The 57,279-nt window shown below is 48.1% G+C and carries 55 protein-coding genes (1 of these 55 only partly in view); 22 read left to right on the top strand and 33 right to left on the bottom strand.

What is annotated here, in order from left to right; all coding sequences use genetic code 11:
- Window positions 1-448: the final stretch of a hypothetical protein gene (locus QZ176_RS05015; RefSeq protein WP_295151625.1), read on the top strand. It extends 569 nt beyond the left edge of the window; only the last 448 of its 1,017 coding nucleotides appear in the window; its start codon lies off the left edge, out of view; the stop codon is at window positions 446-448.
- A gap of 742 nt (window positions 449-1,190) precedes the next feature.
- Here the strand turns inward: QZ176_RS05015 and QZ176_RS05020 are convergent.
- The 3 genes from QZ176_RS05020 to QZ176_RS05030 all read right to left on the bottom strand — a co-directional run bounded on the left by QZ176_RS05020 (window position 1,191) and on the right by QZ176_RS05030 (window position 4,499).
- Window positions 1,191-1,877, bottom strand: a complete 687-nt coding sequence (locus QZ176_RS05020) for an MOSC domain-containing protein (RefSeq protein ID WP_295151627.1) — start codon at window positions 1,875-1,877, stop codon at window positions 1,191-1,193.
- Between the two features lie 146 nt (window positions 1,878-2,023).
- Window positions 2,024-3,436, bottom strand: a complete 1,413-nt coding sequence (locus tag QZ176_RS05025; RefSeq protein WP_295151629.1) for an alanine/glycine:cation symporter family protein — start codon at window positions 3,434-3,436, stop codon at window positions 2,024-2,026.
- A 232-nt stretch (window positions 3,437-3,668) separates the two neighbouring features.
- Window positions 3,669-4,499 (bottom strand): class I SAM-dependent methyltransferase, encoded by an 831-nt coding sequence (locus tag QZ176_RS05030; protein WP_295151631.1) that lies wholly within the window; start codon window positions 4,497-4,499, stop codon window positions 3,669-3,671.
- 352 nt (window positions 4,500-4,851) lie between these two features.
- Here QZ176_RS05030 and QZ176_RS05035 point away from each other — a divergent pair, with 352 nt between their 5' ends.
- Complete coding sequence (locus QZ176_RS05035; RefSeq protein ID WP_005871915.1) at window positions 4,852-5,490, top strand: Crp/Fnr family transcriptional regulator; 639 nt, start codon at window positions 4,852-4,854, stop codon at window positions 5,488-5,490.
- 479 nt (window positions 5,491-5,969) lie between these two features.
- On the opposite strand, the gene QZ176_RS05040 is transcribed toward QZ176_RS05035, so the two are convergent.
- Genes QZ176_RS05040 through QZ176_RS05090 form a run of 11 tightly spaced genes read right to left on the bottom strand, consistent with a single transcriptional unit; the run spans window position 5,970 to window position 16,362 of the window.
- Entirely contained in the window at window positions 5,970-6,833 is an 864-nt protein-coding gene (locus QZ176_RS05040) for a formate/nitrite transporter family protein (protein ID WP_005871911.1), read from the bottom strand.
- Entirely contained in the window at window positions 6,834-7,286 is a 453-nt protein-coding gene (locus QZ176_RS05045) for a hydrogenase 3 maturation endopeptidase HyCI (RefSeq protein ID WP_291936428.1), read from the bottom strand.
- Complete coding sequence (locus tag QZ176_RS05050; protein WP_005871907.1) at window positions 7,286-7,630, bottom strand: formate hydrogenlyase maturation HycH family protein; 345 nt, start codon at window positions 7,628-7,630, stop codon at window positions 7,286-7,288. The genes QZ176_RS05045 and QZ176_RS05050 overlap by 1 nt, the downstream gene beginning before the upstream one ends.
- Window positions 7,627-8,451, bottom strand: a complete 825-nt coding sequence (locus tag QZ176_RS05055) for an NADH-quinone oxidoreductase subunit B family protein (RefSeq protein ID WP_295151633.1) — start codon at window positions 8,449-8,451, stop codon at window positions 7,627-7,629. The genes QZ176_RS05050 and QZ176_RS05055 overlap by 4 nt, the downstream gene beginning before the upstream one ends.
- Window positions 8,448-8,987 (bottom strand): formate hydrogenlyase complex iron-sulfur subunit, encoded by a 540-nt coding sequence (locus QZ176_RS05060; protein WP_295151635.1) that lies wholly within the window; start codon window positions 8,985-8,987, stop codon window positions 8,448-8,450. Before QZ176_RS05060 ends, QZ176_RS05055 begins: the two co-directional genes overlap by 4 nt.
- Window positions 8,984-10,720: a hydrogenase large subunit gene (locus tag QZ176_RS05065; protein WP_005871901.1), complete on the bottom strand. Its 1,737-nt coding sequence runs from the start codon at window positions 10,718-10,720 to the stop codon at window positions 8,984-8,986. Before QZ176_RS05065 ends, QZ176_RS05060 begins: the two co-directional genes overlap by 4 nt.
- Window positions 10,721-10,722: 2 nt before the next feature.
- On the bottom strand, window positions 10,723-12,204 hold the full coding sequence (locus QZ176_RS05070) for a hydrogenase 4 subunit F (protein ID WP_295151638.1): 1,482 nt from the start codon (window positions 12,202-12,204) through the stop codon (window positions 10,723-10,725).
- Window positions 12,205-12,206: 2 nt separating this feature from the next.
- Window positions 12,207-12,851, bottom strand: coding sequence for a hydrogenase 4 membrane subunit (gene hyfE / locus QZ176_RS05075; RefSeq protein WP_005871898.1), 645 nt, complete (start codon window positions 12,849-12,851; stop codon window positions 12,207-12,209).
- Window position 12,852: 1 nt separating this feature from the next.
- Window positions 12,853-13,782 carry an NADH-quinone oxidoreductase subunit H gene (locus QZ176_RS05080; protein WP_005871895.1) on the bottom strand — a complete coding sequence of 310 codons (930 nt, stop codon included), beginning with the start codon at window positions 13,780-13,782 and terminating at the stop codon, window positions 12,853-12,855.
- Window positions 13,783-13,792: 10 nt separating this feature from the next.
- Entirely contained in the window at window positions 13,793-15,766 is a 1,974-nt protein-coding gene (locus QZ176_RS05085) for a proton-conducting transporter membrane subunit (protein ID WP_295151641.1), read from the bottom strand.
- Complete coding sequence (locus tag QZ176_RS05090) at window positions 15,763-16,362, bottom strand: 4Fe-4S dicluster domain-containing protein (protein ID WP_005871891.1); 600 nt, start codon at window positions 16,360-16,362, stop codon at window positions 15,763-15,765. The genes QZ176_RS05085 and QZ176_RS05090 overlap by 4 nt, the downstream gene beginning before the upstream one ends.
- A gap of 394 nt (window positions 16,363-16,756) precedes the next feature.
- Between QZ176_RS05090 and QZ176_RS10425 the strand changes: the two genes are divergently transcribed.
- Window positions 16,757-19,024 (top strand): molybdopterin-dependent oxidoreductase, encoded by a 2,268-nt coding sequence (locus QZ176_RS10425; RefSeq protein WP_306528534.1) that lies wholly within the window; start codon window positions 16,757-16,759, stop codon window positions 19,022-19,024.
- A gap of 953 nt (window positions 19,025-19,977) precedes the next feature.
- Here QZ176_RS10425 and dctP read toward each other — a convergent pair.
- From dctP to QZ176_RS05120, 4 genes are all read right to left on the bottom strand, one after another.
- Window positions 19,978-21,171, bottom strand: a complete 1,194-nt coding sequence (gene dctP / locus QZ176_RS05105) for a TRAP transporter substrate-binding protein DctP (RefSeq protein WP_295151643.1) — start codon at window positions 21,169-21,171, stop codon at window positions 19,978-19,980.
- A 1,063-nt stretch (window positions 21,172-22,234) separates the two neighbouring features.
- The gene (locus tag QZ176_RS05110) at window positions 22,235-22,477 is read right to left on the bottom strand and encodes a hypothetical protein (protein WP_295151645.1); all 243 of its coding nucleotides are present in this window, start codon (window positions 22,475-22,477) and stop codon (window positions 22,235-22,237) included.
- On the bottom strand, window positions 22,467-23,519 hold the full coding sequence (locus tag QZ176_RS05115) for a DHH family phosphoesterase (RefSeq protein WP_295151647.1): 1,053 nt from the start codon (window positions 23,517-23,519) through the stop codon (window positions 22,467-22,469). Before QZ176_RS05115 ends, QZ176_RS05110 begins: the two co-directional genes overlap by 11 nt.
- A complete protein-coding gene (locus tag QZ176_RS05120) occupies window positions 23,516-23,929 on the bottom strand; it encodes an Rrf2 family transcriptional regulator (RefSeq protein ID WP_295151649.1) in 414 nt (137 codons plus the stop codon). Before QZ176_RS05120 ends, QZ176_RS05115 begins: the two co-directional genes overlap by 4 nt.
- Window positions 23,930-24,033: 104 nt before the next feature.
- Between QZ176_RS05120 and rpsO the strand changes: the two genes are divergently transcribed.
- A complete protein-coding gene (gene rpsO / locus QZ176_RS05125) occupies window positions 24,034-24,306 on the top strand; it encodes a 30S ribosomal protein S15 (protein WP_005871877.1) in 273 nt (90 codons plus the stop codon).
- 191 nt (window positions 24,307-24,497) lie between these two features.
- Window positions 24,498-25,103 (top strand): hypothetical protein, encoded by a 606-nt coding sequence (locus QZ176_RS05130; protein ID WP_295151651.1) that lies wholly within the window; start codon window positions 24,498-24,500, stop codon window positions 25,101-25,103.
- A 194-nt stretch (window positions 25,104-25,297) separates the two neighbouring features.
- On the opposite strand, the gene cmoA is transcribed toward QZ176_RS05130, so the two are convergent.
- From cmoA to nadE, 13 genes are all read right to left on the bottom strand, one after another.
- A complete protein-coding gene (gene cmoA, locus QZ176_RS05135; RefSeq protein ID WP_295151653.1) occupies window positions 25,298-26,002 on the bottom strand; it encodes a carboxy-S-adenosyl-L-methionine synthase CmoA in 705 nt (234 codons plus the stop codon).
- Window positions 26,003-26,940: 938 nt separating this feature from the next.
- Window positions 26,941-28,341 (bottom strand): riboflavin kinase, encoded by a 1,401-nt coding sequence (locus tag QZ176_RS05140; protein ID WP_295151654.1) that lies wholly within the window; start codon window positions 28,339-28,341, stop codon window positions 26,941-26,943.
- Window positions 28,341-28,853, bottom strand: a complete 513-nt coding sequence (locus tag QZ176_RS05145; protein ID WP_295151656.1) for a lipocalin family protein — start codon at window positions 28,851-28,853, stop codon at window positions 28,341-28,343. Before QZ176_RS05145 ends, QZ176_RS05140 begins: the two co-directional genes overlap by 1 nt.
- Complete coding sequence (locus tag QZ176_RS05150; RefSeq protein ID WP_295151658.1) at window positions 28,843-30,063, bottom strand: SAM-dependent methyltransferase; 1,221 nt, start codon at window positions 30,061-30,063, stop codon at window positions 28,843-28,845. Before QZ176_RS05150 ends, QZ176_RS05145 begins: the two co-directional genes overlap by 11 nt.
- Window positions 30,060-30,629 carry a hypothetical protein gene (locus QZ176_RS05155; protein ID WP_295151660.1) on the bottom strand — a complete coding sequence of 190 codons (570 nt, stop codon included), beginning with the start codon at window positions 30,627-30,629 and terminating at the stop codon, window positions 30,060-30,062. The genes QZ176_RS05150 and QZ176_RS05155 overlap by 4 nt, the downstream gene beginning before the upstream one ends.
- A complete protein-coding gene (gene ligA / locus QZ176_RS05160) occupies window positions 30,626-32,632 on the bottom strand; it encodes an NAD-dependent DNA ligase LigA (RefSeq protein WP_295151662.1) in 2,007 nt (668 codons plus the stop codon). The genes QZ176_RS05155 and ligA overlap by 4 nt, the downstream gene beginning before the upstream one ends.
- Window positions 32,629-32,817, bottom strand: coding sequence for a hypothetical protein (locus QZ176_RS05165; RefSeq protein ID WP_295151664.1), 189 nt, complete (start codon window positions 32,815-32,817; stop codon window positions 32,629-32,631). Before QZ176_RS05165 ends, ligA begins: the two co-directional genes overlap by 4 nt.
- A complete protein-coding gene (gene kdsB / locus QZ176_RS05170) occupies window positions 32,807-33,529 on the bottom strand; it encodes a 3-deoxy-manno-octulosonate cytidylyltransferase (protein ID WP_295151665.1) in 723 nt (240 codons plus the stop codon). The genes QZ176_RS05165 and kdsB overlap by 11 nt, the downstream gene beginning before the upstream one ends.
- Window positions 33,526-35,079 (bottom strand): threonine synthase, encoded by a 1,554-nt coding sequence (gene thrC, locus QZ176_RS05175; RefSeq protein WP_295151667.1) that lies wholly within the window; start codon window positions 35,077-35,079, stop codon window positions 33,526-33,528. Before thrC ends, kdsB begins: the two co-directional genes overlap by 4 nt.
- A gap of 120 nt (window positions 35,080-35,199) precedes the next feature.
- Entirely contained in the window at window positions 35,200-36,057 is an 858-nt protein-coding gene (gene argB, locus QZ176_RS05180; protein ID WP_295151669.1) for an acetylglutamate kinase, read from the bottom strand.
- An 18-nt stretch (window positions 36,058-36,075) separates the two neighbouring features.
- A complete protein-coding gene (locus QZ176_RS05185) occupies window positions 36,076-37,215 on the bottom strand; it encodes a tetraacyldisaccharide 4'-kinase (RefSeq protein ID WP_295151671.1) in 1,140 nt (379 codons plus the stop codon).
- The gene (locus QZ176_RS05190; RefSeq protein ID WP_295151673.1) at window positions 37,208-38,344 is read right to left on the bottom strand and encodes a DegT/DnrJ/EryC1/StrS aminotransferase family protein; all 1,137 of its coding nucleotides are present in this window, start codon (window positions 38,342-38,344) and stop codon (window positions 37,208-37,210) included. The genes QZ176_RS05185 and QZ176_RS05190 overlap by 8 nt, the downstream gene beginning before the upstream one ends.
- A 10-nt stretch (window positions 38,345-38,354) precedes the next feature.
- A complete protein-coding gene (gene nadE, locus QZ176_RS05195; RefSeq protein ID WP_295151675.1) occupies window positions 38,355-39,158 on the bottom strand; it encodes an NAD(+) synthase in 804 nt (267 codons plus the stop codon).
- A 95-nt stretch (window positions 39,159-39,253) separates the two neighbouring features.
- Here nadE and QZ176_RS05200 point away from each other — a divergent pair, with 95 nt between their 5' ends.
- Window positions 39,254-39,853 (top strand): MBL fold metallo-hydrolase, encoded by a 600-nt coding sequence (locus QZ176_RS05200; RefSeq protein WP_295151677.1) that lies wholly within the window; start codon window positions 39,254-39,256, stop codon window positions 39,851-39,853.
- A 519-nt stretch (window positions 39,854-40,372) separates the two neighbouring features.
- Here QZ176_RS05200 and cmoB read toward each other — a convergent pair.
- Entirely contained in the window at window positions 40,373-41,266 is an 894-nt protein-coding gene (cmoB, locus tag QZ176_RS05205; RefSeq protein ID WP_295151679.1) for a tRNA 5-methoxyuridine(34)/uridine 5-oxyacetic acid(34) synthase CmoB, read from the bottom strand.
- Window positions 41,267-41,373: 107 nt separating this feature from the next.
- Between cmoB and QZ176_RS05210 the strand changes: the two genes are divergently transcribed.
- From QZ176_RS05210 to QZ176_RS05285, 16 genes are all read left to right on the top strand, one after another.
- Window positions 41,374-42,429, top strand: coding sequence for a transglutaminase domain-containing protein (locus QZ176_RS05210; protein WP_295151681.1), 1,056 nt, complete (start codon window positions 41,374-41,376; stop codon window positions 42,427-42,429).
- 367 nt (window positions 42,430-42,796) lie between these two features.
- On the top strand, window positions 42,797-43,867 hold the full coding sequence (locus tag QZ176_RS05215; protein ID WP_295151683.1) for a transglutaminase domain-containing protein: 1,071 nt from the start codon (window positions 42,797-42,799) through the stop codon (window positions 43,865-43,867).
- Between the two features lie 22 nt (window positions 43,868-43,889).
- Window positions 43,890-44,948 carry a hypothetical protein gene (locus QZ176_RS05220; protein ID WP_295151685.1) on the top strand — a complete coding sequence of 353 codons (1,059 nt, stop codon included), beginning with the start codon at window positions 43,890-43,892 and terminating at the stop codon, window positions 44,946-44,948.
- A gap of 74 nt (window positions 44,949-45,022) precedes the next feature.
- The gene (locus QZ176_RS05225) at window positions 45,023-45,724 is read left to right on the top strand and encodes a cytochrome-c oxidase (protein ID WP_295151686.1); all 702 of its coding nucleotides are present in this window, start codon (window positions 45,023-45,025) and stop codon (window positions 45,722-45,724) included.
- Window positions 45,725-45,849: 125 nt separating this feature from the next.
- On the top strand, window positions 45,850-46,806 hold the full coding sequence (locus QZ176_RS05230; RefSeq protein WP_295151689.1) for an NADAR family protein: 957 nt from the start codon (window positions 45,850-45,852) through the stop codon (window positions 46,804-46,806).
- A gap of 428 nt (window positions 46,807-47,234) precedes the next feature.
- Window positions 47,235-48,470 carry a hypothetical protein gene (locus tag QZ176_RS05235; RefSeq protein ID WP_295151691.1) on the top strand — a complete coding sequence of 412 codons (1,236 nt, stop codon included), beginning with the start codon at window positions 47,235-47,237 and terminating at the stop codon, window positions 48,468-48,470.
- Between the two features lie 269 nt (window positions 48,471-48,739).
- A complete protein-coding gene (locus QZ176_RS05240; protein ID WP_295151693.1) occupies window positions 48,740-49,180 on the top strand; it encodes a hypothetical protein in 441 nt (146 codons plus the stop codon).
- A gap of 568 nt (window positions 49,181-49,748) precedes the next feature.
- Window positions 49,749-49,916, top strand: coding sequence for a hypothetical protein (locus QZ176_RS05245; RefSeq protein ID WP_291936580.1), 168 nt, complete (start codon window positions 49,749-49,751; stop codon window positions 49,914-49,916).
- A gap of 9 nt (window positions 49,917-49,925) precedes the next feature.
- Entirely contained in the window at window positions 49,926-51,482 is a 1,557-nt protein-coding gene (locus QZ176_RS05250; protein WP_295151695.1) for a disulfide bond formation protein B, read from the top strand.
- A 21-nt stretch (window positions 51,483-51,503) separates the two neighbouring features.
- Window positions 51,504-52,898, top strand: coding sequence for a hypothetical protein (locus QZ176_RS05255; protein ID WP_295151697.1), 1,395 nt, complete (start codon window positions 51,504-51,506; stop codon window positions 52,896-52,898).
- A gap of 3 nt (window positions 52,899-52,901) precedes the next feature.
- Window positions 52,902-53,465, top strand: coding sequence for a hypothetical protein (locus QZ176_RS05260; protein WP_295151699.1), 564 nt, complete (start codon window positions 52,902-52,904; stop codon window positions 53,463-53,465).
- Between the two features lie 159 nt (window positions 53,466-53,624).
- Window positions 53,625-53,972 (top strand): hypothetical protein, encoded by a 348-nt coding sequence (locus tag QZ176_RS05265; RefSeq protein WP_295151701.1) that lies wholly within the window; start codon window positions 53,625-53,627, stop codon window positions 53,970-53,972.
- Between the two features lie 250 nt (window positions 53,973-54,222).
- Window positions 54,223-54,936, top strand: a complete 714-nt coding sequence (locus tag QZ176_RS05270; protein WP_295151703.1) for a hypothetical protein — start codon at window positions 54,223-54,225, stop codon at window positions 54,934-54,936.
- An 84-nt stretch (window positions 54,937-55,020) separates the two neighbouring features.
- The gene (locus QZ176_RS05275) at window positions 55,021-55,446 is read left to right on the top strand and encodes an ecotin family protein (RefSeq protein ID WP_291936564.1); all 426 of its coding nucleotides are present in this window, start codon (window positions 55,021-55,023) and stop codon (window positions 55,444-55,446) included.
- Between the two features lie 187 nt (window positions 55,447-55,633).
- Window positions 55,634-56,335 (top strand): YbaK/EbsC family protein, encoded by a 702-nt coding sequence (locus tag QZ176_RS05280; protein ID WP_295151705.1) that lies wholly within the window; start codon window positions 55,634-55,636, stop codon window positions 56,333-56,335.
- Window positions 56,336-56,574: 239 nt separating this feature from the next.
- The gene (locus QZ176_RS05285) at window positions 56,575-56,904 is read left to right on the top strand and encodes a hypothetical protein (RefSeq protein ID WP_295151706.1); all 330 of its coding nucleotides are present in this window, start codon (window positions 56,575-56,577) and stop codon (window positions 56,902-56,904) included.
- An 84-nt stretch (window positions 56,905-56,988) separates the two neighbouring features.
- On the opposite strand, the gene QZ176_RS05290 is transcribed toward QZ176_RS05285, so the two are convergent.
- Window positions 56,989-57,279: DUF5339 domain-containing protein (locus tag QZ176_RS05290; RefSeq protein ID WP_291936556.1), on the bottom strand; the 291-nt coding region annotated here is incomplete at its 5' end.

Consider the following 57,279-nt stretch of genomic DNA (forward strand, 5'->3'; position numbering starts at 1 on the left):
CGATAAATTTAAGCTTCCGCGCGCGGCTGGCGAGACGCTTCTGTTTAAAAATTTCAATTTCAAAATCGCCGTGATGAACGAGCTGATGTATGAAAAATCCCTGCTACAGCCCAAATTTGACGTGTTTGAGTACTGCGAAGAGCGAGGCATCGATCCGTACGCGGACTTCGGCGCGCTGCCGCAAGCCAAAAAGTGGTTCAAGGACTATCCGGTTCCCGCAGATTTGGCGGAGCAGGTGAGCGAGCTATATCTTGACGGCGGAAACGAAATTTACCTACAAATCGCGCCTGATTGGGACGGCGAAGATGAGCTTTTCGACATTAAAAACATTGACGCCGCCGAGCTTGCGCCCTTCATTAATCTTAAGAAAATCGAGACGACCGGCATCGGTATATCGAAAAAGGCGCGAAAAGCCTGCGCGGATGCGGGGATTACGGTAGTCGATTGAGTGTAGGAACAGACTTTGAGCTATACAGCGCGCGGTTTAAAAAGCTGAAGTAGGCTTTTAAACTGCGGTACGCGCTCTTAAAAGGTCGTAATTGTTACCGTGCCGCGCAAAATTCTACTTATAGCGAGCGCTATGAATGAGCTTTGAAAGGCGCTTGGCGAAGCATCTGACACATCTAATCTGGCGCGCGTTAAAAGCTTAGAGGAAGCCTATTTACAGCGTAAGAGCTGCGTCGCTGAATACGCTAGATGAGTGCGTCGCGCGAGTAAATAATTTTCTTTTTGGCTTTTATGGAAAATTCACTGCGCAGCAAGTGGGTTAAATTTACCGCTTTTAAATTTTAAAATTTACAAAGAGCGCGCGCGGCTTTTAATGTGCGATTAAATTTAGACTTCATAGCGGCTTAAATTCTAAGCGCAGTTAAATGCGTTTTTAATTCTGTTTGTAGCTGTATCATGTCATAAAATAGGGCAAGAGAACAGATCGCGTTTGCGCGCGTGTGGCGCGGATTAAATTAAAATTTCAGCTTTGAAATTTAGCCCGAATTTAAGGCTCGCACTTAAGAAGTGGTTTTGCGCGCTGATACCGAAAGCCTAGAAGATGTTTTAAATGCTCAAGTCTAGAAAGTATTTTGCAGGCGGTTCGCAAGAAAGTATTTTTGAAATCCGCACCCAGAGTGTATTAAAACTAACAGAACGCGGTTCTGCTTTGCTGTTCTAAAACGCCGCTTCGAGGCTAAATTTCATAGCCGCATAAAGCCGTCGTCGTAGCTGCCTTCTAGCTTGCGGCGCATATCCTCGCGCCATTTTGGCGTAAGCGTCGTAAGTAGGTTAAATTTTGCTAACAGCCCTTCATCGAGGCGATCGCCGTAAAATAGACGGTTAAGCTCCATCACGCTCATCATAGCGGGGTCGCGCTCTACGACGTAGATCTCGTCGCCTGCGCGGCACGAGCCAGCCTCCAGCACGCGGTAGTACCAGCCGGTAAGTCCGCTGCGCGCGATCTCCGCCGTCATCTCCGCGTTACCCCAGCGCATCGAGAGCTTGTAGCAGGGCTTGCGCGGCTGGCTTACTTGTAGCACCAGCGAGCCTATGCGGTGCACATCGCCGATGCAGACGTTTTGCTCGTGTAATCCGCTGATCGTGAGGTTTTCGCCCATTGCGCCGTAGGCTAGATTTTTAAGCCCCAAAAATCTCTCCCATGCGGCGTAATTTTGCAGCGAGTTGGCAAAAATCGCCTTCTCCTCTCCGCCGTGATGCAGCGTGTCAGCTACTGCGTCGCCCTCGAATCCAAGCTCATTCGCGCGCACTTCGCCCGCTCTAGCTTGCTTGAATATCGCCGTCTCCCAGCGCCTTTTTAGAGGCTGCGTAGCGCGCTCGTCGCCGTAAGTGCGCGGTTGCCCGGTCAGCAATGCCTTTAAAACGGGCATTTTTCGCTCCTTAAAATTTGCATGCGTTCTCCTTAAATCATAAAATTTAGGCTAGGATTTTAGCTTGAAAAGAATTTTAAAATTCTAAATTTTGCGGCGATTTTGCGCTAAATTCCAAGCGCGGGCTTGAAATTTAGGGCGCGGCGTTATTTGTAGTCGTTTGCGTCGTAGCTTTTGCCGTCGTTAAAGTCGCTCAAAAGCCGCACGACGACGGGGCTAAGCAGGATGATTGCGATTAAGTTGGGGATCACCATCAGTCCGTTAAACATATCGGCTAGCCCCCAGACTAGGTCGATCTTTTGCACGCTTCCTATGAATACGAATGCAACGACCAAAATTTGCAAGAGCTTGACGAATTTTGCGCCCAGGAGGTATCGCACGTTGATCTCGGCGAAGTAATACCAGCCCAAAATCGTGGTAAATGCGAAGAAAAACAGGCAGATCGCCACGAAGCCGTAGCCGCCGCTGCGACCCAAAATTTGCGATCCGAAGGCCTCCTGCACCAGCGAGATGCCCGAAAATACCGCCTTGCCGTTTTCGAAGGTGACTACGTCGGTGCTGAGTACGACGAAAACGGTGATGTTAAGCACGATGAATGTATCGACGAAAACGCCCATTATGCCGAGCACGGCTTGATCTACGGGGTGTTTGACGTTCGCCGCGGCGTGTGCGTGCGGCGTCGAGCCCATGCCGGCTTCGTTTGAAAAGAGTCCGCGCGCGATGCCGTATCTCATCGCAGTAGCGATCGTAGCGCCCGTAGCGCCGCCCCAGGCAGCGGATGGATCGAACGCGGCTTTGAATATCAACGCGATGACGGATGGAATTTTATCGAAATTTGAGCCGATGATGACGAGACCCACCAGCACGTAGCAGATCGCCATTATAGGCACGACCTTTTCGGCTACGCGCGCGATCGCTTTGACGCCGCCGAAAAAGATGACGCAGCAGATGAGCGCTAAGGTCGCGCCGCTCACCCACTTCGGAATCCCGAATGCGCCGCTAAAGCCGTCTGAGATGGAGTTTGCCTGCACCATATTACCCATGAAGCCTAAAGCAAAGATGATGGCTAGCGCAAAAAACGCCGCTAAAGGCTTGGCAAAGGGGCTTTTAAGTCCGCGGCTGATGTAAAACGCGGGCCCTCCGATCATATGTCCGCTATCGTCCTTGGTGCGGTAAATTTGAGCCAGGCAGATCTCTGCGAAATTCGTCGCCATGCCTAAAAACGCTGCGCACCACATCCAAAATATCGCACCCGGCCCGCCCATCACTAACGCGGTGCTGGCGCCTACCAGGTTGCCCGTACCGACCTGCGCCGCGATCGCCGTGGCGACGGCTTGGAACGAGCTCATGCCGCTTTTGCCCGCAGCCTCGCCGTGCAGGGAGAAGTTGCCGAAAAGCTTGTGCGCACCCATTCTAAATTTAAAAATTTGCACTAAATGCAAGCGTGCCGTAAAATACGCGCCGGTACCGCAAAGTAGGGCGATTAGAAAGTACGGACCCCACAAAAAGGAGTTGATTGCGTCAATTGTGGCAGTGAGTTTGTCGAAAAAATTTTGCATGATCTTTTCCGTGAATTTAAGATGCGAAAATATATTTTAAAAACTCTTAAATTCCTATAAATCGAGGGAAATTTAAGCGAAATTTTAAAGCGTTTTTATCATTTTACTCAAGCATTAAGCAAAGCGGTATGTGCCGTTTGCTCTGCATGCCAGCTTGCCAGCCAGATAAGCAGCTTAGAATTCCCGCCTTAGCTGTCGAAATTTGCAAAGCAATCAACTGAAATTTTTAAGCCTATTCATCACCGCCGATTTTGAAAACGAACATCTTGCATGCGTTACAAAAGGCAGGGATCAGGCTAAATAGGCGCCCTTTGAGGCTCCAGTGGCTTTTATACATTTTCAGCATTGCAGCCTCTTTGGCGAAGCAGATATGCGCACTATCCCAGCTCTGCACCTCTGCACCGCCGCCGATACCCATTTTAAAGGGTGCGTTTTGCATGTGTTTCATCGCGTCATGGCGCCTAGAGTCGAATTTCCTAACCGAAAACTCGCTCATAAAGTCGCTCAGCACGTAGCCGCGGAATTTTTGCGCAAGCGCGATAAAAAATTTTTTAAATTCCTCCTTTTCAAAATACATACTCACCCCCTCCAAGATGAAGATGTAGCTCGCGCTGCCGTGCTTTGCGACCAGCTCATCCATCCACGAGGGATCTAGCATCGAGTAGGGCAGACTGAAGTTATTCTTTGCTTTGGGCAGTAGTGCGTCGCGTGCGGCGATGACATCGTGTAGGTCGAGGTCGTAAAATAGGGCGCTCGGTAGGTCTTTTTGCAATCTAAGCGGGCGAGTGTCGAGCCCCGCGCCAAGTTGCACGATGATAGGGCGGTCGAACTCCGCCGCGAGCCGCAGCGTCTCGTCGTCAAAAAATTTCGCGCGGATAACGGTGCCCGTTTTGCTAAGGCGCGCGTCGTTAAATTTCGCAAAATCATAATCGATCTGCTCTACGACGGCGCTTGAAAACGGATCATTTAGAATCGGATCCTTGTCTTTGAAATCCAAGTGGCGCATATAGACATTGATTAGCAGCGTCTCGGAGACGTTATTTTTAAAATTTAACTTTTGCATAAAGTGCCTTTCTTGCGGTATCGTCGCGAGCAAATGCCGCTTATTTTTAATATGCATTATTATATCCTTGCTAAATAAAATTTCAATAAAATGATATGAATTTTTATTTAGAGGTAGAATTTTAAATTCGCGCCGCGGGTTTTGGCTATAATTTCGCCGTATAAAGCTCAATTAATTTTTGAAATTTTACGCGATGCAAAGCGCGGGTAAAATTTAGAATTTTAATAGCTATAAAATTTATTAGCTCCGGCGACCTAGATGCGCAGCTATAGCGCGGATAGTAAATTTAGTCCGCACAGCTTTATCTTTGTCTAAATATTTCATTGTATAATTCTTAGCTTTTGGAGGTTATATGGAAAAATCGCGGCTGGGACTACTGCAAACCGAGGCTATCGCCACGCTTAGCGACGAGGAGCTTGCAATGTTCGAGCACCAAGTCATCAAAAAAGGCTATGTTTTTTATAGCGAGGCGCCTAAAGTTTTTATTTTTAAAAGCGGGCAGGCGAAGCTTTCGTTTTTTGAAGACGGCGAGGAATTCATCATCAACTACCTAAACAAGGACAATATCACTATTCTTAATGAAATTTGCGCGCTTGAGTTTTTAGAGGACAGCGAAATTTACACGATCGATGCGAGCGGACTAGGGGAGATCTTGGCAAATCGCAGCTTTTGCGAGGCATATATAAAAATTTTAACAGAGATAATTCTGCTGCAGCGCAAAATCACGCGTTCCATACTTTTTGAAAATGCAAAAGGGCGCATCGCGAGCTTTTTGATCGAGCTTGCAAACGAGCAGAATTTTCATCAAAATGGCTACAAATACGTCTTTTTGCCCTTTTCGCTAAAGGTGCTTTCATCCTTCGTGGGGCTCAAGCGTCAAAGCGCGAGTACCGCGTTTAACGAGCTTGTAAAAGATAACGTAATTCAAAAAATCAGTCAGCACGAGTTTTTGATCCTGGACTACGACAGATTGCTTAGCTACTGTGTTTAGGCGCGGGCTAGAGTTTTTAAAGCATTTATGCAGCTTACGGCTTAAGCGCGAAATTTTGTCTAAAGTTACGGTGTAGAATTTTGTCTAGATTTACAGCGTAAAATTTTTATCAAGAGCTTGGTTTTGGAATTTCATCCCAAATTTCGCTTAGGATTTCGTCTAAAATTTTAACTTATATAAAATTTGGGTTTGTGGTCTCGTTTAAAATTCTGTTTTGAATTTGCTTAAAATTTTAACACGTAATTCACTTTTGAATTTTATCCGCTATCCTAAAACGCAAAGCTTTGGAATTTTAAATTTAGCGGCAGGCTATGGAATTTAAAATTTTAAATCAAGCTGGAATTTTATGGGTTGCAATGGAATTTAAAATTTTGGATCGAGCGAAATTTTATGTATGAGAATTTTTAAAATTTAAGAAACTAAAAATGCGCGGCAAAGTGCCGCGCCGTGTTGATTATATCGTGCTGAAGCGCGATAGATTAGTCTTTCTTTTTCATATCGTATTTATTGACCATAAATCCGACCAAGCCTACGAAAAATAGACCGCCGCAGATGTTGCCTAGCGTAACTGGGATCATATTTTTAACGATGAAATTTCCCCAGTTTATTGAATCTATTTGAGCTGCCGTTACGCCGTGAAGCGAGCTTGCAAGAGCATTTACATCGCCACCTGCAGCCGCAAGGTAGTGGCCTTTAGCGATGATGCCTTCAGTTAGGATAAACATATTTGCCACGCAGTGTTCCATCGAGCAAGCTACGAATGCGCCGATCATCCACATAATTGCAAAGAATTTGCCTGATAGATTGCTCTCGCTGGTCGCAGTCCAGATAGACATACATACAAACACGTTACAAAAAATTCCGCGGATGAATAGCTCATGAAAAGGCGCGTTTATTTTGCCTGCTGCCGCAGGAATGAAGTGCTGCAAGATGTAGCCGTCATATTTAAGCGGAAGTCCTGAGTAATAATACATATACGCGATTAACGCGCCGCCTACGAAGTTAAAGCACCAAACGATAGCCCAATAGCCGATAGTTTTACCTAGCGGTAATTTGCCGTCGGCGGCAGGTACGCCCGTTAAAACCGAGCTGGTAAATAGATGCCCACCGTAAAAAACCACCATCATCAGACCGCAGCTAAAGGTGATACCACCGATGAAATTCGATAAGCCAATAGATTGCTTTTCAGCCATTCCGACGGTCGAGTGAGCCCAGAAAATATCGCCCATAGCGATTGCAGCGCCCGCCATTATAGCTAGAAAAATTATGCTAATTAGCGGGGTATGCGCCTTGTGTTGCATCGAACTAGATACCGCTTGCGCGGTTTCTGCAGGATTTAACATTTACTCCTCCTCATTTAAATTTGAATCAATTTCTAAGATACGCTCATAAGCTTTTTGCGCGCTTTTTTTTGCGCTCTCGCTTAGCCCTTCTTTAAAATCAAGGACGTTATCGAGCAGCACGCTTATGCCCAAAAACAGCGTCTTTGGGCAAATTTTGCGCAGATAGCTTAGAAGCACCGGCGTAGGTAGGTTATGCGTCGAGTAGATATAGTCGCGATCATTGCTGAGGTCGAAAAATTCTATCTTATCCTCATCAAAGCCGCTCATCGCATCTACTACGATTAGAATTTCAGGGGCGAATTCCCTAAGTGCTGCAAATTCGTTTTCGGGCACATCCTGCCCATAAAAAACGCGCCAGTCTTTTAAGTTCGCCTCGACTATTCGCCCTGTTTCATTGCCCACGTCGTCGTCGCCGCGAAGGGGATTGCCGATACAAAGCAACGCCTTTCGCATCAAAAATCCTTCCTTAGCACGAAATATCCTTCGCGCATATTTTTTAGCAGATCTTTAAGCTCACATTCGCAAAGCTGAGGGATTAGCTTGGCTGCGTGCTCGGCAAAAATTTCAATCTCGAAATACTTGCTTAGGTTACCGATCTTAAATTTAACATAGTCGCCCGAGTTCTCGATGATGCGTTTAAATTCTTCATCGTCTATCTCAAGCACCTTTTCGCTAAAATCTATCGTACCTACGCCATGACCGACGCAGGTGGAAAAAACCTTGATATCCTTTAGCTCTTTAGGTAAATTTTCGTTTTCGTCCATATGCCGCTTTGTAAGCTTAAAAACCTCAATCATCGTTTGCTCCAGACCTCTTTTTGTGGATCGATCTTAAATTCCTCCGTAGCGCGGGCGTATTTTAGATACACGTCATTGTGTAATAGCGCCATGCACTCCGCGTATCTAGGATCCTCTTCGGTATGGATAGCGTTAAGTAGAGCCTCGCGAGAAGCTTTTGGATCGTGAACGTCAGATGAGGTTTTGATCGCATCCATATATTTTGCGAATAAAACTCTTCCGAAAATATAGCTCATCAGCCTCTTAGCTTCAGCTTGCAGATCGCGCTCGAATAAAATATCGCCTATAACTGAATTCTTGACCGGTGGCGGAAGAGTACTATCTTGCTCGTAGCTCTTCTTTTGAAGCTTTTGATCAATAATGCCAAGCGCCATGCCAAGACCATAGATGATGCTAGCAGGATGCGGAGGGCAGCCTGGGATATAAACATCTACCGGTACAATCTTATCGATACCACTCCATACGCTATATGCGTCATGAAAAATTCCACCAGTGCTTCCGCAGGCTCCCAGAGCCACTACGATCTTTGGATCAGGCGTAGCCTCATAAGCGCGGAGCAGCGGATAATACATCTGGCGAGTAACCGGGCCGGTGCAGACTAAGATATCTGCGTGGCGAGGGTTGGCTACGAGTTTAAATCCGAAGCGCTCCGGATCCCACATCGGCGTGATAGAAGCAAAAATTTCGATTTCACAGCCGTTGCAACTTCCGCAGTCGATACGATAAACGCTGAAGCTTCGTTTGATATTTTTCAAAAGCTCCAATTTTGCGGTTAGATCGTTTGCGTTTTTAATATTTTCGGGGACTTGATACAAACTCATTTTATTGCCTCCTCTATACCTTTAGTCATTCTCTCGACCGCTTGAGCTTTTTTGCATTCAGGACAGATATAGAGATATTTTTTAGCTTCTTCTAATCTGCCTGGAAGCAAATTTGCAGTACTTAGCTTTTCTAGCGTGTAATTGATGAGCCTTTTTGGGGTCATCGGCTTGCCGCAGCAGCTGCATTTTTCCATCTCAAGCTCGCCGTGTTGGATAAGCGCGCTTTTATCAAATTTTACCGCTAGCTCAAAGCTATTGCCTAGCCTTACCGCTCCCGTAGGGCATACCTCGTCGCAGCGACCACAAAATATGCAGCGTCCGCAATCAAATTCCCAAATTAGTTTAGTTTGGGCTTCGTTCATCTTAAGCTCGATCGCATTGGATGGGCAGGCGATACCGCATGCAGCACAGCCTATGCAAAGCTCATAGGTGTATTCAGGCTGCCCGCGAAAATTCTCGGGCACGATGTATGGCTCAAACGGATAAGCATAGGTCGCCTTACCATATTTTTCGGTAATGTCGAATAATTTCATCATCTTAAATCCTTTTTGCTAACCTTGCCGTCTTGGCAAAATTTCTTAAGGTCTTTTTCGGTTAGAATTTTACTCTTTCCGCTATTAATATCGACTAAAGTTACGCGCTCGGTGCATGAGTAGCACGGATCCATCGAGCATACGATTAGCGCCGCATCGGAGATGTTATTTCCGCGGAATTGAAATCGTAAGCTCGGCCAGTTGTTATACGTAGCGGCGCGACATCTCCAGCGGTAAACCTTCTGTGCGTTTCCTTGCATGATCCAGTGGACGTTTTCGCCGCGCGGTGCTTCGTCGTGACCTAAAGCGTAGTTTTCCGGTCTGATCATAGTCTGTGGATCGATCATTATCGGAGTTTGCGGCATTTGATGCAAGCACTGCCTGATGATGTGGATCGATTGTTTAAGCTCTTTATATCTTACGACTTCGCGACTGAATACATCGCCACCGTGCTCTACGGCTACTTCGAATTCTATCTTGTTGAAGAAATCATAAGGGTGATCGTAGCGGTTGTCGCGTTTAAAACCGGAAGCTCTCATATTTGGACCTACCGGGCTAAAATCACGCGCCACTTTGCGATCTAATACGCCCACACCCTTCCAGCGACCGATTTGGCGTTTATCCTCCATAACGGCGTCCCAAATTTCTGAAATTTGAACGTCGAGCTTGTTGATGATCTCGATGCTCTTGCGAATTTCATTATCGGTCATATCACGGCGAAGTCCGCCCATAATTACATTGCCGTAAGTCTTGCGGCCGCCGGTTACTAGCTGAGCTAGCTCCATGGAGTATTCGCGCACCCTAAAGATATGCATAAAGGCGTTGTAGTTACCTGTTACCTCGCAGGCTAGACCGATATTTAAAAGATGGCTGTGAAGGCGCTCGATCTCAAGGCAGATGACGCGGATGGCTTGCGCACGAAGCGGAATTTCAAGCTTGATGGCTTTCTCTGCTGCTTCAATACACGCAATCGCGTGAGCGTAGCCGCAAATTCCGCAGACGCGCTCTGCTAAATAGCCCATCTGATCGTAATTCATGCGATTTTCAGCTAGCTTCTCCATACCGCGGTGTTGATAAAACAAGCGGTAGTCCGCGTCTATAATCTCATCGCCGTCGCAAAATAGTCTAAAGTGTCCCGGCTCATCGCTCGTTACGTGAAGAGGTCCAAGCGGAACATCCACTACGCCGTCGCCGCTAGGAAATAAAAACTCTGCATTAGGCTCGTCTTTATGATCTACAGGATCGGGCCTATAGCGGTAGTCCATTGCGTCTTTGCGAAGCGGATGAAGTCCATCCGGCCAATCGTCGCTTAACACCAAACGACGTTTATCAGGCAAGCCTTCGGCGATTAAGCCGAACATGTCGAAGGCTTCTCTTTCGTACCATACGCAAGCAGGCACTAAAGGAGTAACCGACGGGAATGTAGGATCCGATCCGGGAATTAGCGTCCTAACGGTGATGAAGCATTTATCCTCTGCGGCAAAATCCTCCGCTTCGGTCATTTTGCCACCTTCCATAGATATCGCATAGTAAAGCGCGAAATTTCCGTTTAGCTCGCGCTCATCGTTAGGGATCATCGTGCTGATAAAACCACCGATGTCATAATATAGCGTCTTAACCGCAAGCGGCAGATCATTTCTATCCACTAAAACGGTGATTTGATCCTCGGCTTGGCGGGTAACTTCTAAGACCTTGACTTTGGTCTTTAAAATTTCTATAAATTTATCGCCTCTCATTTTTAACCTCTCATCATTATTCTAACGCCGTTTTCGACGAGCATCCAAAAATCGCCTACGTGCCATACGCCGAAAATTATCACTAAAGCGCAAAGCAAGATTAGCGGTAAATTTTCAAACAAGCTCATCTCTTTAGCATAAACCACTTCACCTTTAGGCGTACCGAAGCTCGCTAGATTAAAGTGCGCGAAGTCCGCGATGAAAATAATTACGAGCGCGATCGCAAATAATGCTACAGCTATGTATTGACCGCTGGCTATCGCGCCTTTGAAAACGTTAAATTCGCTTACGAATATCGCAAATGCAGGAACACCTACGAGCGAGCAAACCGCAGCACCAAACATTATCGTAGTAAGCGGAGCGATTTTTACCATACCGCCCATTCTAGTCATATCTTTGTGACCATAAATTCTAGCGATATTACCGGTAGAGCAGAATGCAAGAGCCTTGGTAAAGCTGTGAGCTAAGCAGTGAAAGATCGCGGCAAGCAAGCCAAAATATCCGCCGATGCCTAGCGCAAATGCAATAACACCCATATGAACGACTGAGTGGTAAGCAAACATCCTTTTTACGTCGTGTTGGCGAACAAGGAAAATTCCTGCTATAAATAGCGTGATCGTGCCCGAAATCAGCATAACCGATTGAACGAAGCTGAAATTCACGGCTTGGGCTGTGACGGCATAGTATCTAAATATCGCTAGCATCGCACATTTTAAAAGCACACCCGAAAGTAGTGCCGAAATCGGAGCCGGACCTTCTGCGTGAACGTCAGGAAGCCAAGTGTGAGTAGGAGCAAGTCCTGCTTTGGTTCCAAAGCCGATTAGAGCGAATATAAAGATAAGCTTAGCGGCATCTTTGTTTAAGCCTTTGGCGTGATCCATAATGCTCGTCCAAAGCATCGAAGCCTCGCCGTCGCCTGTGATTTTGAATGTAGCCGCATATAGTAAAACGGTCGCATAAAGCGCAAACGCTAAGCCGATCGAGCAGATGACGATATATTTGTAACCGCTCTCGGTAGATTTTTTATCTTTATGAATAGCGACCAAAAATACCGATGCTAACGTAGTGGCCTCTACTGCAGCCCACATAAACGCGACGTTGTTGCAGATAACGCTAAGCGTCATCGTAAAAACGAAAACGTGGCAGAGCGCATAGTATTTTCTAAGATCGCTAAGATCTAGATGACCGCCCTGTATCTCCCACTTCATATAGGTGGTGGAGTATAAATTTACCAAAAAGCCCGTTACGGCGATTAGCACTAAAAATACGCAGCCTAGGCTATCTAGGAATAGAAATTTATCGTATGCGTAAAAAGCCTCAAAGTTGCCGCTGATAAGCTTGCCTACGTTACAGAGGAGCCCTGCGGATGTAAACCCAGAAATCAAAACGTGTAGCGTGCTTAGGAGCTTGAAATTCTTAGGGCATAAGAATAATATCAGCGCTCCGAGCAACGGAAAAATTAATATAAAAGCTAAACTATTCATCATTAACCCCTTAAATTCGAAGCTTTAGACGTATCAAGTCCGTCATAAGCTTTGTAAAATCTAACCGCCAAAACGCTCATAATGATAACCGCAAAGATCGCGTCGGTTAAAATTCCAAGCTCGACTAGCTCGTGAGAGTTGTAAGCCATAAGTGCAAGGCTTAGGTGGATGCCGTTTTCAAATAGGCAGTAGGCTAGAATTTGCTTGATGAAAGAATTTCTTAGCATGAAGCCAAAAATTCCCATCATAAATACGGTTACTGCCGCTATTAGAACGATTCTTTCTTGAATAAGAGAGAATTGAAGCAAGATCGGATTGATTGTCATCGCAATCGCTAGCGAAAATCCCATCGCAATAACGGGGCTTACGAAAAAGCCGCCTACCGGCTCATCCTCGCTGATCACATCCAGCTTTTTAACTAGCCAAAATAAAATTCCTGGCACGAAAATAACCTTCGTAAAAAACGCCACTATCGCCCAAATTCTAAGCTGCGGCGCATTGAAGTTAGAATACAGCATAAAAAATATGCTTACCAAAAGTAGCGTCTGAATCGCGTAAATTCCGATCGAAAGCTTTAAATTTCTAAGTCCGAATACCGCGAGTGACGTTACGATCATACAAATTGCTAAAATATCGATACTATTCATCTTAAAATCCTACTACGTAAAGCGTTAATGCCGCAAAAGCGATGGCAAGAGCACCGCATGAAATTTTGCGCATGCTCGAAGTCATTCTAAAGCGTGGTCCAAAGTTGTCGATGAAAACGGCTGCTACGTAAAATACGCCGGTTTTTAGCACGAAGATTATGATCGCTAAAAGCGGATTGCTAAAATTCCACGGCTCAAATATCGTTAGGAATAATCCGATCATCGCAAATTGCTTCAAAATAAGCGCCGCTTGCACTAAGCCTAGATCGCTGCCTGCATATTCGCCCAAAAGTCCTTCTTGAAGCTCTTGCTCGGCTTCGGCAAGATCAAATGGCTTTCTGCCGGTCTCGACATACATACACCATAAAAACGCAATCGAAGCGACAGCAAAGCTTGGAATTTGATAGCCGATCTGACCGCTGCGTACCATCTGCTGGATCTCAACTAAATTTGAAGTTCCCGCAGCCATCATTACTACGATTAGGCACATCATCATCACAGGTTCGACAAAAACGGCAAGCATCTGCTCGCGTCCGCCGCCGGTTGCAGCAAACGGGTTACCGCTATCTATCGAAGCCGCACCGAATACGAAGCGCAAAAGCGCGCCTAGATATAGGATAACGAAAATATCTGAATACGCTCCGAAAAGAGTATCTTTGCTGTATGTAATAGGAATAGCCGCCAAAATCGCCGCCGAAGTAGCGAAAAGGAAAAACGGCGCCCATCTAAATACCCAGTGGCTGCACGCAGGAACGGTCCTGCCGCGCTTAAAAAGCTTAATAATATCGCGGTAAGTCTGGAAAAAATCGCTTCCTTGTTTCGACTGAAGCTTGGCTCGAAGTTTTCTCGCCATACCGTCGAAGAGTGGAGCGACTAGGACGATAACCGCGACTTGAAATATCATTAAAAATATAGTTTGTATAGTCTGCATCTTAAACCTCCTAGATCAAGAAATATCCGACGCCCAGTATCGCGCAAAGATAGATTAGGATGTAAAGCGTATATAAATTTGCATAGCCGCTTTGAATAATTCCTATCTTATCAGCGATCTTCTTACTCCAATCGATTACCGGTTGATAAATCATCGTCCACCAAATGTCTTGTGGGTGGTTGTGATACTCGATCGGTCCGAAGTAGCCGTTTTGCTCTATTCTGCGTTTATGACCTCTAAATAACCAGTCCATAATCTTTCTTAAATCGCCGGTAAAAGGACCGCCGGTCATTTGCATGCGAGGGCTATATTTAAAGCCGCATGCCCAAGGATCAGTCTCGCGAGGTTTGTCACGATTTGCTTTCATAACCGCTAGGATGATAAACGGAAGCAGCATTGTAGAGCACAAAATCACTGCAATAAGAGGAGTTGAGACGATACTTCCCAAAGGCGAAGTGATTGACGAAGCGCCTAGGCTTGCGGCATATCCGCTATTGGAAGTGATAGAATTTACCGCCTGCATTATGTAATCTACTATGAAGTGCGCGCCTACGCCAAATCCTACGCAGCCTATCATCAAAATGATCATTCCTAAAACCATTCCTAATGGGCTTTCTTTCGCATTTTCCCAAATTTTTTCATCCCTTGGGGTTCCTGCGAAGATTACCGCATAAAGCTTAAGGTGCATACCGACCAAAACGCCGGTAAGTGCAAGAGCGACCACTGCTAAAGAGAAGGCGTATCTAATGAAAATTCCGCTTTCCTTAGCACCTTGAAGCATTCCTTGATAGGTAAACCACTCTGAGACGAAGCCGTTTACCGGAGGAAGCGCTGCGATACCCATGATGCCGATAAACATACCGACAGCAGTTAGAGGCATTTTTTTAGCTAGACCTCCTAGCACATCCATATTTTGCGTATGAGTAGCGTGGATTACTGAGCCTGCGCATAAGAATAAAAGGCCTTTGAATATTGCGTGGTTTACTACGTGGTAGCAGCCTGCTAAAAATCCGACTGCAGCTAGCGTTACATTGCCTGCTGCGACGCCGTAAATTCCGGTGCCAAGACCCAGCAAGATAATGCCGATATTTTCAACCGAGTGGTACGCAAGAAGCGCTTTGAAGTCGTGCTGGCACAACGCGTATAAAACGCCGAAAAGCGAGCTGGCTGCTCCTAGGATCAAAACTGCAAGTCCAAAATAGATGCTTAGCGGCAAAAATAACGTAAATTTAACAAGCGTAAAGAGCGCTACTTTAATCATAACGCCGCTCATCAGTGCAGAGACATTCGATGGAGCCGCAGGGTGAGCTTGCGGTAGCCAAACGTGAAAAGGCCACATTCCCGCTTTTGAGCCGAAGCCGATCAAAAACAAGATGAATGCTGCTACAGAAGCGCCCATAGGCATATTTACTTTTCCCCACTCTGCAAATTCGAAGCTGCCTGCGTAGTTTGCAATGATAAGTAATCCACAGGTGATACAAAATGCACCGATCTGCGCTATACCTAGATATACCATAACGGCTTTTAGCGTGCCTTTGCCGTCGTTTACTATGATTAGAAATGACGAGATTAGTGTCATAAGCTCCCATAAAACAGCGAAGCAAAATACATTATCTGCGCTGATGACTAAAAGCATAGATAAGATGAATGTATTAAATAAACATGCAAAAACGCCGATATTTGCCTTTCCGATATATTCCTCAGCATAGCTCATACCGTAAACGCTGCTTGCAAAACCTATAAAAACGACTACGAAGCTAAAGAAATTTCCAAGCGGGCTTAAAGCAAATTTTGGCGCATATAAGAAAGTGCCGCCCAAAACGAAGCTGTCGCTTACGCCCATATTGGCTACGAAATGACACATTGCATAAAAACAGCTGATAGCACCTAATCCAAATCCAACCTTAACGGCAGTTTTTGGAGCGCAGTATAAAAGAATACTGATTACTGCACTGACGATAAATAAAGTATAGACGCTTATCATTTTGCGCCTCCTTCTTTTTTGGCGACGCAACTGATTTCGCCGTTTAACACGTCTTTTGCAAAAGCATTAGCCGCATCGTAGTCTATCGCAAAGCCCAATTTATGCTTACCCTCTTTAGGATCTATCATAATGATAGCGCTAGTTGGGCAAACCTCGACGCATGCAGGACCATTCTCGCGTCCGTTGCATAGATCGCATTTGATGGCGGTGCTTTTGGCACCCGCTTGGCTTTCGATCTCGAGATAATACTTCGGCTCGACCGCATAATTTACTGACGGCATAAGCTCGGCATTCGAGCTGATCGCGCCATAAGGACAGGCGAGCGTACACATCTTGCATCCGATGCAAATTTCTTCGTGTAATTCGATATAGTTATTATCGAAGCGAAGCGCACCGGTAGGGCAGACATTTGCGCATGGTCCGTCATCGCACTGCCTGCACTGCGTAGGCATAACGCCGTAAGCCTGTCTAAGCACGGTAAGTCGCGATTTAGCAAGCTTGCCGCGCTCGTAGGCACTTGAGTAACAGGCTGCCATGCACGTCGTGCAACCGATACATCGTTTGTAATCGCAGATTACAAATTTATGTTGTTTCATACCTTTCTCCTTGACTTAAGGAATTTTAAAAATTTTTTACTAAAAATTTTGGTGTAATTATATTTAAGTACGTAAAAAAAATCCGTCATTTATCTGACGATATTTGGAATTTATTTGATAAATTTGCTTTAAAAGCTTAAATTTAAAAACTAATTTCTTTTTTAAACCGCTTCGTTGATTATTTGCTTTAAAAGTCTAGTATATCAGTATTAAAGTATATTTTAAAATTTAAATTACTACTGAAATTACCCCAACTTACTCCTAATTATAATTGAAAAAATTCTTTTAGCTTAAGGCAAAATTTCAATTTTATTTTAGGTAAGAATTTATATAATTGTGCCGAAATTGCATATATGGTAATTTTGCATGTTTAGTATTTTCGAAAGGAGAAAATATGGCGAATAAAGGCAAGGTCATATGCCCTTATTGTGGCACAGGCTGTCAAATCGAGCTGACTGCGGAAGATAATTATATCAAATCCGCAACCGGCGTAAGCGACAACCCCGTAAATCAGGGTTGTTTATGTTTAAAAGGTTATTACGGATGGAATTACGTAGGCTCTAGAGATAGGCTTACTACTCCGCTAATTCGTAAAAAGAATGGCAAATTTAGTAAAGACGGCGATTTGGTCGAGGCTAGCTGGGACGAAGCGCTTGATTTGGTTGCTAAAAAGATGCTCGAGGTTAAAGAAAAATACGGCGCCGACGCGATAGCCGGAAACTATTCCGCACGCTGTACGCATGAGGATAACTACGTAGCGCAGAAGCTACTTAGAATTTTAGGCACGAATAATATCGATCACTGCGCGCGCATTTGACACGCTCCGACTGTGGCAGGTCTTGCCAAAACAATCGGTAACGGAGCGGCTACAAATAGCTTTACTGAGATCGGAACTCACAGTAATTGCATTATGATGATCGGCTCAAACCCGGAAAATGGTCACCCGATCGTAGCTATGCATGTTCAAAGAGCGCTAAATAGAGGCGCTAAACTCATCGTAATTGACCCGGTTAAGACGGAATTTGCAAATCGCGCAGATATCCACCTCCAGCTTGAGCCGGAGCATAATATCCCAGTCATCAATGCTCTAATTCATGCTATTATCGACGAGGATTTGGTAAATCACGAATTCGTTGAGAAATACACCAAGGGTTTTGAATATGTAAAAGAGGCGGTTAAGGATTATTCGCCTGAAGCCGTAGCCAAATACACTAGGTTAAACGCTGAAGATATTAGAAAAGCGGCTAGAATTTACGCTACTACGCGACCTGCGGTTATCACGCACGGCATGGGCGTAACTCACTTCAACCACGGCGTGGGCGCGGTCTGCGACATTTCAAATTTAATGCTCGTAACGGGTAACGTAGGCGAGCTAGGCAGTGGCGATCTACCGATCCGCGGACAAGAAAACGTTCAAGGCTGCTGCGATATGGGAATGCTTCCTAACGTATTTACCGGCTATAAAGCCGTAACCGACGAGAGTGCCCGTGATTGGTTTGAGCGCCAGTGGAATTTACCAAAAGGTCATCTAAACGGCAAGATCGGCATTCATAAAACCGAAGTGCCTGACGCAATTCTTGATGGTAGGGTAAAATTCTTCTGGACGATGGGCGAAAATCCAGTTATGACCGATCCGAACGCAAACCACTTCTTGCGCGCGATTTCGCAGGTAGAGATGTATGTGATCCAAGATATTTTCTTAACCGAGACTAGCCGCAAAGCAGATGTCGTGCTTCCTGGAGCCTGCAGCGGTGAGAAGGAGGGCACTTATGCTAATGCAGAGCGCCGCGTACAGCATAGCGAGATTGTAGTTGCCCCTCCGGGACAAGCTAGACAAGACTGGGCTATCATCTGCGAGCTTGCCAGACGCCTAGGTCTAGGGGATTATTTCACATTTCAATCTCCAGAGCAGATTTGGGAAGAGGTGCGCAGGGTAGCTCCGCACAACTATGGCGGAATGAGCTATTACCGCATCAAAAAATACCACGGACTTCACTGGCCGTGCCCTGATGAGAATTCTATGGGTGGACCTGCATTGTATCTTGATAAAAAATTCTTTACCCCGGACGGTAAAGGAAATTTCGTTCCGGTTCTATTTGTGGACGATAAGAGCAAGATCGAAAGCGCCAAAGAGGAATTTGCAAAGCGTATGAATATGCCGAAAGATTATCCTGTAATGGCGGGCTCCGTGGACGAGAAGACCGATGCAGAGTTCCCAATCCAGCTTCTAACTACGCGTAAGGTTTACGAGTACGCAGGAGGCGCGATGACTAGGCGCTCTAAGACCGTCGAGCAGGGCGGCGACGCGATAGGACCGATTGCGGAAATGAATCCGAAACTCGCTGAGAGATATGGAATTTCACAGGGCGATTTCATCGTCGCGTGGAGCCGCTATGGCTATATCGCGATCAGGGCAGACATCACCGAGTGTATAATGGATGGTATCATTCAGATGTCTTATCACTACTGGGAGAGCTGCTGCAACGAGCTAACCAGCGGCGGCTGGGATCTAATCGCCAAAACGCCTACGTTTAAGGCAGCGATTCAGATTAAAAAGATCGATGAAGAGGAATTTTTGCGTATCCGCGAGCTTAAGCGCATTAAATTTCAAACCAATAAAGTCGTTTACGACGACTTCCACCACCATCCGATTAAATTCTAAGAATTTAATCTTATCCGTAGATTCGGGGGCTATGCTTCCGAATCTATTTTTAACAATCAATTCAAATAATATGAAATTTTTAGCGATCTAGCCGTCTTGCAATATTTTAAAGATCAAAAATTTCAAGAATTTAATAAATTCCGCGGTATTAATATGCTTTTGTGGCGTAGTTGCGCTATCGACAAGAGGGTGTGAAATTTATCTGCTATTGCGTTAATAGATGCGGCGGCAGAGACTGGGCATTCGCGATTTATCAAATCCTAATAAATTAGCCTTAATTAGAGCGGCGCAATGGAGTAAATTTTAAAGATAAGCATGATAATAAGACTATTTTATCGCGACAAATCTTACCAAATTACATTATTGATTAAATTTTAACGTGTGCAGGCTGATTTTATGCGAATTAGCCTATATTGTTGCCAAGAAATGCCATAATTTTAATAACGCAAATGCAATTTTTGTGATTTTAATATATAAATGCAAAAGGCTCATAGGCTTTTTAAAACGCTAGACGCGGCTTTTAGTCTTAATGGTTGCAAATGCCGGTTTCTAGCATAGCTGAGTAGTTTCGCGCTTCGTTTGAAATCAATAAATTTTGATTTTAAAATTTTAGATTTAAAATTCCGAATTCCGTCGTACTTGGAATTCGGAATTTTTAGAATTTTGTTTTATCGCGTGTTTTTAGCGTTTTATTTTCACGCGGGAGCCCTTTGCTGCGCCAGATCGCGCCGCTTGCGATGTTAAAGCTATTGTGCCAAAGCTTCTGCCTTTCTTGCGGACGAGATTTATGAACTAGGCTCTGATATTGAAGTTATTGCGCCAAAGCTGCTGCGGCAGAATTCCATCTACTTTATGCAAAAGTAGTTAAAATTTCTGCCGCTTGCCGCTCCTGAGCTATTTATTGCGCCGGTCTGTTCGTCGCGCCTTAATTTTTATCGCTCGCAGCACCCGCTTTACTTTGTCGCGCCTAAATTTTTGCCGTCCGTCGCGTTAGAATCGCTTGCAGCGCTGTGATTTTCGCTGCTTGCAGAATCCGAGTTTGTCGTACCGCTAGAGCCTGTGGAGATTGGATTTGCTGCACTTTCACCCGCGATGCCACTTACGTTATTTATGTAGGCTACGGTGCTTATTTTATTCCATTCTCTACCGATTTTCAAAAACGCGCGCTGGCTGTCTAGGATCTCTTTAAACATCGGATCTTTCGCCGCTTCTTCGTCTAAGATTTCATTCGTTGCTTTTTTAAGCGCGGTTATCACGTCCGCAGGGAAGTCGCGCACCTGCACATCCGGAAACTGCGCTTTTAGCTCCGCCCAAATGCGAGCGTTTTCGTAAAAGCCCTTATTTTGGAAGTTTTCACCAGCAAGTCTTGCTGCAGCCTCTAAGATCGCTTGAAGATCCGCAGGCAGCTTCTCTAGCGCCTTTTGATTTACCAGCAGCTGGCAGTCTCCCATAGGCTCTTGCCAGCCTGTGTAGTAGTATTTAGCCACTTTGTGAAATCCAAGTGGCATATCATAGACAGGGCTTACCCACTCGACCGCGTCGATCGTGCCCATCTCTAACGCCATAAATAGCTCGCCCGTAGGCACCGTGTTTATAGTGGCACCCAGCTTGCTCATCACCTCTCCGCCTAGCCCCGGTATGCGGAATTTAAGCCCTTGCAAATCCGCGACTGAGTTGATCTCTTTTTTAAACCAGCCGCCCATTTGCATGCCGGTAGATCCCATCAAAAAGGTCTTCATGCCGTATTGCGCGAACATCTTATCGTTAAGCTCTCGCCCACCACCATAGTAATACCATGCGTGCTGCTCATCAGTAGTCATACCGAAAGGCACTGCCGTCCAGAGCATAGTTTTGGCGTCTTTGCCTTTATAATAATAAAGCGAAGTATATCCTAGATCGTATTGACCGCTTTTGACGAAGTCGAATACGCCAAAGCTTGACTTGTGCTTGCTCGGCGTATCGATGCGGATCTGAAGCCTGCCGCCACTAAGGCTTTCGGCATAGTTTTTAAAATCCTCGGCGGCAGCTCCCAAAACGGGCGTAGTCGCCTCCCACGTACTAGCAAGTCTTAGGCGATATACCTTATCGTCACCGAAAAGCTGCGAGCCCAAAAGCATGAGACATGCAAACAAAAAAATCTTTTTCATTTCTATCCTTTCATAAAGTTTTAAATTCATAAAATTTCAAAATTTAGCGCGACGTCTGCTTAAAATTTAATCGCGCTCTGCGTTACTGCTACGAAATTCTGCTTCACGGTGCCTATTTTATCGACACGTTGCTTTCTATTCTATTTTACGACGCTTCATCTTATCGGCGCCTTGCTTTGCAAATATCTTATTTTGCGACATTTTACTTCTTAGCGCCCCGCCCAAGCTTTTTATTTTACGGTGCCTGGCTTTGCGACGATAGAGTGCCGCGTTCGTTTAATTTCGCTACGTTCGGATGTTACCACACCTGCACCATATCTAGCGATAATATTTTATCAAGCGCGCTTGCTTAAAAGCCTCTGGCGCGGATCTTTTTCTCTTAGAAATGACAAAAGTATCTTAAAATGCCATCTTTGCGCTTTTGCAGATAAAATTCTCTCTTCCTTTCAAAGCGAGCTTTGTCATTTCAGCAAGCTTAGACGCTACGCCATTTCTTTGATCTTAGACAGCAGAATCGTGCTTTTAAATTTAAAATTCCGCAATCTACGTGATCTTCGCGCCACACTGGCAAGTAAAGATTTAGCCTTTATATTTAAATTTTGCGCCTTAGTTGAGCGCAAAATTCCGCGCGGAGTTTTGATGCAAATTCTGTGCGAAGCCTAGATTAGAATTTTAAGCAAAGCTGCCCCATATTGCCTAAAATTTTTGCAAAATTCCGTGCCGCAAAATGCACTTAAAATTTTGAATTTGCTATTGCGCGGAATTTTCTTAGCGTAAATTCTAAGCCTTGAAATTTTGCTCTTGTTTGACAGCATAAAATTTTAAAACAAAATTCTGCAGCCCCATGCCTTAAAATTTTATTCGCAAAGCCTGCTTGCTAAATTTTAAAATTTTAAGTCTAAACCCGTAAAATTCCGTATTTTGCATTTTAGAAATTCTATTTCGCAAAATTTTATCTCGCAGATTTCGCTCTATAAATTTCCGCGCTAAATGAAATTTTACTCCGCATAGTTTGCGCTTCGTAGAATTATAGCTCGCAAAATTTTGCTTAAAATTCCGCGAGCTAGTCCTTATTTTCGAATAGTTCCGCGTGTTTGCCGCGTAAAAACTCGACCACGGCGATCGCTTCATCCGCGCCGCTAGCGTCAGAGTTCGCAAGCACTGTGTCGATGTTTTCGATGTATAGCTGCGCCGCATCAGCGAGCCGCTCGCGTTTCACGCCCGCGTAGAGCAGCATCGCGTCAAGCAGGATATTAATCTCGTAGATGAGATCCTGCTCGGCGATTTTTTCGTCATTATTTTTCATCTTCTTCCTTTGAAATTTGGGTTTTTTTCTCGATTAGATCCACGATTTGCGCCTTTACGGCTTCGTACGAGCTCGCGTCCTTAAAGCCCGCAAACATCCCGCCGCTCGCGTTTACGTGCCCGCCGCCGCCGAGGAGCAGCTTTGCCATTTCGCTTACGTCGATCTTGCCGTCGGCGCGGAAGCTGAGGGTTTTTTTGCTCGTTACGTCGATAAAGAAATCAATATCGGGGTTTTGCGTCAAAAAGTCGTTGCCGATGACGCTTACGTTGCCGATATTGTAGGTCAAAATGCCCTTTTTACCGAGGTAGCTGATCTCAAAGCGCTGCTTTTGCGCGCTTAGGCGGGCGACTACGAAATGCGAGACGAGATTGCTTAGCGTATCGTCGCGCTCGCCTTTAAAAAATTCCTTCTTTATGCCGTGCAGCGCGCTATCTAGCGCTATGTGCGCATTCGGCTCGTCTTGAAATTTAAAAATTTTTTCTAACAGGAAAAAGATATAATCCCTGCTCTCCCGCTCAAACATAATTTTATTGATCTCTTTCGCGCCCGAGACCATGCCGAGGCAGACCTTACCGAGCTCAAACTCGCTCTGCTCCTTCAGCCAGATATCCACGGCGTTTACGACGCGCACGAGCTTATCCAGCCGCGTCTCGCCGCCGAACATCGCGCTGAAAAAATCATACGTTATCTTCGTGGCGCAGCGCGACGAGTCCAAAAAATACCACGGGAATTTCTTCGCGCACTCAAGTCCGCTTTGATGGTGATCCAGAAGGATCACGCGGGCGTTGCGGCGCGCCAGTTCACCGCTAAATTTCTCGCACTGCGCGGGTAGTAAATTTAGATCGGTGATTAAAACTAGGCTTTTTTCGTCTGCGTCTGCGGCAAGCCGCTCATCAATGCGCTCGAGGATGAGCTCAAATTTTTCGTTTATCTCCTTGCCGTAGTTGGCGTTGAAAAATTCCACGTCCGTCAAATAGTGCGCCGCGACGAACTGCGCGCCGTAGCCATCCAGATCGGTGTGGCTTAGGTGATATATTTTCATTTGCGCTCTTTGCCGATGATGTTTGCTAGCGTGATCGTATCCATATACTCATCGACCTTCTCCTGAAGCTCGCCGAACATTAAATTGACGCGGCACAGCGTGCGACCGTTCGGGCAGGCGTCGATCCCCTCGGCGGTGCAGTCAAATACCGTCGCCTTGCGTCTTTCGGCGCTTTTGATGATCTCGCTTAGCGTGATCTCGTCCGCATTGCGCGCGAGCACGAAGCCGCCCTTGGCGCCTTTGAAGGAATTCAAAAGTTTCGCGCGAGCTAAATTTTGTAAAATTTTAGCCAAAAAGCTGCGTGAAATTCCAAGCTCGCTAGAGATCGAATCGACATCCATCGATTCCTCCTTGCCCGCGATGCAGATCATTGAAAGTAGGGCGTATTCGCTTGCTTTTGTAAAAAGCATTTATTCTCTCCTTTGGTGTCAAAGCGTGCATTTTACACAAAGAAAGCAAAAATTTAGGTTAATTAAGTATAATCGCTTCCTATTTTACCGATCAGGAGGTCATAATGGCTTTAGACACGGCTCAAAAAGCACAGATAGTTGCGAAATTCGCTAGAAGAGAGAAAGATACGGGCTCTGCAGAGGTGCAAATCGCGCTTCTTACCGAGAGGATCACGCTTCTTACCACTCATTTGCAAGCAAATCCGAAAGATTTTTCATCTCGCTTAGGACTACTAAAGCTAGTAGGTCAGCGCAAAAGAATGATGAAATATCTTAAAAACAAAGACTACGCAGTTTACTCCAAGCTCGTTAGCGAGTTAAATTTAAGAGATAAATAAGCTCCTTTGCTCGCGGCGGCATCTGCTTGCCTGCTGCGGTTTTATACACGGCGTCCGTCAAACGGCGGGCGCTTTTTTTATACTTGGAATTTCGGCCTCCGTTTCGCTTACAAAATGTTTAAATTTATTTGGAATTTTGGAGTTCGGCTAAATTTGGTGTGGATAAGTAAATTTAGTTTTAAAGGATTTTTGTGAGTTATTTCCACGGTATCGCGATTGATGTGAAAAAAGAGTCCGGATCCCACACAGACAGCCCCGCAGATGCTGGTATTTCGAATGATGCAGCTCGTGCAGCGGTATGGCAATTTCGGTTAAAAGGGCAGGGCGCGGACGTTTTTAAAATAAAAACGGACGATGGTTTTTATATTTTTGAAGGCGATGAAATCGCTGGTTATGCTCCCGCTAGCCATGATAGCAAAGAAAAAGAATGCTTAAAAAATATCTCAAAAGGCGTAGATACCTTAGGCGCTTATCGTTTGTCCGAGCCCATTTTGCCGGCCGGGAGACGCGGAGTGGGCTATATTGTGACCGATATAATAGTCTGCGCCGTATTTTGTATCACCGGAAATTTCTTTATCGGCGGCTATATATGGGGACTTTTAGCTTTTGCATTGTTCGCGATTTGGAATGATTTTTTTGAACGTAGCGATTTCCAAAAAGCTATGAAAAAATACGAAGCAGATAGAGCTAAAAAGATCGAATACGACGAGTTTATAGCAAGCTTTGAAAGACGCGTCGCAAGTGAGAATATCGACGAAAATACCGGGTTGATCACTAAAACAGAACCGAATAAATAACGCAAAATTAAGAATTTTATCCTTTTTAAATGTGCCACTGCGCTCGCTATGGCGTATTTAATCGATGAAAATAGCTTTAGTGCAGCAAAATTTTATATTGCAATGCGATGTTTGCTTTGCAAATTTTCTAAAATGCTCGCTGTTACAATTTAAAACTTAAATCTTTTGGGCATAATACTCATTATATCTACTCGCTATTTAAACGCCGCGAAGCTCATAAAATTCGCCCATTTAAAGATACTCTCGACGCGCTTAAAGCCCGCGCTTAGCGCCAAGGCGCGATTTTCTGCCTCCGTATATGGCACGAGCACGTTTTCAAGAGCCTCGCGTTTTTGTGCGATCTCGTAGCGCGAGTAGCCCTGCGCGCGCTTGTAATCCTCGTAAATTTCGATCATCCGGCGCGCCAGCGCAGGCTCTTCGTAGACGATCTTTTCGCTAAAGATCAAAACCCCGCCCTCGCGCAATCCGTCGTAAATTTTACTCACGAGCGCAGCCCTACGCGGCGGCCTGATGAACTGCAGGGTGTAGTTTAAGATCACGGCGTCGCAGTCCGCGAGGCTCGCATCCAGCACGTCCGATACGCTAAGCTCGAGCTCGGCGCCGAACGCCGCCGCCTTGGCGCGGGCGTTTTGTATCATCGCCTCCGAGCTGTCGATACCGCACAGCCGCAGATCTGGGCGTAGCGCAAACAGCGCCAGCAGCGCGGTCGCAGTCGAGCAGCCAAGATCGATCACGTGCGCCTTTTGCGGCAGTATACGTGCTAAAAGCTCGCTGCTAAGCCGCGTGCTAGCCTCATAAAACGGCACGCTGCGCCCGATCATATCATCAAAAACCGACGCGACGCTGGCGTCAAACTCAAACTGTTTTTTGATGGGCTCTTTAAAAATTTCGTCTTTCATCCGTTTCCTTTTAGTTTCGCTATTCGCGCAGCACTCGATTTATACTTCCTACGCATGCTAAGCGCAGAATTCTCACACCGTGCTTCCTGCACTTGCGCGATACTCGATTTGCGACCGCTACGCATGGAATTTTTGCGTTTAGTTTGCCCTGCGCGAAGCATACCTAAATTTTAAACGCAGCATGGGCACTTTTGATGCAAGCGAGCTGCATCCAAGTTTGCGCCCAACTTCTAGCCCAGATACGCTCGATGCATGATTAAATTTCGCGTCTTGCTTGACACGCCTTAAAATTTCACGCCGTGCAAATACGTCCTTAAAATTCTACGCCGTATTTAGCGGGCTTAGAATTTCTCAACATTAAATTTTACGCCACCAAATCTCACGCTACCAAAACAGCTCCTTTAAATTCTTTAATTATGAGCTTAAACTAAAAGCATAGTCAAAGCTCCATTGGTAGAATTTCGCGCCCATTTTGCGATTTTACGCGCCGCAAAAATAGAAGCGCTTGACAAAATCCCGCGTTTAGCTAGGCGTATAATTTAGCCGCTTGGCTCTTGCTCGGCAGCTCAGCCCTGCTAAATTTTAAAGCTTCGCAACGCAACTAAGATTTTTTATTGCCCTTAATTCTCGGTGCAGCTCACACTTACCTCGCCTTACATAAGCCTAAGCCCAAAGTACGTTAAAGTCCTGCAGGCGGTATGTCGTTAAAATTTAACGACTTTTTATCGGCTTGCGCGCCGCTTTTGTGTACACTTCCCATATGGCATCGCAGACACAGATGGTGTACCAAGCATTTTCAGTGACAACGGGCGCATGACTTTTATACGGGACGACCCAAATGGCTCATTTAATGCGCCATAGATGCGAAGCGCAGACGGGTGCATTAAATTCAAAGCGCACAGCCCGCAAATTTCATCTTTAAGCTTACAAGCCGTAGATTAAAATTTGCGGCTTCGTAGTACCGCCTCCGCCTCTGAAGCGTCTTTTAAAATCTGCTCTTTAAGCTGCGCTAGATCGCTAAATTTGCGATTTTCACGTAGGAACTTTATAAATTTCACGCAAGCAAATTTCGCGCCGCTGTTTTTGTCCGCAGCCTCTAAATTTTTATTTTCGGCGTCCAAGCTCTCGCTCGACGCAAAATTTTGTGTAGAAATTTCTACTGAATTACACGCCGAAATTTCATCTAAATTTTGCGCAAAATGTGCGGCTTGCCCTCCGCAGCACGGCGCGTAATCTTGCGCGGAATTTAAACCCGCCTCAAAGCCCGCAAAGTCCCCTAAAATGTGCGTTTCAATCGCAAAAGCCCCATCGGTGCTGAGCCTGTGCCCCAAGAAGCTCACGCTTTTATAACTCGCGCCACACACGCTCGTGATACTTGCGTAAACGCCGCTTTTTGGCATAAAATAGCCGCTCGCATCAAGATTTAGCGTCGCTACGAACTCCCGCGCCCCACGTCCCTGGCCGCGTACGATCTGTCCGCAGATCTCGTAATCTCGTCCTAAAAGCTCCGCCGCCTCTTCGCACTGGCCGCGCGATAAAAGCTCCTTGATCCTGCTTGAATGCACGCCACCGCCGCTTAAGCAAAACTCCCCTAAGACGCAGGTTTGCCCGCGAAATTCGCGCCTTAAAAATTCCACGTCCCACGCCCGATCACGCCCAAATCTAAAGTCCTCGCCGACGACGATTTTTTGTAAATTTATGAAATTTTGCTCTAAAAGCTCGATAAATTCGCCTCCGCTAAGACTTTTAATAGCGCGTAGATCGCAATAAAAAATCTTTTTGTTCGTAAATGCCTGCCGCGACGCAAAAGGGGTTAGCTTCGTGCCACCACCCGCTAGGATCACGATTATCGCGCCGTGCTCACCTAAATTTTCAAATAATTTTTGATGCCCCAGATGCATGCCGTCGAAGTTACCGATTGCTACGGCGCGCACATTATCGCGGTTTGCGTCTTGTAGCGTTGCGAAAATCTCGCCTCGTGCGAACTGCTCGCTTAGGCGCGTACGCAGCACTTCCGCACAAGCAGGAAGCGTGCCTTGAGCTTGCGCGTCTACGCCATTGCTGCAAGCGTCATTATAAACCGTTTTACTGCCAAAAGTCGTTTCATTGTTGCAAGAGGTGTTGGTGTCTGCTTCATCTGCGCGGTGCGCATCGCCGGTTTTATTTTTGCCTAACTCTTGCTTCGGGTGTTCGATACTTTTAGATAAATTTCCCCCATTGCTTGTGAAATTATGTTCCGTAAAATTTTGCAAGCTGGAATTCTGCGATACGAAATTTTGTTCTTTAAAATTCCGCAGCGAAGCCCCTGTATGGTCTTTACATGATTTTTGATTAGCCATTATTGCTGCTTCGTCCAGACGATTTTTTTGGTGTCGTAGCCGCTGTGCTTCGCCTTTTTCAGATAGAGGATGCGGATCGGCTCGGGCAGGGTTTTGGTGCGCGAGAGGATGTAAAGCTCGCTCGTATCGGCGCCGAAGATCAGGGCGTAGCGATAGTCGCCGTCTACCTGCGCCACGCGGTAGAGTGAGTCTGAAATCAGGCCTTTTTGATAGAGCAGGCCTATGTTTTTATCGCCCGCAAACTCCAACACGTGCTGCTCGTTTTCGATTTTGCCCGAGCTTGTTTTAGCGGTTTTTAAAAGATTGATCGTGGAGTTTTTATCGATAAAGCACTCGTACGCGGTGTTTTGCAGCTCGCCGCCGCCTTTTATGCGAGCGATCTCGTACCAACCGCCGCTAAATTTAGCGATGTCGAAATTTTTTACTAGCGGCGCTTTCGGGCTCAGGCTTTTGGCGCATGAGCCCAAAAATATCGTGCAAAACACCAATATAATTAAGTTTTTAAATTTCATCGTTCATCCTTTTTAGAAGATAGAAAAATTCCCTATTTCCCTCTTTCCCCGTGATTTTACAGGCGCTAGCGTGCAGCGTGGCAAGCCCCAGCTCGGCGCATAGCTGCTCAAATTTCGCTCGCGCGGCACGCACCGCTTTTTCGTCCTTAAGCACGCCTTTTTTATTTCGCTTGATCTCCGCGCCGACTTCAAATTGCGGCTTAAATAGCACGATGAGAGCGCTTTTTGCAAGGCTCGCGAGACTTTTTAGGATCAAATTTAGCGAGATGAAGCTCACGTCGCAGGTAATTAGATCAAATTTTTTCTCGCTTGCAAACTCCCTGATGTCGGTGTTTTCGCGCACGATCACGCGAGGGTCACGTCGCAAAATTTCGCTTAGCTGCGAGCTACCGACGTCAAGCGCAGTCACGCTCTTTGCGCCGCGCTGCAATAAAATCTGCACAAATCCGCCGGTGCTGCTGCCCACGTCCAAAACATCGGCTCCCGCCAAATTTAAAATATCTTTTTGCAAGGGCTCTGCTTGCATAGGCTTCGCACCGCCTTCGTTGCGGCACACGCCCGCCTTGCCGCCCGATTTGGAGGCTTTCGCCGCAATTAAAATCTCTGCCGTCTCGGCATCTGCGTCTGCTTGCAAAAACTCTGCCGTTTCGACGCCTGCGCTCGTCTGTAAAAATTCGACTGTTTGCTTGCCTGCACCGGTTTGTAAAAGCTTCGCCGTATCGGCGCTAGTTTTTGCGGTACGGATCGCCTCGGTAGTCGCTTTCGCGCTCTTTGTCGTCGCGGCAGCCGCGCTTGGAATTTTATCAGCCTCGTTCGCGCCTAAAATTTTATCCGTAGCCGCAAAATCTACATTTGAAATTTGCATCGTTACTTCGCCCGCTCTTTGCGTCGCTGTCGATTTATTATCCGCGCTCTTTGCGCCGCTGCACGGCTTTGAAATTTCTGCCGCCGCGCTAGGCGAATTTGCGCCGCAGCTTGCTAAAAGCCCGTTTTCGGCGAGCTCGTCCAGAAAGCCTGCAAGTTTGAGCGCGCCCCTGCTTACGTAAATTTGATCAATCGCGCTGATTTCGCCGCTCTGCTCGGGCGCGATCTGCGCGGAAGGTCTGTTTTGCACGGCGCCTCGCAGCAAAATTTTATCCTGCTTTATCAGCGCAGCGGCCTGATTTCTGCTGATTTTAAGCGTATTTGCGACGAGCAGATCAAATCTCATTTTGCTTTTTCTCCGCGCCGCGATGAAATTTTAAAGCTTGCGCAGCTTTTGAGCGGCCTTGGGTTTAAAATTCTATCGCACAAAGCAAAGCCGCGCGCAGCAGTGCCGCAAGGCTCAAACTTTAGCCCGCGCCGTGCCGTAAATTTAATCATACTGCGCATTTTAAATTTCGGCTCGCCGTGCGTTGCAAATTTTATCTCGTCGCTAGCGAAAATTTTAAAATTTTTCCTATCCGCGCAGTGTTTGAGCGGCGCAAAATTTAAAATATTTTCGCTTGCAGCCCTATCTATCGGCGCTACGCTCGCCGTCTTGGCGCCGCGGCAGGCGGAGCCCGCACGCCTCGCAGAAACCGCCTCTCGATCTGCCGCTTTTACGCACGCCTTAGAGCCCAGCGATCTTACATCGACCGCTCGATTTATTGTTTTTGCCACTTGCTCGTGCGTTACAAAATTTTTAAAATTCTCGCGTTTTATAGAACACGCAAGCGCCGCAGGACGGAGGTTGCTTTTAAAATTTAATCTCGCGCCGTTTGCGTGCGGGTTCGGTACCAAACAAAAAACCTTCACTCGCCGCTCCCCGCGAGCGCTTCAGGCTCGCTCTTGCCGGGTGGATTTGCGCCGAGCGTCGCCGAGCTCGCAAGCGCTTCAAACTCGCTCTCGTCGATCACCCGCACGCCAAGCGAGCGAGCTTTTTGCAGCTTGGAGCCAGCGTCCTCTCCCGTGAGCACGAAGTCGGTCTTAGCAGATACCGAGCCTTGAACCTTCGCGCCCATCGCCAAAAGCCTGGCCTTAAACTCGTCGCGCGGACGGCTGAGCGTGCCGGTGATAACGACGCTGCGGTCCGTGAAGGCGCTTTTGGTGGTCTGCATCTGGGGCGGGCGCGGGTTGATGATTTCGCTTAAATTTAGAATTTTTTCGCGATTTATCTTGCAAAACTCCGCTAGGCTCCTTGCCATCGCCTCTCCAAAGCCCTCCAGCCGCAGAATTTCATCCTCGCTCGCATCTAGCCAATCCTGCCCGAATGCCGCGGCGATCTTGCGCGCGGCCACCTCGCCGATGTGCTCGATCCCCAAAGAAGCGATGAAGCGCTCAAGAGGCGCGTTTTTGCTCGCATTTATCGCGCCCAAAAGATTTGAAATTTTTTTATCCGCAAAGCCCTCAAGATCCGCCAAATCCTGCGCGCCGAGGGCGTAAATATCGCCGATCTTTGAAATTTTGCCGCTTTCAAAAAGCTGCGTGATCGTCGCGTCGCTTAAGCCTTCGATATTCATACATTTTTTAGAGCAGAAATAGATCAGCGAACCTATCACACGCGCCTTACAATCGATGTTTTGACACTTTATGAGCGCGCCTTCGTCAAGCAACCTTTCGCCGCAAACCGGGCAGCGATTCGGGCGCGAAATTTCGCTCTGCGTGCCGTCTCTGCGCTGTTTGTAAACGCTCGTGATCTTCGGGATCACGTCGCCGCTGCGGATGATGCCCACGAAGTCGTTTTTCATCAGCCCCAGCCGCGCGATCTCGTCGAAATTATGAAGCGTCGCGTTTGAAACGTTCGCGCCGTCGATATTTACGCTATCTACGACGGCTACGGGAGTGACCGCGCCGGTGCGGCCGACCTGCAGATTGATCTCGCGCAGCCGCGTTACCTTTTCGACCGCGGGGAATTTGTACGCGACCATAAAGCGCGGAAATTTCACCGTATAGCCCATCTGTGCGCACTTTGAAAGCTCGTTTACGCGGATTACCATGCCGTCTAGCATCAGATCTTTGCTCGCGCGCATGCTATGCAGCGCCTCGTACGCGCTCCTGATCTCGCTCGCGCCCGTGCAGATGCGGCAAAACTCGTCGCGCAAAAAGCCGAGACTGCGCACAAACTCCATTATCTGCGAGTGCAGCGCAAAGCTTAACGAATGCTCGCCCACCCCCCACGGGATAAATTTTAGTTTCCGCTTCGCTACGATCGCGCTATCTAGCTGGCGCAGGCTGCCTGCAGCGGCGTTGCGCGGGTTTGAAAACAGGCTCTCGCCGTTTGCGGCGCGCTCATCGTTTAGCGCGTCAAAATCGCTCTTTGCGATCAGCGTCTCGCCGCGGATCTCGATCTTTTGCGCGTAGGGGATCTGAAGCGGCACCGATTTGATCGCTCTTGCGTTTTGCGTCACGTCCTCGCCCACGAGTCCGTCGCCGCGCGTCGCCGCGCTTATCAGCACGCCGCCTTCGTAGGTTAAATTTAAGCTCGCGCCGTCAAATTTCGGCTCGACGTAAAACTGCGCGCCGCTCTTTTCGCCGCGAGCTAGCCACGCCAAAAGGTCCGCGTCGTCGAAAATATCCTCCATCGACCACATCTGCGCGCCGTGAGCGAGTTTGGAAAAGCCCTCGCTGATCGAGCCTCCGATGCGCCGCGTAGGCGAGTACGGCAGCGCGAGCTCGGGGTTTTGCTCCTCAAATTTCTCCGCTTGCGAATAAAGCTCGTCGTACTCCTCGTCGCTTGCGATCGGTTTATCGTCGGTGTAATATGCCCGCGCCCACGCATTTAGCGTATCTACCGCAGATCTGTATTCATCGTAATTCATCTTGCGCTCGCATTTTTAAATTTTAAAATCCCGCGCGCCATTAGAATTTTATGCGTCGTTAGAATTTTACATTCCGCGGCGGGTCTGTGCACCCCAAATACTGTGCCGCACAGCCCATTATCGTTAAATTTTGTGGGTCCGCTCGCTTTAAATTTCGTGTTTAAAAAGGCGCGATCAATTTCCATTGCCGAACTCCTTTAGCGCGCGCTCGTAATCAGCCGGCGTATCGATGCCGATGCTAGCAGTCTCGATGCCGAGCATCGCGATCTTTTCGCCCGCGCTTATGGCGCGAAGCTGCTCAAGTTTTTCGGTGTCTTCCAGCACCGAGGCGGGCAGGGCGCAAAACCGCTTTAAATTTCGCACGCTGTATGCGTAGATGCCGATGTGTCCGAGGTAGCACTCGCATGCCGCGCGCGGGTAGGGGATGAGCGAGCGCGAAAAATAGATCGCAAAGCCTGCGTTATCAAGCACGAGCTTGACTAAATTTGGATCTCCTGCCGCCTGCTGGCTTATGTATTTATAGCAGCTCGCCATAAATGCGCCCTTTTGCGCGATCATGGCGTTGGCGAAATCTTTAAATTTAATCAAATTTTCGCTCTCAAAAAAGGGCTCGTCGGCTTGGATATTGATGATGATCTCGTCCTCCGCAAGCGCTGCGTTTGCGACCGCTTCATTGATCCGATCGGTGCCGCTTTGATGCTCGCGCGCGGTGAGGACGGCGTCAAAGCCGTAATCTTGCGCGATTTTTAAAATTTGCGGCTCATCCACGGCGATTAGCACGCGGTCCGCCTTTGCGGCATTTTGAGCTGTTTTGATAAACATCGGCACGCCGTCAAACTCACATAAAATTTTATTTTTAAAGCGCGTCGAAGCAAGGCGCGCGGGGATTACTATCATTTTTTTATCCACTCCATTATGGCGTTTTTGATCTCGCTTTGCTCCACGACGCTGGAGTGTACCTGCGGCGCGCTAAAAAGGCGCGAGATCTGCGGCGGAATATCGCTGCGGAATTCCTTCGAAAGCGCGATCATATCGGCCCTTTCGTCCTCGCAAGCCCTGCCTTTGATCGCGCCGATCATCGACGGCGTAAATTTGATCCACTTCGCGGTCGAAATGACGAGATTTAGGCGGCTTTCGTCAAGTAGCTTAAAGCAGGTCGCCGTGTGCGGGTCTACGAGCACGCCGTGGTTGCTTTCTTGCTTGATAAACTTAGCACACTGCGTATCGTCGCAAAAATCCGCCTCGAAGACCTCGCGCAACTTCGCAAGCTCGCTCTCACTGAGTTTGTAAAATTTGTCTCGCGCCAGGCTCTGTATCAGCTCGCTCGTGCGCGCATCGCCGAACATATCGCTAAGCAGCCGCTCGACGTTGGAGCTAACTAAAATATCCATCGCAGGGCTGATCGTGCGGATGAGCTCGCGCTTTCGCAGGTCGTAGATGCCGCGCGTAAAAAGCTCGGTCAGGATATTGTTCGCGTTTGAAGCGATCTTGATTTTACCGATCTTTGCGCCCATCTTTTTGGCGAAATATGCTCCCAGCGCGTTACCGAAATTTCCGCTAGGCACTATGACGTCGAAGGTGTTAAATTTAGCGCTTGGTTTTGCGCTCTGTGCGCTGTTTGCGCTCGCTACGGCGCCAAAATTTTTGCCGCCCGCCGTGCACTGATCGCTTTGCTTTAAATTTTGCTCAAAGCTCAATACGCCGTGCTTTGAGAAATAGATGCTAGCATAGAGGTAGTAGATGATCTGAAATAAAATCCTGCCGAAATTTACCGAGTTTGCGGCGCTTAAGTTTAAATTCGCCCGCGCGAGCTCGTTTTTGAAATCCTCATCAGCCAGCAGCGATTTTAGCGCGCGCTGCGTATCGTCGAAGTTGCCGCGCACGCCTAAAATTTTAAGATTTGCCGCGCTTTGTTTGACCATCTGCTGGCACTGTATCTCGCTCGTGCCGCCCTGCGGATAGAGGCAGACCGCTTTGATGTTTTCGTCGTCCGCAAAAGCCTCTAGCGTCGCAGGTCCCGTGTCGCCGCTCGTGGCGCACATTATCAAAAATTTTTCATTTCTAGCTTTTGCGATGCTTTTTAAAAGCGCGCCGAAGGGCTGCAGCGCCATATCCTTAAACGCGAGCGTCGGACCGTGGTAAAGCTCCAAAATATAGGCATTTTCGCTTAGCTTTTTGATCTGGACGGGGCAGGCGGGATTTTCAAATTTATCGTAGCGCTTTAGCGCGTCTTCAAAGACCTCGCTGCTTACGTCAAAATCGAAGCTTTCGATGATTTTAAGCGCGATCTGTTTGTAGCTCAGATCCTCGCACTGCTTAAAAAAATCCTCGCTCAAAAGCGGCAGCCTCTCGGGGCTAAAAAGCCCGCCGCCGCTCGCGCTCGGATTTAGCAGCGCGTAGCTAAGATCCGCTTTTTGCGAAAAATCTCTCGTAGAAACCAGTTTCATCTTTTTCCTTTTTAAAATTTTAAAATTTACGCCCGCCTAGGCGCTTTAAATTTGATCGTTTGGACTTTTTGCACGGACTTGCGGCATTGCGGTTTTAAGCCTGCCGCATCCGCCTCGCGCCTAAATTTCTTCCTTTATCAAACTTCCTATGCCGCCGTCCGTGAAAAGCTCAAGCAGGATCGAGTGCGGAATTTTGCCGTTGATGATATGCGCGGCATTTGCGCCGTTTCGCACGCATTGCAGGCACGCATCGACCTTTGGGATCATGCCGCCTGCGATCGTGCCGTCCTTTTTAAGCTTCGAAATTAGCGCGGCATCGAGTTTGCTGATTAAATTTCCCTCTTTATCAAGCACGCCGTCAATGTCGCTTAAAAATATCGCCTTGCTCGCTTTTAGCGCGGCTGCGATCCTGCTGGCGCAGAGATCGGCGTTAATATTAAAGCTCACGTTTTCGTCTGCTTCGCCGCCCGCAAGCGGGGCGATCACCGGCAGATAGTCCTTTTGCAGCAGGTCGTTTATCAGTTTGGTGTTTACCTCGGTGATCTCGCCTACGAAGCCGTATTTTTTCTCATCGAGGAATTTTGCCTTCAAGAGCCCGCCGTCCTTGCCGCTGATGCCGATCGCTGGCGCGCCGTTTTGGTTCAAAAGCGCCGTGATCTCTTTATTTACCGCGCCGCTTAACACCATCTCGGTAATTTCGATCGCGTCTTTACTCGTTACGCGAAGCCCGTCCTTAAACTCGCTCTGCACGCCGATCTTATCCAGGGTCTGATTGATCTTTTTACCGCCGCCGTGCACGACGATAATCTTGATGCCGACCATATGCAAAAGCACGATATCGCGGGCAAAATCAAGCTTGAGCGTATCGTCGGTTTGCGCCGCGCCGCCGTATTTGACGACAAAAATTTTATCTCTAAATTTACGGATATAGGGCAGCGCAGAGATGATGACTTCGGCGGTTTTGCTCTTTTTTATCATAAAATTCCTTTAAAAACCTTATTTTATCATAGCTTGGTTTATGTAGTTTTGAATTTTGCGGATAAAGTTTTCGCTTAGCTTTAAATTTAGCAAAATCACCGAAATTTCCGCGCCCAAATCCCTTAATTTCACGTAATCTTTCGCCGTGCAAAGGATATGCTCCGCATCCTCGCGCCTTAGCAGCTCTAAAATCTGCTCTTTTTTGAAATCATAATGGTCGGGGAAAAATGCGTGGGCTTTTGCGAGTGGCAAAAACGCTTGCAAGCGCCAAGGCTTGGCGATGGCGCTGATTAAAATCGTGCGGGATCTCTCAAAGTTCGCCTCTTTGGAGTTTGAAATTTTATCCGCAGCCGCGGGGTTTAAATTTGAAATTTCATCCGCGGCGCGATTTAAATTTAAATCCGAAATTTCATCCGCGGCGCGATTTAAATTTGAATCCGAAATTTTATCCGCGGCGAAATTTGAAATTTCATCCGCAGGATTTGAAATTTCATCCGCGCCGTTTAGCTTACTTTGCAGATCGGCCGCCGAAATGATCTTAAAGCTCTGCGAAATATCGCTTTGCGCGGGTATGAAATCCGCAAATTTATAAAAAAACGGCGGGTAGCGATACGCGGCGAAGGGCAGGCAAAAGGGCAGCTTCGGCGCGCTTTGCGGGCGCAGCAAGATATCAAATTTAGAGATATTAAATTTAGAAAACCCGTCGTCTAAGATCACCAGCTCAAAGCCGAGAGTTTGCGCGCGCAAAATCCCTGCAGCGCGATCTTCGCTGACGATTACGTTTGCGCCGCGCAAAAACAGCGCGTATTCCATCGCCTCATCTCCGCTTTGTCCCACGTCGCAAAGTATCCGTCCACCGAGCGCTACTTCGAGCAAGCCTCTGCTTTTGCGCCCGTATCCGCGAAGGATGATGCAGGTTTTGAGCTCCCCGTTAAATTCTTTAAAAAGCGCTCGCACTAGCGGGGTTTTGCCGCTTCCGCCGAGGGTTAAATTTCCGACGCTGATTATTGGAATTTTAAAGCTCTGCGGCTTAGCAAAGAGCCTTTTTAGGCAGACGATAAACGTATAGAGCATCGATAGCGGCGCTAAAATCACTCCTAGCGCAAGCCACGCGGGGCTCGGGTCGTATAAGTTTCGCTCGATTAGGAGTTTAAACACGATTTTGCGCTATCTCTTTGATCTGCTCGCAGATGTAGCTCACATCGTCGTCGCTAAGCGCCGTGTAGATCGGCAGGGATAAAATTTGCTGATAGTTTTTAAGCGCATTCGGGAAATCATTGACCTTGTAATTATATTTGCTTTTATAGTAGCTTAGCAGATGCACCGGCACGTAGTGCAGCGATACGCTTACTCCGCGCGCGATCAGTGCTTTGGCGAAATCGTCGCGATTTTTGTCGATCTTTACGATGAATTGAGTGTAGATATGCTCCTCGCTGTCGCTTGGAAGCGTCACGTGCGGGCAGTTTGCGAGCTGTTCGCGGTAGGCTGCGGCGATCTGCTTGCGGCGCTTTATAAAGGCGTCGGTTTTTTCAAACTGGGCGATCGCGTAGGCGGAATTTATGGCGTTAAGATCGTATTTTTGACCGATGCGATCGACGTCGTAGGTAAAGGACATGTTGCCGTCTTTGTAAAAGGCGTCCCCTACGATGCCGCCATTTCTTAAAATTTGTGCGGCGTTTGCGATCTCATCGTCGTTCGTGACGAAAAAACCCGCCGTAGAGATCGCGTCTTGCGCTTGAGGATTGATCTGAAAGCACGATATGAGCGAGCTTTTAAGCGCTCCGATTTTTGCGCCTTTATAGGTAGCGCCCATAGCGCGGCACGCATCGTCTATAAGGATGATATTTTCGCTTTTGGCGACCTCGCTGATGGCGTCTATATCCGCAGCAAGCCCTGCGATGTGCGAGATGAAAGCGCATTTTAGTTTCTTGTGGCGGTTTTGATCTATCGTGCGAGCAAGGCTTTCGCTCGTGATGTTAAAGCTTATCGGATCGATATCTACGAAAACGGGCTCTGCGTCGAAGTGACGGATCACTTCGGCAACGTTGGGGAAGGAATTTACGGAGCATAAAATTTTATCTCCGCGCTTAATATCCATTGCACAAAGAGCCAGATGCAGCGCCGTCGTGCCGCTCGTAGTCGATACGGCATGCTTTACGCCGAAGTACTTACAAATATCCTCTTCAAAAATTTCGCTATATCTTATATCGCTGTTATAAAGGGCGCTTTTAATTAAATCTTCCTCTTTTTTATCGATTTGAGCCTTATAAAACGGTATCTCTTTCATAAATCTCTCCTTAGTGTGCGGGCTCTATGCGAGCAACCGCGGGCGCGCGAAGCTTAAAATTATTTTTAAGAATTCTACGGACGATAAATTTTACCAGCTCTTGATTGTGGCGCGAGTTTTGCAGATATTTTAGATCGTTTGCGTTTATTCGCTCGCCTGAGCGAAATTTCGTCCGTAGCGCTTCGTGCGAAAAAATATCTCTTAGCACGCTATCTAAAATCTCGTAGCTGTATCCAAGCTCACGTTCGTCGCTTTGGTTTTCCCATAGATCGGCGCTTGGGGCTTTTTTGATGATCGCATCGTCTATGCATAAAATTTTTGCGAATTTAAACAGATCGCTTTTAAAAATTTCTCCGATCGGATTAAATGCGCAGGCTAGATCTCCGTAGATCGTGCCGTAGCCTAGCATCCTCTCGCTAAGATTGCTCGTGCCTACGACTACGCCACGCTTAGCCGCGCTGTAATCATAAAGCAAGCTCATGCGTATTCGCGCAGCGAAATTTCCGATGCGAAGAGCGCTTGCGCCAGGATTTAAAGCGGTAAAATTTTCTACAAACGGCGCGATCTCTTGGATTTCGTAGGGGATATTAAAGGATTCGCAGTGAAAGATGCCGTCTGCCATATTTTCTAAATTTGAACCCGCGCTAGGCAGGATAAGCCCGTAAGTAGGGATCTCAGTAAGTGCACAAAGCGCGGAAACCACGGCGCTGTCAAGCCCACCGCTGATGCCTACTACAAAGGCGTTCGCGCCCGTCTCATCGAGTCTCTCCGATAAAAAATCGGTCAGTTGCGGCAGCAAATCGTCCAAAAACATAATATTTAGCCTTAAAATTTTACGTTAAATTGCGCGAATTTTAACTATTTTTGGCTAAATTACGGCTTTAATTTAAGCTTAAAAGGAGGATTTAAATGCAAATTTTAAAAAAAGCTTTCGGTGAATACGTGACGAACTGCTACATTCTAAAGGGCGAGCAGGGCGATCTGGTGATCGATCCGGGACAGGGCAGCTTTGATTGGGTGATGCAAAATACGGGAAAGATCGCCGCGGTTTTGAATACGCATGGGCATTTCGATCATGTTTATGATGACGCGAAGCTGCAAAGGGCGGGCGCTAAAATTTATATCCACGAAAGCGACGCTTTTATGCTGCGGGCGGATCCTTTTGAGACGATGCCCGAGCCCATAGAAGCTGATGTACTCGTAAAAGGGCAGGAGCAAAGCTTTGAAATAGCAGGCTTTAACGTTAAATTTAGCCTTTTTGCAGGACATACGCCGGGCAGCTGTATGATCGAAGTGGGCGGCGTGATTTTTAGCGGCGACGTCATATTCAAAGGCTCTATCGGCAGGTGGGATTTTCCCTTTTCAAGCGGCGCGCAGACGAAAGAGTCTTTGCATAAAATTTTGCAGATAAAGGGCGATTTTGCGCTATATCCCGGACACGGTCCGAATACGAGTCTGCAGGCCGAGAGGCAAAATTTAAAATATTTTTTGCAGCTTTTAAAGCGCTGATAGTTTAAATTTAACCGCGCTTCGTCGCGCAAAGAGCGGTGAAGTGGTGTAAAGCTGGTCGGCGTTCGAGATTTATACCGCTTTGCTCGCGGGCACTGGAATTGATGCCGCTTGACTCGCATTGCAGGCGCCGAAATTTACCGCTTTATTTGCCGCTGCGGGCGTTAAATTTTGCGCTGCGTTCGCACGATGCCTGCACCAGCATGCGCTGCGCAGATAAAATTTTAAAATTTACCGCCGCTTGATTAAATTTAGCAAAATTTCGCGCCGCTGCGCATGCAAGACGCAAAGCGTAACGCAAAAGCAAAATTTAAAATTCGTGCTGCCGTGCGTGTAAAGCGTAGCGCAAAAGGCGAAATTTAAAATTTGCGCCGCCGTACCGACCCTGGCCGCTACAATGCGATCCAATCCGACTCGAGTCCGCCAAATTTAGCTAAATTCCGCGCTCTGTCGAATGCAAAATTTTCCCCGCGAACTGATTAAATTCAGTAAAATTTTACGCGTTTTTAGAAATGCAAATCACGCCCGAAGCCGCACGTAGATACGCCTCGGGGCGGGATAGCCCTCGATTGTGCGCGAGTTGTCGTGCGGATCTAGAAAATTCTCCAAGCTTTGCCCGTCGATCCACTCTGTTTTGCGCTGCTCGCTAGCATCCGTGGGCTTTTGAGCCAAAATTTCAAAATCTCTGAATTTCGCCCGCTCGCACCAATTCTGCAACGCGCCGACGGTCGGGACGAAGTAGATATTTGAAATTTTCGAGTAGCTGTTTTTCGGGCACAGCGCAAAATCGCCCTCTCCTTCGATATACATCGTGTCTAAAAACACTTCGCCGCCCGCATTTAGCGAGGTGCGTAGATCTTTTAGCATCTTTACGGGGTCGCTGCGGTGGTAGATGACGCCGAGGCAGAAGATCGTATCGAATTTGTGCTCGTAAAACGGCAGATGCTCCACGCCCAAAAGCTCGAATTTCGCGCCGCTGCGGAGGAATTTCTCGATAAAGCGAAACTGCAGGTAAAATAGCGCGCTCGGGTCAAATCCCACAAGCCGCGCAGGCTTTAGAGCGCTTGCGCGGAACATGTAGTAGCCGTTGTTGCAGCCCACGTCGGCGACGGTTTTGCCGCGCAGATCTAAAAACGGCCGTAGCAGGTTAAATTTCACGAAGCTTCGCCACTCGGTATCGATAAAAAGATCATTCAGCGCGAAAGGCCCCTTGCGCCACGGCTTTAGCGCTCGCGCGATACGCGAAATTTCATCTCTTTGCTCCGCGCTAGCGTTGAAGCTTGCGCGCACGACGTCGCCGCACTCGCAGCAGCACTCGCCTATTTGCAGCGCCTCGATCGCGCTTAAAATTTCGCAGTTTTGCCCGCTTTGCAGCTTTTTAAAGTTCTCGTCTCTGATTTTTTGCAGATCCATTTTTAATCCTAAAATTTCAAAATTTAGCGCCATTTTAACATAAAATTTTATCCATTTTAAGGCGCAAAGAGATAAAATCGACTTGCAATTCAAGCAAAGGAGCAAAAATGCAAGAAGCAAAAACGAGAAAATTTAGTCTCAGGTTTAATCACGAAATTTCAAGTGGTGGCGCAGAGGTGCGGCTTTGGCTGCCGTTAGTGCTGCAAGAGCCGTATCAGAGGTTGCTTGGCGAATATCACGCCCGCTCAAATGCGCAAGAATCGGCTATCTGCGGAGATCATATAAGCACGTACTACGCGCGCTTCGCACCCGATAAAGAGGCAAGAGCGGGCGTCGGCAAATACGGCGAGCAAGGCGTCGTAGGCGAAGATGACGATTATTTTGAGCTTAGCTTTGATATTGAAATTTCAGAGCGAAACACTGATTTTAGCAAGGTAAGCTTTAATGAAAACGAGCGCTTGAGCCCTGAAATCGAGGAGTTTTTAAAGCCTTCAAAGCTAATTCCGGTAGGCGGCGCTGCAAAACAAAAATCAGACGAGATCACCGGCTCGCTTAAAGGCGATCTGGAAAAGGCGCGCGCGATTTATGAGTGGGTCGCAAAAAATATGAGTCGCGATAATAGCGTGATCGCATGCGGCAGCGGCGATGCAGCGGCGATTTTAAGCAGCGGCAAGCTAAGCGGCAAATGCGCCGATATAAATAGCGTGTTCGTAGCGCTCTGCAGGGCAGCTGGCATTCCTGCGCGCGCTATTTACGGCATCCGTACGGGCGCGGCGCAGAAATTTTCGCCTGAAATGGGTGTCATGGGCGCCTTAAGCGGCAATGCGCTTGAAATTTCCGGCGCGCAGCATTGCAGAGCGGAATTTTATCTAAAAGGCCACGGCTGGATCCCGGTTGATCCCGCGGACGTTACGAAGGTGCGGCTGGGCGAAGGCTTAAGCGAGGATGATTCTAAGCTGGCGCGGGTACGCGAATATCTTTTCGGTAACTGGGAGCCGTGCTGGCTGGGCTTTAACTACGCTCGAGAAATCGTGCTAAATCCGCGCCCAGCGCACGTTCCGATCGAAATTTTTTCGCATCCGTATTGCGAAGTGGGCGGCACGCCGAAAGATCCGTACTCGCCTAAAAATTTTATCTACGAGTATTTTTCGCGCGAAATTTAATCCTCTAGTGGCTTGCATTTTACCGCCGCATTTTGCTTAAGCTAAGCCGCCGCGCTTCGTCGAAGCTCAACCGTTTCATCGAAGCGCACGCTTGGCTTTGCGACAGCGGCGCTTTTTGCGTAGTTTTGCTTGTGCCGCCGATACATACTGCCTGCACGCCTAGTTTGCGGGCTATCATGCCCGCTTTGGCGAAATTTCGCGCTATGTCTTAAAACGAAATTTTGAAATTTTAAAATTCCAGAGCGGGCAAAATTCTAAAATTTTAAAGCGAGCGGAATTTTAAATTTAGCGATTTCAAAGCCGCAAAAGGCTAAAATCCACGCGTAATTAGGGCTAAGGCTTAGCCATTTTATTTTGAAGGCATTTCATGCAAAGACGCGATTTTTTAAGAAACACTGCGATTTTAGGCGCCGTTATGGCAACTCCGAGTACCATTTTGGGCGGGGAAAAAGTCATTGGCAAAAAGAGAGCTTTCGGGCTATCGCTAAATCACGAAATTTTGGAGAAGGGTAAGCAGACTCGGCTTTGGATATCGCTTCCTCTTATCACGGAATATCAAAAGGTAAGCGACATAAAATTTGACGGCAATTTCAACGATCCGTCCGTGGACTATGGCGAAATTCCGACGCTCTATGCTGGCTACGTCGGTGTGACAAAGCCCACGCTAAACATTAAATTTAGCGTCGAGACCTTTGAGCGAAATACCGACTTTAGCAAGGTAAAATTTAATCCGAACGAAAAGCTTAACCCCGAGGTAGCGAAGTTTTTAGAGCCTAGCACGCAGATTCAAATCGACGGCGTCGTCAAGCAAAAATCAGACGAGATCACAGGCGGCATCAAGGGTGATCTGGAAAAGGCGCGTGCGATTTATACGTGGGTGGCAAACACTATGCAGCGCGATAACAGCGTGCTAGGCTGCGGGCTAGGGGACGTGAAGCAAATTTTAAGTAGCGGCAAGTTAAGTGGCAAATGCACCGACATAAATAGCGTTTTCGTTGCACTTTGCCGCGCGCAGGGCATCGCCGCAAGAGAGATGTTTGGCATCCGCGTCGGCGCGTCGAGATTTAGTGCTCAAATGGGCGCCGCGCCTAAAGACGGCGTCAGCCATATCTCAGGCGCGCAGCACTGTAGGGCGGAATTTTATCTAAAAGGCCACGGCTGGATCCCGGTCGATCCCGCAGACGTTACGAAAGTGCGCCTGGGCGAGAAGCTAAGCAATGACGACAGCAAGCTCGCTAAAATCCGCGAGTATTTATTTGGTAACTGGGAGATGTGCTGGATCGGCTTTAACTACGGCAGAGACTTCACGCTAAGCCCGCGCCCGGCGCAATTTCCGATCAATAATTTTGGCTATCCTTACGGCGAAGTGGACGGCAACACGCTTAATTACTACTCGCCGAAAGATTTCAGCTACGATTACAGATCGAAAGAGCTGTAACGGTAAAATTTGAAAAATCAAAATGTCAAAGTCTATTAAAATCAAAGAATCGCGGTTAAATTTAACCCCTTGCTACGAACTGGCGCCAAAAGAGGCGCGAGAGCTCGTCAGCATCGGCATCACCGAGCGCGGCGAGATATATTTTCTATGCGAGGATGCGGGCGAATACGTCATCAAATTTATGCAAGACGGGCGGCTGCGCGAGATAAAAACCGACGCGGACGAAAACGGCTACCACTTCGCCGTGCCCGTGGATTTTCCAAGCCGTTGGGCGCTACTAAACGCTCGCTCACGCTACGATGAGAAGCTAAAACGCGGCGAGGAAAATTTAAAATTTATCGATGAGCTGGGCGCCCGGACGGGCAAAATTTGCGTGGGCGACGGCATAGCAAAGATCATAGCGCAAGGCGGGCGGCTCTACGTTTCATATTTTGGCGACGGGCTCTTCGGCAACTTCGGCGGAGACGAGTGTGAACTCGCCGTTTGGAACGAGGCGGGCGAAAAGCTCTATGGATTTGACCTCAGCCGGATTCACGACTGCTACGCGATAAATCTATTTGGCGGCGCGTGCTATGCGCACTATTGCAGTGGTTTTGATTTCGTGCGTATCAAGGACGGGCAAGTTGCGGCGTATACTCCAAAAATCAGTTCTTATAAACCGGGCTCCGCGGCTATGGAAACGTGCGAGCTAGAATTTTCAAAGAGCGATTATGTTTTTGCGAGCCGCGACTTCGCGCTGGATGAGCGAAGCGTGCTGTTTTGCCTCGCTGATAACGACAAAGATGAGCTATTTTTGTTTAAATTTAAAGGCGAAACGCTAGAATTCGACAGAAAAATCAGCCTAAATTTTCTCGGCGCAGAGGGCTCGAAAAATAACAAAAATGAGGGCTGCGGCTCGTACGGAAACGGCGAATATTTAGCTCTTTTAAAAGGCGCCAAAATTTATAAAATTTGCGTGAGCGAGCTAAATTTTACGATTAACGACGTTAAATTTAACTACGCAAAGCGTCGCGCTAAAGCCGAATCAAAAGAAAATAGAGCCGCTGCAAAAATTAAAATTCCGCAAAAATATATTCGTTAAAAATCAAGCTCCGCTCTTAAATTTCAAGGTATAATTACGAGGAAATTTATAAAAATTTAGCCAAAGGAGAGACCATGAAAAAATTTCGTTCACTACTGCTGTGTGCGGCGGCGGCGGCGACTTTGAGCGCCCAGGGCGAGGACAAGGTAGAAAAAATCACTTCGATCGACATCTATGTTTCGCCGTTTTATTCGGCCAAGGATGGTAAGCCCGAATATGTGCATGTTTACGAGCCGATCGACGATCTGTTGATGAAAAACGACGTGGCGAGCCTAAAAAAGGCGATCAAAATCATCGAGGACGCCCCGGACATGGTCGCTCCGACCACGCTGATGACCGTCGCTGCACGCGCTTATGATCTAGGGCTTAAGGACGACGCGGTGTTTTGGTTCTACGCAGGCAAATACCGCTTCATCTCCTTCGCCTCAGTAATCGACGTCAGCGGCGCGATGTTTGCAGAGACGGTCGAGGCAAATTCCGCTTTCATGCACCTTGCGGGCGACGTGATCAACCCCTACGCATTCTGCGACATCGACAAGCAGCAGATCATAATCGAAAAGGCAGTCGATTGGGTAAAGGATCATCCGTACAAAGCGATATTTTCGGATAAATTCCCATCCATCGCTAGCGACCGCAAGGCGGCTCTAAAGGAAGTGATAGAAAAGCTCAAAGCCGATCAGCAGAAGCAAAAGCAGTATTTCGCCGATCCGAAAAACAGAGCCGATTACATCGCCGAGCGCAAGAAATACCGCACTGACGAGCGCTTCTGCGACTAAATTTGCGGCTAATTTAGTCGGGCAAGCCTTGCTAGCTTAGCCGTATTTTGCCTAAATTTCAGCTCGCAGGCTAAATTTGGGCAAATTTCAAGCTATGCTTCAAAATAAAATTTTAAGGAAAAGGCGTGAGCGAAATTTTAAAAAACGTGATGCCGCCGCCGTGGATCAAATACCCCGCTCTTAGCGAGTTTTCGCTCGGCTGGCGGATGGGCGCGGCAGAGGATTATAAATTTAAATTTTGGCACTGGTTCGAGCGGCTGGATGAAGCGGTGCAAAGGGCGTATGCACGGGCCTTCCCCTATCCTTGCTTTTGGCACTACGGCGGCTGGGACGAGCTGGACGAGACGTCTGAAAATGAGCGCGTAAAATGCGCGCATGGCGGCGACAGATGCTGCTCGGAGCTACAAAATTTGGAATTTAGCGAGCATGGTGAGCTTAGGGGCGATCTTACGGACGATATGGACGATTTCTACCGCGAGGGCTTGCCGTTTTGGCGGCGCGACGGAGCGGCGAAATACGACAAAACCTCGCTAATAAATTCTTCCGAAGCGCACGAATTTATATTTTTCTACAAGCCGGATGCGGCCGCGGACGAATCCTGCCTCGGGCAGTGGCAGAGCTCGCCTTTTGCCGTAGATGCCGATGAGTATCTATGCGCCGAGCAGTTTATGATGGCGAGTAAAGCGCAAATATTCGACGACGAGCAGACGCGGGCGCAGATAATGCAGAGCCGCGATGCAAAGCAGATGAAGGCGCTCGGCAGGCAGGTGCGGGGCTTTGATGAGCGGCTCTGGGACGAGGTGCGCTACAGCGTCGTGCTAAGCGGCAATTACTATAAATTTACGCAAAATCCCGCGATGATGCGCTTTTTGCTCGCGACGGGAGATAAAATTTTAGTTGAGGCCAGCCCGCTGGATAAAATTTGGGGTATCGGCCTTGGGCAGCAGAGCGAAAACGCAAGTCGTCCGAGCGCGTGGCGCGGGCAAAATCTGCTCGGCTTTGCGCTGATGGAGGTGCGAGACGAGCTGCGCAGGCTGTATAAAAACTACGATCTGATCGATAAGAAATTTTTGCAGGATTAGGCGGCGGTTAAAATTTTACCGCTCCCGCCAGATGTATTCGGCACGGACATAGCGCGACAGCGAGGCGGCGCCAAATTTATAAAATTTTAAAATTTACGCAGACGACTGAGGCTCGTGCCGCTTTTGCAACGGTTTGGATTAAAATTTAAATAGCCGCCGTCCGCGCAAAATTCCGCCGAAAGCCCTCGTAAAATTTCAAAAGCAGATCGCGCGGAATTTCGGCCGCTTAAACTCACGCAAAATTCCAACCGCCCGATGATTTAAAATTCCAATCCAAAAAATTGCGCAAAATTCCGACTAACCGACATAAAATTCCGCTGCCGCCGTTTCAAAGCCCGAGTTTTTTAAATTTAGCCGCGCGGTGAAATTTTATCCGTTTTTATATACGAACATTATATAATTATCAAAATTTTTTCCAAGGAGAGAGGATGAAAAAGCTCGCTACGATACTTGCGCTGCTCTGTACGGCGGCGTTTGCCAAGGAGTATGAGTATATGGTGCAAAGCATGAGCTACGGCTCACTCGGAGGGCGCAAGGAGAGCACGTATCTAAGCTACGATGCGGCGGCGCGCAAGCTGGAGCAGGTAAGAGATACGAACTCCTCGGACGGCCTAGGCTCTAGCTACAAAGAGATCAGCTACTTTGATGAAAAGGGGGGAATGGTTAAATTTGAAGTATTTAACCTCGATCTTAAAAGCGGCAAGTGGAAAAAAATAGAAGACTACACGGAAAGCGTCAAAGACGGCATCACGACGCGCGAAACGAATTCGATAGCGGATGACGGCACGCGCAATGCGAGCAAAACCGTCTCCAGCTACGACGGCAACGCGACCGAAGATGTGCGATATAAGCTCGCAAAGGGCAAATGGCATAAAGAGAGCATGAACAGATCCGTAAGAAACGCGTGGGATAAGGAGGAGCTTACGATAAGCTTCAAATGGGACGGCAAGAGCTGGCAGCCCAAAGATAAGACCGAAATTTTCTACGACGGCTCAGGAGAGATGAACGGATACGTAACCTATGAGTTTGTAAACGGCGCGTGGCAAAACAGCGAGCGAGAGATGCTTAACGGCGATCGAAACGGCAGCTACGAGCAGATCCGCAGCACTTTCCAAAACGGCGCGTGGCAAAACGCGACGATGAGTAAGCATGAGCTGGATGCCGCAAAGGGCGAGGAGGTCGTTACGAGCTTCATCTGGAACGACGAGAAGGGCACGTGGGATAATATGAGCAAACAGACCGCTATCAAGAAGGGCGCGGATCTTAATATGACCTCGTATCTGTGGGATGAGCAGCTTAAAGATTGGGTCAAAAGCTACTCAAACGGCGAAATTTACGATAAATCGGGCGAGCGCCCGCTCGTGCAAAGCTTTGAATCAAATTCCAGCAGCGGCAAATACGTCTATAGCTACGACGAGCACGGCAGCAATACGGCGATGGATATCTACAAGCTTGACGCGAGCGGCAAATGGGTGCAAACCGGGCGCTCGGAAGCCACTTACGACACTACAATCTCAGCCGATAGCGTGGGATACGGAGCCGCGCTGATGATGTTTGAGATGCCTAGTATCTACGCGATAACGAGCTTTAAGGAATTTAAGCTTAAAGACGGCAAGTCCGAGCTCATAACGGAGCAGACGTGGAAATATAAAAAGATAAAGTAGCGTTTGAAGATGCGCAGGTAAAATTTCGCGGCTAAATTTTATCTGCGCGGCGTTGCGCGAACGTCGCGGTTAAATTTAGCAGGCGCAGTGCTATTTATGCGGATGTGGCGTCGCGCGAGCTTTACAGTTAAATTTAGCGGACGAGCAATATTCGTGCGAGTGCCGCGATTAAATTTAGCTAGCGCGGAAGTATTAGTGCGCCGCGTAAATTTTAAAATTTAAATCCTACGCCGCGGCAGGTCCGTACGCAGCGGCGGCAAAAGGAGAGGATGAAAATGGTTTTACCCAGAGCGACAAGAACGGCTATTTCGGTTTTAATTTCGGCGAGTATCTGTTTCGGCGCCGTAGCAGCGCAAGATCACGGCGCGGCAAGCGAGCAAAAACAGACGGTGCAAGGCGGCGAAAGAGAGGATCTGGCGCTCACAGGCCAGCAAAGTAGCGAAACAAACGCAACAAAGCGCGCAGACGAGCAAGGCGACGAGGCGCAAAATTTTAAAATCAAAAAGCGCTATTTTCGCAGCTGTTCGTGCTTGCACAAACAAAAATCAAAGGGGCCCGCCCGCCTCTACGATGAAATTTCGCAAGAGCAGGCCGAAAAATCGGCGAGCTATTTCATCGGCTATTTCAAAGAGGGCAAGCTAAGCCGCTATGAGAAAATTTACGAAGGTGAGAGAATTTTTTCGAGCGAGGATATAAAGCGGAGCGAATGAAATCGTAAATTAGCGGCAAAGAGGCGCGATGAAATTTTACGCTGCCCAATGCCAAAAGAGCGCGCGTCAAATTTATACATTCGCTTTTGCGCAGGCGACCGCTCTAGTCTTTTAAATTTTACGGCCCAGCTTAAATTTAGGGCTCGGCTCTATACGACGATGGCGCTTTTGCTCTTTTCGCCGCTAAAGACGTCCCGTCGCATAGCCAAAATACTCGCTGCCGCTTCGCTAACGATACTCCCTCCCCGTCGCTTTGCAAAGATAGTTCTCGCCGCGACGCTTTTTTTAAGGCCGCAGCCGAAGCGGCAAAATCATCAAAATTTTAAAATTTTATACTAAATATAAGATCGCGGAGCGGCTAAGCCTAGGATGATCGATCGCTTCATGCCTCACGCATCGCGGCTCAAATTTATCTTAATCGATCATTTTTTATCCGTTGATATATAGTTTCAAAATACGTATCGCTACAAAAATATATAAATTTTCATAGGTAATATTAAAATTTAAGTAAAATTTTATCCTAGCTGCATTACCATTCAATAACTATTTTCACGATAAGGAGAACGACATGGAACTACTGATCCTTGTTTTGCTAGCGGCTGCCGTATGGCTGGTGTGGCGAAAGCCTGCGAAAGAAAAGGTTGCCTTTAGGCTCTTCGTGCTCGGCGCAGCACTATGCTTTGCGATGTATTTTATCGCGAGCTTTACCTCCGTGCTGCCCTTCGGAAGCTATTAGGAGGGCGCTATGCAGAAGAGATTTAACCTACTGATGACCACGGCGGTTTTACTGATCCTTGCTATCCCCGTAGGCATCGCAAACATCTACCTCGGATACGTCGTGGGCGAGAGCCCATGCACGTTATGCTGGTTCGAGCGCATCGGCATGATCTTAATCGGCGTTTTAGGCATCTTCATCTTGCGCTACGGAGCCAAGATCAAATACGTCTCGGCGGTCTTCATCTGCGCGGCATACGGGCTTTTTATGAGTATCCGCCACACCTCGCTCGACGGCTTTGCGTGGGACGTGGGGATGGGCTTTGGCGACGCGATCTTCGGCGCGCACACCTACACGTGGGGCGCATTCGTGTACTGGGCCGTCGTTTTGGTAATGCCCGTGATGTTGCTTTTTGCGCCGAAAGCTCAAAACCTAGACGAGCAGAGCGAAAGCTTTAACCCCTTTAGCGCATACACGACCGCAATCGTCGCGATCTCGTTCGCCGTCATCGTCTCAAACGCCTTTCAGGCCTTCTTCTCCACGGGCGTTCCGCCTTTTAGCGGCAAAGGTGAGCCCGAAAGGATAAGCTTAAATCTAGCTCAAGCGAGCGATAAATGGACCGCTCAAATTTGGACGAGGCTGCAAAGACCATTTTCGCTTACGGGCAAAAACAAAGTACAGATGCCGCACATCGCCGGCGCTTTAGAGGAAGGGGCGTTTAAATTTAACGAAAATCCAAACGACGGCGCCGTGAAAAATTTAAAACCCGCCCTTAAGATCAAAAGCAAAAAACCGCTTGCGTTTAAAGCGACCGGGATCTTCGGTCAAGGAAACGCAGGCGGGCTCGCATACGACGCCGCAAACGATGAGTTCGCGGTCGTCTCGACGGCTGCGGGAGTGTATTTTCTAGACGGCAGCCTGCAAAACATAACGCACCGCGCGATCCTAGATAAACCGAACGGATACGACATCAGATACAGCGTCGATAGCACCTTTGCAGACGGCAAGCTCATCACGACCGCTTTCAACAAGACCCTTTGGGCGGTGGAAAAAGCGCCGCAGGGCGAGATCGATAAATTTAAAGAGTGGAACACCTTCCGCGAAAGCAGCGGCGGGCTAAAGACCTCGTGGTATAGAGATCGCCCCGTCGTGCTAACCGTCAGGGCAAAAAAGGCCTACGTCCTATCGATCGCAAGCGACCCCGCAAGCGAGTTTATGTATATGTTCTCCGTGCCGAATGAGGTTTCAAAAAAAGTCGTCGTCATAAAGGTCGATAAAAACGATCAAACCCTAAGCGCCGAGAGCGTCCTAAAGCCGAGCGCAGGGCTCGAGCTAAAAGACGGACGCGATTTAAACGACTACTACATCACCGGCGCCGACGTGAAAAACGGCAAAATTCTAGCGCTTAGCAAAAACTACAACACCCTACTCGTCGTGGACGCAGAGACGATGAGGGCGGTGGATGCCTACGAGCTGCCTGCCGTCGGCGATATGCACGCTATCGCGATCAAGGGCGAGTCGCTCTTCATTTTAAGCGTAGAGGGCGGACAGGACGTCGTGTATGAGCTCGAAAGCCCCGCGATTTAAAATTCAGATAAAGGAGCGGTCATGAGAGGTGTTTTTAAAATTTCACCCCAGGATGCGGCAGATTTTACGGCGCTAAATTTAAAGGCGCGAGCGATTATTTCGGCAGGCGCCTTTAGGGTGCGGACGGCAGTTTTGACAGGCTCTATTTTAGCGGCGACGTTAGCGCTTGCGATGCCTGCGGGCGCGACCGAGGCGGCAGCAAAACACGCGGCGGCGAATAAAATTTGCCTGCAAAAGACGAGCTACAAAACAGAAGGCGGCGCCGTGCCGCGCTACGAATATGAAGTGAGCCAAAACTACGACGCCAAAACCCGCCGCCTAGAAAAAATCTACAAAAAAAGCAGCGAAGAGGGAGCGTCCGTATCGAAAAGCTTTAGCAAATTTGACGAAAGCGGCGAGCGCGAGATCGAAAATGTCGAATATGACTGGGACGCAAATACAAACAAATTTCGTGAAACGGCGATAAGCAAGCAGGAGATCGCAAAGGACGGCTCAAAAATTTATTTCAGCCTGCAAAAGGACGGCAAGCCATACGAGGGTGAAAAAGCCGTCGAAAAGCGCGAGGGCAAAACGGAAATTTTACAAAATTTCACGCTAAAAAAGGGCAGATGGACGCCGACGCACCTTACAAAAAGGATTGTCGATGAAAGCGACAAAAACAATTTCGTAGCGATCTATGAATGGAACGCCAAAGCGAAAAAATGGATGCCGTACGAAAAATCGATATATCACTACAACGGCGACGTTTACGCGGGCTCCGAAGGCTACGCGTGGCGCGGTAAATGGGTGCCGCTTACAAAACATACCGTCTTTACGGCGGCGGACGGGACGCGCAGCGAGATAAATTTTATATGGAAGGACGACACATGGCAGCGCGATGAAAAGATCTTGCGCAAGATCGAGCCTAAGTATAGGCGTTTTACCGAGCTAAGATCGCGCTGGGACTCCGCAAAAAACGAGTGGAGAGAGTACTACAAAAACGTGCACGAGGAGACCGAGGAGAGCAGGCCTCTACGCGAGCGAACCGAGCTTTGGCGCGAGGAGTCGCAGCGCTGGGAGGTCGTGTTTGAAAACGAGTTTGGCTATGATGCGCGCGGCAACGTGATAAAAAATCGCACGGCTTCCGATGGCAAGCAGTACGAGTACATCTACGACTACGACGAGGCGGGCAATAACATCTCGATCATCCTGCGCGAGCCTGATGAGAGCGGCAAATGGCGCGAGACGCAAAGGACGCAAAACGTCTTTGAGCCTGAAATTTTAGCGCACGACGTCCTGGATCGCGGCTTCATCGGCGACTACATAGCCGCGGGCGAAAACGCGATCAAAAGCAGCAAGCAGTATTTTCTAAAGGACGGCGAGTATAAGCTAAACGAAACTCGCGAGTGGGTTTACGGAAAATGCGAGCCGCAATAAAATTTGAAAAACCTCATGAACGAGCCTTATATCGTTAAAATTTCAGATAGCGACGCGATGATGTTCGGCTGCGAAGCGGACGAGCGAGTGCGCGAATTTGCCGCTAAATTTGACGGCCGGGAGTACGAAAGCGAGTTTGAGCGGACCAGCTATCTGCTCGGCACGGACGTTTTTATCGAGGTTTCGAGCGAGGAGAGCTTAAATGAAGGCGCCTTACGCGCTCAAATTCCAAACGAAAAGGCTTTGGACGCTGACGGCGGCACGACGTTTTTAAGCCTGCGCGAGTGGGACGGTAAAGAACATTGGCGGGTTCGCGCGAGCGATGAAATTTTACGCGCGATAAGCGAGGATGAGGACGGCGGCGCGACATATCTGCTCCTTAGTCCGAAACACATAGCCGCAGAGGAGCTGCGAGGCGCCTTTGAGGACAAGCCGCCGCAGGAATTTGCGCGCATTATCGAGGGTCTCGAAGCCAAATACGACTGCAAGGACCGAATACTCTGCTACGTCGTTTGCTATTTTACGCCGAGGGGCAAAGAGGGGATGCGGGCAGACTTCGGCGTCTGAATTTGAAGCGCGGCGGATTAAATTTAAATTTGACCGCACGGCATGCTCGCGCCGAATAGCGAGAGTTTGATCTTGCGCGTAAGACCTGCGCCGTATGGGCGCAAATGAAATTTAAGCGACGAAATTTAAACCGCCGCGACAAGCGAAAAGGGGGCCGAAATGATAAAATCCATAAAATTTAGGGGCGAAAGCATCGAGGAGCTGGAGGTTTGGTACTACGCCCCAAAGCACGAATACAGCGCGGCGGAGTTCGCGCAGCAGTGCGGCAAGCTCGTACGCGCAGACTTTGGGCTCGCCTCCCTTTACGAGATAAAATTTGAAAAATTTACGCCGAGCAAGCCCGATGATTTTATGAAAGAGCGTATAGCAGCTGCTTTGAGCGCGGCGGCTCTATCAGGCGAGCCTCGAAATTTCGCAATGGGCGGCGAGAACGACTGGGACTGGCAGGAGTGCTCGTTTGAGGCGAGCGGACAGCGATTTTTACGTATCTGGGCAACGTCGGCTTGATAAATTTAGCCTGTAATACGGGCTTCGCGCGCCCGAGGTTTGGGCGGATTTGCCGCAAAGCACTTGCAAAAGGCGCCGAGCGACGTTAAAATTCCGCGCTACCGCTTATCTCGCACGATTTATATGTGTTTAGACGCGATAGCGTAATTAAGCCCGCGGAGTGAGCTAGCGCGCTCTATTTTGCGCAAATTTACGCGCCGAGGTGCAGGCGGCGCCCTGCTCTGAGCCAAAATTTATTTGAAGGGAAAATATGAAAAACATATTTCTAGCCGCGCTTGCGGCATTAGCGCTTAGCGGCTGCGCGGGCTTAAAATGCGGCGCAAAAGACGGGCGAGACGTCGCTGAGATCGACGTGCCCGAAGAAGGCTGGACGAGATACCTAGGCACCGACGGCGAGATCAAGGAGGTCGCATTTTTCACGGCGTTTTTCTCCAAGCAGTTCCGCCCGCACCCAAAAGATGGCGAAAAGATCGGCTTCGTGCTTACCAAAAAGAGTGGCGAACGCATACCGATAAGGCTCGGCAATATGTATAAGGCGGCAGACGGCGCATTTGTGCTCGCGGATCTTGACGCGCAGAGCGACGTATGGAGCGGGGCGGAGGAGCTACGCAGAGCGAAACGGGCGAAATTTTATAAATTTCAAGAAGGCAGCGTCAAAGTGACGGACTATGAGGCGCAAGACGGGCTTTGCGAGGCGTTTTACGCAGGCGAAAAGATACGCGTCAAAAGCGTGCTAAGCCACCGCACGAGCAAGTCTGGCGGGACTAGCGGCGAAATTTCCACCGTGCAGACGCAGGGCGAAATATCGCGCAACGCCGTCAAGGCTTTAAACTCGCACGAAAAGCCGTCGCCGCAAAGCTCTAGCAAAAATTTAGCAAACAAAAAGAGCGCCGCGCAAAAAACCGATAACGAGGCGTTAAAACCGGAGACGGAGGCGCTAAAAAATATTATCTGCTACAGATAAAAACAAAGTCGATTGAAATTTCAGTTTAATGAGTAAAAATTTTGCTAGAATTTTGAATAAAAATATCTTTTTAAGGAGCAAAAAATGAGAAAAAGCGTTTTATTTTTCCTATTGCCGCTGTTTTTGTTCGGCGGCGAGGCGCAAAAGCAGCTAAACGTCTTTGAGCTAACGCCGTCAAAGATGCCGCCGCAGCAGTTTAAGGTCGAAGCGGTCTTTTCAAAAGAGATCGAAGCCGACTGCAACGACGCGTATCTGATCGGCGGTAAAATAGAGCAAAAAGAGGGCTCGGACGGGCTTTATTACGAGTTTAGCGGCGGCAACGAGCTTGCTCAAACGCTGATGCTGTGTAAAACCGAGAAGCAAAAAAAATGGGTCTATTATGAGCTTGGAGCGCCTTTTTTCTACACTCCGGGCGAAATTAGAATTTTAGCGCCCAAAGACGTTAAGGTCGAGCTTAAAATTTACGAGCTCGTAGAGAGCAAAAAGCCCAAAATCCGCAAGATGAAATAATTTTGCAAGAAGCAGGGCGGACCGAGCTTATGCGTGGCGGAATTTCCGCCGCGCAATAGATTTTTCATCGCGCAATGGGCGGCTTGCGCGCAGGCGAGATAAATTCTACGGCGAAGAATGGAATTTCGGCATCAATGGGTCGTTTGGTCAAAATTTCAGTATAATTTCGCAAAAACAAGGAGAGAGAATGTCAGAGAGAATTTTTGAAAGTCTAAAAGAGCTTTTGACGCAGCAGGGGGCGCGCTTCCGCGTTGTAGCTCACGAAAGCGCGGGCACCTCCGCCGAGGTCGCCAAAATCCGCGGCACGCAGCTGGGACAAGGCGCAAAGGCGCTAGTTTGCACGATCAAGGGCTTTAAGGACGGGCAAATTTCTTTTTCGCAAAATTTAAATTTAGCAAGCGCCGATGACGCGCAAAACCCTAATGCTTTCGCCGTTGCAACCGCTCAAGGCTGCGAAAACGGCGCCTGCGCGGGAAATTTAACTTTAACCGCCGATCAAATCTGCGCAAACGTGCCACAGCAACTGAAGCTTCCTAGCGACAAACCCGCAGGCAGAAACGGCAGGATCTACGTCCTAGCGGTCTTCGCAGCAGATCACAAAACCGATCTAAAGCGCTTGGCAGAGGGGCTCGGCGGCACTAAAGCGTCGCTCGTAAGCCCCGATGAAGTGGGCGATCTTACGGACTGCGTCATCGGCTCGGTGCCGCCCTTTAGCTTCCACGACAAGCTGCTATTAATCGCCGATCCATCGCTGTTCGGACGCTTTGAAGAGATCGCTTTCAATGCGGGCTTGCTCGATCACTCGATCATTCTAAACGCACAGGATTACGCGCGCATCGCAGCGCCGCGCATCGTTAGCTTCACCGAAGAGGCGCAGGACGGCGAATAACCGCCCTGGTCCCATGCGCAGGCCGCCGCGCCGCAATAAATTTAAATCCTTAAAATTTTAAAATTCCGCGAGCACCTGCGTCCAAACTATCCGTTAAAATAAAATTTTAAATCCCGAGCCTTGAAGCGCACCGATCCCGGCCGCTCGCGCGAACGCTCCGCTCGTATGATGGCGCAGGACTTCGATGCGCCCTTTTCTAGCCTATGCGACGAACAGCGCCTCTACTTTGAACGCGCTGATTGAGGGCGCTGATTTTAATTTCGAGATGCTGCTATACTGCGCGCCACGGCATCGGCGTATTGTGCGTGGCGGCGAGGCATAAAATTTATACCGTATGCGACAACGCCGCTAGCGATATTGCTGCGACTGCCGCGGAAAATTTTAACCGCTCTGCTCTCCTTGCGCTCTGCGCAGGCGATCTGTATAGTCAAAACAAAGGCATCGCAAAATTTCAAAGTTTGCAAAATTTTACGCTGCGAACAGCGGCACAAAAAAACTGCGAGATAAAAGACGGTATGTTTAAAACCAAGACGCAGAAACGCGCTATGTGTGAAAAAGATAAAATTTGAAGTTAAAGTCGGCGTCGAACGCCTGTGTCTGGGTAAATTTAAAGCAGCGGCTAGCCGAGACTAGCCGCGAATAAAGAAGGCTTCTTATTTCATAGCGCCTTGTTGTTTCATCTGATCCATCATCTGCTTAAATATCTCTTTAGCTTGTTTGCAAGTGGCCTCTTGCTGCTCCTTAGGAAGTGCGCTGATCTGATCCATAGACTGCTTTTTTTGATCCTCATACATCTTGACCTGCTGCTCTTGACCAGCTTGTTTGTAGGTGTCAACCATCTTATCAAGATCTGCGAAGTACTCCTTGCAACTATCTGAAAGATCTGCGGCGCTAAGACTTAGCGCAAAGCCAAAACTAGCCAAAACTAAAAGTGATTTTTTCAT

This window comes from uncultured Campylobacter sp. (assembly GCF_905373215.1).
Lineage (GTDB): Bacteria > Campylobacterota > Campylobacteria > Campylobacterales > Campylobacteraceae > Campylobacter_B.

What these genes read in the sequence shown, in the direction of transcription:
- QZ176_RS05020 (WP_295151627.1), bottom strand. Translation starts at nt 1,877, where the DNA reads ATGCCCGTTTTAAAGGCATTGCTGACCGGGCAACCGCGCACTTACGGC.
- QZ176_RS05025 (WP_295151629.1), bottom strand. Translation starts at nt 3,436, where the DNA reads ATGCAAAATTTTTTCGACAAACTCACTGCCACAATTGACGCAATCAAC.
- QZ176_RS05030 (WP_295151631.1), bottom strand. Translation starts at nt 4,499, where the DNA reads ATGCAAAAGTTAAATTTTAAAAATAACGTCTCCGAGACGCTGCTAATC.
- QZ176_RS05035 (WP_005871915.1), top strand. Translation starts at nt 4,852, where the DNA reads ATGGAAAAATCGCGGCTGGGACTACTGCAAACCGAGGCTATCGCCACG.
- QZ176_RS05040 (WP_005871911.1), bottom strand. Translation starts at nt 6,833, where the DNA reads ATGTTAAATCCTGCAGAAACCGCGCAAGCGGTATCTAGTTCGATGCAA.
- QZ176_RS05045 (WP_291936428.1), bottom strand. Translation starts at nt 7,286, where the DNA reads ATGCGAAAGGCGTTGCTTTGTATCGGCAATCCCCTTCGCGGCGACGAC.
- QZ176_RS05050 (WP_005871907.1), bottom strand. Translation starts at nt 7,630, where the DNA reads ATGATTGAGGTTTTTAAGCTTACAAAGCGGCATATGGACGAAAACGAA.
- QZ176_RS05055 (WP_295151633.1), bottom strand. Translation starts at nt 8,451, where the DNA reads ATGAGTTTGTATCAAGTCCCCGAAAATATTAAAAACGCAAACGATCTA.
- QZ176_RS05060 (WP_295151635.1), bottom strand. Translation starts at nt 8,987, where the DNA reads ATGATGAAATTATTCGACATTACCGAAAAATATGGTAAGGCGACCTAT.
- QZ176_RS05065 (WP_005871901.1), bottom strand. Translation starts at nt 10,720, where the DNA reads ATGAGAGGCGATAAATTTATAGAAATTTTAAAGACCAAAGTCAAGGTC.
- QZ176_RS05070 (WP_295151638.1), bottom strand. Translation starts at nt 12,204, where the DNA reads ATGAATAGTTTAGCTTTTATATTAATTTTTCCGTTGCTCGGAGCGCTG.
- hyfE (WP_005871898.1), bottom strand. Translation starts at nt 12,851, where the DNA reads ATGAATAGTATCGATATTTTAGCAATTTGTATGATCGTAACGTCACTC.
- QZ176_RS05080 (WP_005871895.1), bottom strand. Translation starts at nt 13,782, where the DNA reads ATGCAGACTATACAAACTATATTTTTAATGATATTTCAAGTCGCGGTT.
- QZ176_RS05085 (WP_295151641.1), bottom strand. Translation starts at nt 15,766, where the DNA reads ATGATAAGCGTCTATACTTTATTTATCGTCAGTGCAGTAATCAGTATT.
- QZ176_RS05090 (WP_005871891.1), bottom strand. Translation starts at nt 16,362, where the DNA reads ATGAAACAACATAAATTTGTAATCTGCGATTACAAACGATGTATCGGT.
- dctP (WP_295151643.1), bottom strand. Translation starts at nt 21,171, where the DNA reads ATGAAAAAGATTTTTTTGTTTGCATGTCTCATGCTTTTGGGCTCGCAG.
- QZ176_RS05110 (WP_295151645.1), bottom strand. Translation starts at nt 22,477, where the DNA reads ATGAAAAATAATGACGAAAAAATCGCCGAGCAGGATCTCATCTACGAG.
- QZ176_RS05115 (WP_295151647.1), bottom strand. Translation starts at nt 23,519, where the DNA reads ATGAAAATATATCACCTAAGCCACACCGATCTGGATGGCTACGGCGCG.
- QZ176_RS05120 (WP_295151649.1), bottom strand. Translation starts at nt 23,929, where the DNA reads ATGCTTTTTACAAAAGCAAGCGAATACGCCCTACTTTCAATGATCTGC.
- rpsO (WP_005871877.1), top strand. Translation starts at nt 24,034, where the DNA reads ATGGCTTTAGACACGGCTCAAAAAGCACAGATAGTTGCGAAATTCGCT.
- cmoA (WP_295151653.1), bottom strand. Translation starts at nt 26,002, where the DNA reads ATGAAAGACGAAATTTTTAAAGAGCCCATCAAAAAACAGTTTGAGTTT.
- QZ176_RS05140 (WP_295151654.1), bottom strand. Translation starts at nt 28,341, where the DNA reads ATGGCTAATCAAAAATCATGTAAAGACCATACAGGGGCTTCGCTGCGG.
- QZ176_RS05145 (WP_295151656.1), bottom strand. Translation starts at nt 28,853, where the DNA reads ATGAAATTTAAAAACTTAATTATATTGGTGTTTTGCACGATATTTTTG.
- QZ176_RS05150 (WP_295151658.1), bottom strand. Translation starts at nt 30,063, where the DNA reads ATGAGATTTGATCTGCTCGTCGCAAATACGCTTAAAATCAGCAGAAAT.
- ligA (WP_295151662.1), bottom strand. Translation starts at nt 32,632, where the DNA reads ATGAATTACGATGAATACAGATCTGCGGTAGATACGCTAAATGCGTGG.
- QZ176_RS05165 (WP_295151664.1), bottom strand. Translation starts at nt 32,817, where the DNA reads ATGGAAATTGATCGCGCCTTTTTAAACACGAAATTTAAAGCGAGCGGA.
- kdsB (WP_295151665.1), bottom strand. Translation starts at nt 33,529, where the DNA reads ATGATAGTAATCCCCGCGCGCCTTGCTTCGACGCGCTTTAAAAATAAA.
- thrC (WP_295151667.1), bottom strand. Translation starts at nt 35,079, where the DNA reads ATGAAACTGGTTTCTACGAGAGATTTTTCGCAAAAAGCGGATCTTAGC.
- argB (WP_295151669.1), bottom strand. Translation starts at nt 36,057, where the DNA reads ATGATAAAAAAGAGCAAAACCGCCGAAGTCATCATCTCTGCGCTGCCC.
- QZ176_RS05190 (WP_295151673.1), bottom strand. Translation starts at nt 38,344, where the DNA reads ATGAAAGAGATACCGTTTTATAAGGCTCAAATCGATAAAAAAGAGGAA.
- nadE (WP_295151675.1), bottom strand. Translation starts at nt 39,158, where the DNA reads ATGTTTTTGGACGATTTGCTGCCGCAACTGACCGATTTTTTATCGGAG.
- QZ176_RS05200 (WP_295151677.1), top strand. Translation starts at nt 39,254, where the DNA reads ATGCAAATTTTAAAAAAAGCTTTCGGTGAATACGTGACGAACTGCTAC.
- cmoB (WP_295151679.1), bottom strand. Translation starts at nt 41,266, where the DNA reads ATGGATCTGCAAAAAATCAGAGACGAGAACTTTAAAAAGCTGCAAAGC.
- QZ176_RS05210 (WP_295151681.1), top strand. Translation starts at nt 41,374, where the DNA reads ATGCAAGAAGCAAAAACGAGAAAATTTAGTCTCAGGTTTAATCACGAA.
- QZ176_RS05215 (WP_295151683.1), top strand. Translation starts at nt 42,797, where the DNA reads ATGCAAAGACGCGATTTTTTAAGAAACACTGCGATTTTAGGCGCCGTT.
- QZ176_RS05220 (WP_295151685.1), top strand. Translation starts at nt 43,890, where the DNA reads ATGTCAAAGTCTATTAAAATCAAAGAATCGCGGTTAAATTTAACCCCT.
- QZ176_RS05225 (WP_295151686.1), top strand. Translation starts at nt 45,023, where the DNA reads ATGAAAAAATTTCGTTCACTACTGCTGTGTGCGGCGGCGGCGGCGACT.
- QZ176_RS05235 (WP_295151691.1), top strand. Translation starts at nt 47,235, where the DNA reads ATGAAAAAGCTCGCTACGATACTTGCGCTGCTCTGTACGGCGGCGTTT.
- QZ176_RS05240 (WP_295151693.1), top strand. Translation starts at nt 48,740, where the DNA reads ATGAAAATGGTTTTACCCAGAGCGACAAGAACGGCTATTTCGGTTTTA.
- QZ176_RS05245 (WP_291936580.1), top strand. Translation starts at nt 49,749, where the DNA reads ATGGAACTACTGATCCTTGTTTTGCTAGCGGCTGCCGTATGGCTGGTG.
- QZ176_RS05250 (WP_295151695.1), top strand. Translation starts at nt 49,926, where the DNA reads ATGCAGAAGAGATTTAACCTACTGATGACCACGGCGGTTTTACTGATC.
- QZ176_RS05255 (WP_295151697.1), top strand. Translation starts at nt 51,504, where the DNA reads ATGAGAGGTGTTTTTAAAATTTCACCCCAGGATGCGGCAGATTTTACG.
- QZ176_RS05265 (WP_295151701.1), top strand. Translation starts at nt 53,625, where the DNA reads ATGATAAAATCCATAAAATTTAGGGGCGAAAGCATCGAGGAGCTGGAG.
- QZ176_RS05270 (WP_295151703.1), top strand. Translation starts at nt 54,223, where the DNA reads ATGAAAAACATATTTCTAGCCGCGCTTGCGGCATTAGCGCTTAGCGGC.
- QZ176_RS05275 (WP_291936564.1), top strand. Translation starts at nt 55,021, where the DNA reads ATGAGAAAAAGCGTTTTATTTTTCCTATTGCCGCTGTTTTTGTTCGGC.
- QZ176_RS05280 (WP_295151705.1), top strand. Translation starts at nt 55,634, where the DNA reads ATGTCAGAGAGAATTTTTGAAAGTCTAAAAGAGCTTTTGACGCAGCAG.